Genomic DNA, 57,671 nt, shown 5'->3' on the forward strand with positions numbered 1-57,671 from the left:
GATGAAATCAACGCCAAAGGCGGCGTGCTGGGGAAAAAGCTGGAACCGGTGGTGGTCGATCCGGCATCCAACTGGCCGCTGTTTGCCGAAAAAGCCCGCCAGCTTCTGAGTCAGGATAAGGTCGCGGTGGTGTTTGGCTGCTGGACGTCGGTTTCGCGTAAATCGGTTCTGCCGGTCTTTGAAGAGCTGAACGGTTTGCTGTTCTATCCTGTGCAGTACGAAGGTGAAGAGATGTCGCCTAACGTCTTTTATACCGGCGCGGCACCCAACCAGCAGGCGATCCCTGCGGTGGAGTACCTGATGAGCGAAGACGGCGGCAGCGCAAAGCGCTTCTTCCTGCTGGGTACGGACTACGTTTACCCGCGCACGACTAACAAGATCCTGCGTGCCTTCCTGCACTCGAAGGGCGTGGAAGATAAAGATATTGAAGAGGTCTACACCCCGTTTGGTCACAGCGATTACCAGACCATCGTTGCCAATATCAAGAAATTCTCCGCGGGCGGCAAAACGGCGGTGGTCTCCACCATCAACGGTGATTCCAACGTGCCTTTCTACAAAGAGCTGGCGAACCAGGGGCTGAAAGCTACTGACGTGCCGGTGGTGGCGTTCTCGGTCGGCGAGGAAGAGCTGCGCGGTATTGATACCAAACCGCTGGTGGGTAACCTTGCGGCGTGGAACTACTTTGAATCCGTTGATAACCCGACCAACCAGACCTTCGTCGCGGCCTACAAAGCCTACGCGAAAGCGCACAAGCTGCCGAATGCCGACACCGTGGTCACCAACGATCCGATGGAAGCGACCTACGTTGGCCTCCATATGTGGGCGCAGGCGGTTGAGAAAGCCGGTACGACCGACGTGGATAAAGTGCGCGCGGCAATGGCGGGCCAGTCCTTCAGCGCGCCGTCCGGCTTTACGCTGACCATGGATGCCACCAACCACCACCTGCATAAGCCCGTCATGATCGGCGAAATCGAAGGTAACGGCCAGTTCAACGTCGTCTGGCAGACCGAACAGCCGGTACGCGCTCAGCCGTGGAGCCCGTTTATCGCCGGGAACGACAAAAAGCCTGACCAGCCGATGAAAACCGCCAGCAACTAAGCCAACACCCAGGGAGAGACGTCATGAACGCCATGCGCATCATTATTGCGATTGTGTGGCTTACCGGACTGCTGCCAGGGATGGCGCAGGCATCGGATGCCGATGATTTCGTTGCCGCCACCCGGAGCCAGCAGACCGCTATGCTGACCCGGTGGGCGGCCGCGCCGGAACCTGCACGTTTGCCGCTGCTTAAGGCGCTGCAAACCGAGAATCTTTATACCGACAGCCAGAAGCATGCTTTTACCCGCATCGACGGCGGCATGGTTGCACTGGGGGCATCAAAAACCGCCGAAGGGGCAACCAAAGCCGTGCGCCTCACCAACCGGCTGCGCGTATTGACCCTCACGGCGCTGGCGACCCATCAGCTTGTAAGTGACAGTGTCACGGAAAGGCGGCATGCCGCGCGGCAGCTTCAGCGTGATGCCCAGCCGGAGATGCTCGGCTTCCTGCAACAGCGAGCCGGTCGCGAAACGGACGATGTCACCCGGCAGTCTCTGATGCTGGCGCTGGCAAACCTTCAGCTGACGAGCCCACAGGCGGAAATACGGCTGAAGGCGGTTGAGCTGCTGGGACAGTCTGACGATCCGGACGTGCAGGCCACGCTGGCACCGCTTACCCAGGCGCAAACCGAACCGGATGCGCGGGTACGTGCCGCAGCTACCGAAAGCCTGGACCGTATCCAGCACCGTTTAATGTGGGGCGAACTGCTGGGGCAGGCCTTTATGGGCCTGTCGTTGGGATCGGTGCTGCTGCTGGCCGCCCTCGGGCTGGCTATCACCTATGGTCTGCTGGGCGTGATCAACATGGCGCACGGCGAGATGCTGATGCTCGGCGCATATGCCACCTGGATGGTGCAGCAGATGATGGCGCAGTGGATGCCTCAGTGGCTGGCGCTCTATCCGGTGATAGCGCTGCCGGTGGCGTTTTGCCTGACGGCAGGTATCGGCATGGTGCTGGAGCGCACGGTGATCCGCCATCTGTATGGCCGCCCGCTGGAAACGCTGCTCGCCACCTGGGGGATCAGCCTGATGCTCATCCAGCTGGTGCGCATGACCTTTGGCGCACAGAACCTTGAGGTCGCGAACCCGGCCTGGCTGTCCGGCGGCGTGCAGGTTTTCGCCAACCTGACGCTACCGTGGAACCGCATTGTGGTGCTCGGCTTTGTGCTGCTGGTGCTGTTTTTCACCTGGCTGATTCTGAACAAAACGCGTCTGGGTCTTAACGTGCGGGCGGTGACGCAAAACCGCAGCATGGCGGCCTGCTGCGGCGTGCCGACCGGACGGGTTGATATGCTGGCGTTTGGCCTCGGGTCCGGCATCGCCGGGCTGGGCGGCGTGGCATTGTCCCAGCTGGGGAACGTGGGGCCGGAGCTGGGTCAGGGGTACATCATTGATTCGTTCCTGGTGGTGGTGCTGGGCGGCGTCGGTCAGCTGGCCGGTAGCGTGGCGGCGGCCTTTGGACTTGGCATCTTCAATAAAATTCTTGAACCGCATATGGGCGCGGTGCTGGGCAAAATCCTGATTCTGGTGGCGATTATTCTCTTTATCCAGAAGCGTCCGCAGGGGTTATTCGCACTGAAAGGGAGGGTGACAGACTGATGAGCCAGCCAATGACCTTAACACTGGCGCGCAGCGCACCGCGTACCACGCAGATTGTCGGCAGCCTGCTGATTGCGGCGCTGCTGGTGCTGCCTTTTCTCGCGCTGTTGCCTTCCACGCATCCGCTGGCTGTCTCCACGTGGATGCTGACGCTCGTCGGCAAAATCCTCTGCTACGCGATTGTCGCCGTGGCCCTCGATCTGGTGTGGGGCTATGCAGGCATGCTCTCGCTGGGGCACGGCATATTCTTCGCCCTGGGCGGGTATGCGATGGGCATGTACCTGATGCGCCAGGCGGCTGGCGACGGCCTGCCCGCGTTTATGTCGTTTCTGTCGTGGAGCGAGCTGCCGTGGTTCTGGTGGGGAACGCAGCATTTCGCCTGGGCGCTGGTTTTAATCGTGACGGTCCCCGGCCTGCTGGCGCTGGTCTTCGGCTGGTTTGCTTTCCGCTCGAAGATCAAAGGGGTCTATTTCTCGATTATGACCCAGGCGCTGACGTATGCGGGGATGCTGCTTTTCTTTCGCAATGAAACCGGCTTTGGCGGCAATAACGGCTTCACCGGCTTCACCACGCTGCTCGGGTTTTCCGTCACGGCGACCACGACGCGGATCGCGCTGTTTATCGCGACCGTAATGCTGCTGCTTCTGGCTCTGGGCACAGGCTACGCGCTGGCGAAGAGTAAGTTTGGCCGCATTTTGACGGCGGTACGCGATGCGGAAAACCGCCTGACGTTTTGCGGCTACGATCCGCGCGGCTTCAAGCTGCTGGTCTGGACGCTCTCTGCCGTGCTGTGCGGCCTGGCGGGGGCGCTGTACGTTCCGCAGGTGGGCATTATCAACCCGGGCGAGATGTCGCCAACCAACTCCATTGAAGCGGCCATCTGGGTCGCGCTGGGGGGCCGCGGCACGCTGGTGGGCCCGGTGATCGGCGCGGCGCTGGTCAACGGTGCGAAGAGCTTTTTCACCGTGGCGATGCCGGAGTACTGGCAGCTGTTTCTGGGGCTGATTTTCATTGCCGTCACGCTGTTTTTACCGCGTGGCGTGTTCGGTCTGTTGCGTAAGGGAGAGAAATAATGCAGCCCTCTGAAGGACTCTTTACCCGCCAGCTGCCGGGCGATCGTTACCGCGAGCAGACCGATCCGGTATTGCAGCTTGAGGCCATTAACGTCAGCTTCGACGGCTTTAAAGCGTTGACCGATCTCTCGCTGAATATCGGCGTCGGGGAGCTGCGCTGCATCATTGGGCCTAACGGTGCGGGCAAAACCACGCTGATGGATGTGATCACCGGCAAAACCCGGCCAAAAAGTGGTAAAGCCATTTACGATCAGTCCATCGACCTGACAACCCTTGAACCGGCGGCTATTGCCCGGCAGGGGATTGGGCGTAAGTTCCAGAAGCCGACGGTGTTTGAAGCGCTGACCGTATGGGAAAACCTCGAAATCGCCATGAAGGCCGACAGGTCCGTCTGGGCGAGCCTGCGGGCCACGCTCAGCGGCGAACAGCGCGACCGCATTGACGAAATGCTGTTATTGCTGCGGCTTGGCAGCGAGCGCGATCGCCGCGCCGGGCTGCTTTCCCACGGGCAGAAGCAGTTTCTGGAGATTGGCATGCTACTCGTGCAGGACCCGCATCTGCTGCTGCTGGACGAACCCGCCGCCGGCATGACCGACGCCGAGACGGAATACACCGCCGAACTGTTCCGCACCCTGGCAGGTAAACATTCGTTGATGGTGGTTGAGCACGATATGGGCTTCGTTGAGACCATCGCCGACCACGTCACGGTGCTGCATCAGGGACGCGTGCTGGCAGAAGGCTCGCTTCGCGAGGTACAGGCCAATGAACAGGTGATTGACGTCTATCTGGGACGCTAAGGAGAACGCATGTTGCAGGTTAACGAGCTGAATCAGTACTACGGCGGAAGCCATATACTGCGCGGAGTGAACTTTGAAGCGGCCGTCGGGGAAGTCACCTGCCTTTTGGGGCGCAACGGGGTGGGCAAAACCACCCTGCTGAGGTGCCTGATGGGGCTGATCCCGGTGAAAACCGGGGAAGTGGTCTGGCAGGGGAAAACCATCACCCACAGTAAGCCGCACCAGCGGGTGCAGTCCGGCGTGGCATATGTTCCGCAGGGACGCGAGATTTTTCCGCGTCTTACCGTTGAGGAAAATCTGCTGATGGGGCTGTCGCGCTTTTCCGCCCGCAGTGCAAAAGGCGTACCGGAGGAGATATGGCAGCTTTTCCCGGTGCTGAAAGAGATGAAGCACCGTCGCGGAGGCGATCTTTCCGGTGGTCAGCAGCAGCAGCTGGCGATTGGGCGGGCGCTGGCGAGCCGTCCACGGTTGCTGATCCTGGATGAGCCTACGGAAGGTATTCAGCCGTCGGTCATTAAAGAGATCGGCCAGGTGATCCGTAGCCTGGCAAACCGGGGGGATATGGCGATCCTGCTGGTGGAGCAGTTTTACGATTTTGCAGCGGAGCTGGCCGACAGCTATCTGGTGATGTCGCGCGGCAGTATTGTCCAGCACGGGCGCGGGGAAAATATGGAGCGGGAGGGCGTTCGCGGACTGGTTGCGATCTGAGATGTTATATTATAACATCCTCATTCTTATAACACGGAATGAGGGTTTTGCTTTGGCTGCACATGCTGGAAAAATTGCGCTGACTCTGGGAACGCTGCTGGTAAGCGGCTCGCTTTTTGCCCATTCGCACGGTCATCAGATGACGGAGGCGGAACAGAAGGCGGCGAACGGCGTCTTTGAGGATAAAGACGTCAGGGACAGAAAATTGTCTGACTGGGACGGGACCTGGCAGTCTGTTTATCCGTTCCTGCTTGATGGTTCACTGGATCCGGTTTTCCAAAAGAAAGCAGAGAAGGGTGACAAATCCGCTGACGAGGTGAAAGCCTACTACCGCAAGGGTTACGCCACGGACGTGGACGCCATTGGTATTGAAAACAACGTGATGGCGTTCCACCGAGGTAAGACGGTGAGCAGCTGCCGCTACGACTACAGCGGCTACAAAATTTTGACCTATGCTTCGGGGAAAAAGGGCGTTCGCTACCTGTTTGAGTGTAAGGATAACGCGAGTCAGGCGCCGAAATTTGTGCAGTTCAGCGACCATACCATCGGGCCGAAAGCCTCTTCACACTTCCATATCTTCATGGGCAACACCTCCCACGAGGCGCTGCTGAAGGAGATGGATAACTGGCCGACCTATTACCCGAATGAGATGTACAAAGAGCAGGTGGTGGAAGAGATGTTGCACCACTAGGATGCTGATTTTGCCGGGTGGCGGCTTCGCCTTACCCGGCCTACGATTAGGGTTTTCCAGGTCGGGTAAGCGCAGCGCCACCCGACACGCTATTTTCACTTTTCACGCGCATCCCGCGCAAAATCATCAGCCACGCCGCGACGATGGCGGCCATCATAATAATAAATAACGACCAGTGCGGCAGATGCGTCAGGATCAGCCCGGTGATCATCGGGTTCGCCGCTGCTCCCAGCCAGCCCAGCGCCTGCGCGGAGAAGTAGCTCGCCTTCATGCCCGGCGGGGCGATATTGTCGATCAGCATGTATTCACCCGGCGCATAGATAATTTCACCCAGGGTGAAAATCGCCGCCGCGATCCCCCAGTAAATCAGGTTCTCGCCGGAGAGCATAAACCCACCCAGCCCGAGGATGAAAAAGAGCGTCGCGGCAGTCATTAGCGGGCGGATATTGCTGGCGGAGATCTTGCGGCCAAGCGCGTATTGCAGGGTGACTACCACCACCGCGTTGACGGGCAGCACAACGGCCACCACCTTTTCTGCGAAATCGCTGTCCGCATACGCGGCGAGGACATACTGTGAAATGCAGGTGGCGAACGATCCGCCCACGTAGGACGCCAGCAGACCGGAGAGCGTGTACCAGAACAGCGCCCGGTCCTTCAGCAGCACCGAGGGCTGCCACGGCGCTTTTTCTTCCACGCTGTCAGACGCTACGCTTTTCTGCACAAAGAAATGGATAAACCCGAGAGGCAGCGCGGCGCAGAAGGCCGCCAGCCAGAACGGCAGTTGCAGGCTGTACATCACCAGCAGGGTGCCCATCGGCGGCCCGATGGTCCAGCCGATATTCAGAAAACTGTAGTTGAGCGAGAACACGCGCGCCTTTTCGCTGGTGGTCAGCACGTCGGCAAACCACGCTTTCAGCACCGTTGAGAATACGGAATAGGCGCAGTTAATAAGGGCAAAGAACAGCACCACCAGCGTAACGTTATTCACCAGCGGAATGGCCACAAACCCGGCAATAAAGGCCACGATGGCGATCAGCATATAGCGTTTTTTGTCGAACTTATCCGCCAGGATGCCAAACCCCAGGCTAAACACCACGCCTATGGTCAACGCCACGGTAAGGGCGTAGCCAATATTCTCCACGCTCATGTTGTACACGCGCGTGAGATAAATGGTCATAAAGGGCAGCGTTGCCCCGCGGCCAATTGTTAATAACAATGACGACGCCAGCAGCGCTGCGGTTGAGCGCCTGAGAGATGGTTTCATTTTCCTGCCCGACAAATGCTTATGCTTTTTTTGTTGTGTTATTACAGGATTATCACGGGATCGGCAGCTTGTATAGCACCCAATTTATCCGCAAGTGCTTCGCCTCAGTACCAGAATTAATGATCTTCTCGCGGGACTATTTTTTCTGTTACCTTGAAGTGTTTACAAAAATTTAATAATTCAGGGGCGGAAGATGACGCGTAAAGACGGGCTGTTGGCGTTGCTGGTTGTGGTGGTGTGGGGACTCAATTTTGTGGTCATCAAAATGGGGTTGCACAACATGCCTCCGCTGATGCTGGCCGGTCTGCGCTTCCTGCTGGTGGCGTTCCCGGCGCTGCTGTTCGTTGCCCGTCCGAAAATTCCCCTTAAGCTTCTGCTGGGCTACGGCCTGACCATCAGTTTTGGTCAGTTTGCGTTTCTCTTTTGCGCCATTAAATTCGGTATGCCTGCGGGTCTGGCTTCGCTGGTGCTCCAGGTGCAGGCGTTCTTTACCATTATTCTCGGCGCGTTTGTCTTTGGCGAGCGCTTGCAGGGCAAACAGCTGGCGGGCATTAGCCTTGCGGTCTTTGGCGTGCTGGTGCTGATAGAAGGCAGCCTTAACGGTCAGCATGTCGCCCTGCTGGGCTTTATGCTGACCCTGGCGGCGGGGCTAAGCTGGGCGTGCGGCAACATCTTCAACAAGCTGATAATGCAGCACGAGGCGCGTCCGGCGGTGATGTCGCTGGTGGTCTGGAGCGCGTTGATCCCCATTGTGCCGTTTATGGCCGCGTCGTTTATTCTGGATGGTCCGCAGGTGATGCTGAAAAGCCTGGTGGAGATCGACCTGACGACCATTTTGTCGCTGGTCTATCTGGCGTTAGTCGCCTCAATCATTGGCTACGGCATCTGGGGATCGCTGCTCGGGCGCTATGAAACCTGGCGCGTGGCGCCGTTATCGCTGCTGGTGCCGGTGGTCGGGCTTGCCAGTTCCGCACTTTTACTGGACGAAACGCTCAGCGCGCTGCAACTGTCTGGCGCGGGGTTGATTATGGCCGGGCTGTATATCAACGTCTTTGGCTTACGGGTGCGTCGGGCGACGCGAGTGCGGGGTTAAGGTAGAAAAAAGCCCCGCCATAGCGGGGCAAAAACGAATTACAGGTCGTGGTTGTAATACGGCACGCCTAATTCGTCGGATTTGTCGCTGCCAGCGCCCATGTGATTGAAGTCATAGGGAGACTGGCTTTGCGTGGACGGCATAATCATGGTGTCACGATTATTTTGCTGCCCCGCACTGGGGGTTTGCTCCGCGAAACTCTGGCCGGAAACCAGCACCAGCAAGGTGAGGGCGGCGGAGACGATAAATTTCATGATTTCCTCGGTTACGTCTTAACAGGCGATGATTAACTGCAATGTTTTAGCGGATACAGATAACGGGATTCACCCGGCATACTGGTAATACGGTACTTATGAGGCGGCACGTCAAAGTAGTTCTTGAACGTACGCGTCAGGGTTTGCTGCGATTCAAAACCATAACGCTCTGCCAGATAAAGGATCGGCTCATTGCTTTCTTTCAGCTTCTGGGCAATCTCCGTCAGCTTGCGGCTGCGAATATATTGACCTAATGAATGACCGGTCTCTTTTTTGAACATCCGTTGCAGGTGCCATTTTGAATAACCTGAACGCTCAGACACTTTTTCAAGAGAGAGCGGAGATTCCAGGTTATCTTCGATCCAGTCCAAAATGCTATGAATGGTGATAGCGTCAGTATTGCGTCTGGACATCGTCATACCTCTTTTTCTGTTTACGGCAGGATTTTCTTGAGTAAAAGCTCAAGCGTTGCCACTTCATCTGCCGTTAAGTTTTTTGTTAGTTCCTGGTGCAGTGTTTGTCCTACTAATTGATGACATTGCTCACACATGGCCGCGCCATCGCTGGTCAGTTTCACCAGTACGCCACGTTTGTCATTCGGGTTAGGGCTTCGTTCGACCCATCCTTTACAGACGAGACGATCCAGCATGCGGGTTAACGCACCCAGATCGACAGAGAGCACCTTTTTCAGCTCAACCGGCGTGATACACACTTCGCAGCGAATGGAACACAGCACTTTGAACTGTGTTGCGGTGATATCCAGCGGTGACAGGTAGTCATTGAGCAGGCGATCTTTTTTCTGGTTAACCATATGAATAAGACGACCCAGTGGGATTATGTCGTTAAAGAGGTCACTGGTGCTTTTCACAATGGTTGCCCTGGCAAGTAGTTTAGTCACGGCAGATATTATTGCTCAGGCAAGTATAAGTCAACTGAATGAATCAGCCGATGCCACGAATTGCTAAAACGCTTCAGGAACTATTTCAGTACGCTTTTAAATCAGTTACATAATCTGAGGTTATTGGTTGCGCGGGACAATGAGAGTAACGTTACGCGGATGGCTCCGGACGAGGGTTCCCCCTATAATTGCGATGTTGAATAAGGATAAGGACTGCGGTGCACTATGTTGGATTTGATTAAGGCTGTGGGGCTTGGGCTGGTGGTGTTGCTGCCGCTGGCGAACCCGTTAACGACGGTAGCACTCTTTCTGGGGCTGGCGGGGAACATGAATAGCGCGGAGCGCAATCAGCAGTCGATGATGGCCTCCGTATACGTTTTTGCCATCATGGTGGTGGCTTATTATGCCGGGCAGCTGGTGATGAATACCTTCGGCATCTCCATTCCGGGCCTGCGTATTGCCGGCGGGCTGATCGTGGCCTTTATTGGTTTCCGGATGCTGTTCCCGGCGCAAAAAGCGCACGAATCACCGGAAGCGAAAAGCAAATCGGAGGAGCTTGAAAGCGAACCGAGCGCCAATATCGCCTTTGTGCCGTTAGCCATGCCGAGCACGGCGGGGCCGGGGACGATTGCGATGATCATCAGTTCTGCCTCAACGGTGCGTGATGGTTCGACTTTCCCGGACTGGGTTATCACCGTTGCGCCGCCGCTCATTTTTGGGCTTATCGCTCTTATCGTCTGGGGATCGTTACGCAGTTCCGGGGCGATTATGCGCTGGGTAGGCAAGGGGGGGATTGAAGCTATCTCCCGTCTGATGGGCTTCCTGCTGGTCTGTATGGGCGTGCAGTTTATTATTAATGGCGTGCTGGAGATTGTGAAGACGTACCATTGAGAACAGTGCCGGGTGGCGGCTTCGCCTTACCCGGCAAACTCAACGTCAACCGTGGTTGGTCTGTTCTTCCATCGCGACCGGCCATTTACGGAAGATCAGCACCGACCAGATCAGTGCGATCAGCGCCGGAACAGCCCCAAGATAGCCAATGGCCGACATCGACACATGCAGGCTGATCTGATTACCCACCAGCGCGCCGGCCCCAATTCCCAGATTAAAAATTCCGGAGAAGAGCGACATCGCCACGTCCGTGGCATCCGGTGCCAGTGCCAGCACTTTGACCTGCATTCCCAGACCGATAATCATGATCGCCACGCCCCAAAACAGGCTGAGGATCGCCAGATGGCTTTCGCTACCCGCCGCAGGCATCAGTAAAAGCAGGCACGCCAGCAGCAGGCCAATCGCACCGCTTACAAGCGCAGACGCGTGTCGATTGCCCAGCTTCCCAAACAGGACACTGCCGATAATCCCCGCGCCGCCCAGGATCAGCAGCAGAACGGTGGCGAAGTTGGCGCTGAAGCCCGCGACAACCTGTACGAACGGCTCAATATAGCTATAGGCCGTATAGTGGGCAGTCACCACAATCACGGTCAGCAGATAGATGCTCATCAGCGCCGGACGACGCACCAGCAGCGGCAGACTTTTCAGCGAGCCGGAGTGTTCGCTCGGCAGTTTTGGCAGCAGTTTAACCAGACACACCAGCGTGATCAGCGCCCCCATGCCGATGGCAAAGAAGGTGGTGCGCCAGCCAAAGTATTGACCCACGATACGCCCGATGGGCAAGCCTAACACCATCGCCAGCGCCGTTCCGGTGGCAATCAGGCTCAGCGCCTGGGCGCGTTTCCCCGCGGGCGCCAGGCGAATGGCGAGCGACGCGGTAATCGACCAGAAAACGGCATGGGCAAAGGCGATACCCGTGCGGCTGATGACCAGCACCGTAAAGTTCCACGCCATAAACGACAGCACATGGCTGGCAATGAACACCACAAACAGCCCAATCAGCAGCTTACGGCGTTCCATCTGGCTGGTCAGCAGCATAAACGGCAGCGACATCAGCGCCACGACCCATGCATAGATGGTCAGCATGATGCCTGCCTGTGCCGTCTCCATGTTGAAGCTGGCTGCGATGTCAGACAGCAGTCCAACCGGAACAAATTCCGTGGTGTTGAAAATAAACGCTGCGATGGCGAGCGTGACCACGCGTAGCCACGCGACCCTGCGGGAAACCGTGTGTGTTGTCATAGGGATATCTGGGATTCGTTGCCTGAAAGATGAGGTGACGATCTTAAAGCGTTAAACGGCGAAAACTCAACCGTTATGTGACGTGAATCACAAAATTTACCTTCATGCAGCGGTAGCGAGCGCGGGGGATTTCATTGAAGATAGAGAACAACACAACAAAAACGGGCGGTAACTCGATGCAGGAGATTGATTTTTATCTGGTAGATGCGTTCAGCGCGTCCTCCTTTGGCGGCAACCCGGCGGCGGTATGCCCGCTAAAAGCGTGGCTGCCGGATGAGACGTTACTGCGTATGGCGCAACAGCATAACCAGTCGGAAACCGCGTTTTTTGTCTGCACCGAAGGGGGGATTGAGCTGCGCTGGTTCACCACGCTTACCGAGGTTAATCTCTGCGGTCACGCGACCCTTGCCGCAGCGTATGTTCTGTTCAACGAGCTGGACTATCCGGACTCGCGCATTCATTTTGATACCGCTTCCGGCCGCCTGACCGTCAGCCGGGAGGGTGACTGGATGACGCTGGATTTCCCCGCCTGCCCGACGCAGGCGCAGATGCCGCCACCGGAGATGCTCTCCGCGCTCGGTATCAGCCGCTATGTCGACGCCCGCAAAGGCCGTGCCTGGGTGCTGGTGCTGGAAAACCGCGAGCAGGTGGAAGCCGTTACGCCGGACTTCTCCGCGATGTTGCCGGGCGTTCATAAGGTGGCTGTGACCGCCCGGGATGAAGGGGAGTATGTCTTTGTCAGCCGTTTCTTTTCGCCGGGCGTGGCCGTGCCGGAAGATCCGGTCACCGGCTCCGCACACACCATGTTGATCCCATACTGGAGTGAGAAACTCGGTAAAACAAAGATGTTTGCGCGTCAGGTTTCTGCCCGCGGTGGGGACGTCCGCTGCGAACTTAAGGGCGACCGCGTGCTGATGGGCGGGCAGGCGTCACTGTATCTCAAGGGCACAGTTTTTCTGCGCTGACTAAATGGATAAGAGGAATAAACGATGCAGGAAATTGATTTTTATCTGGTAGATGCCTTCAGCGACAGGGCGTTCGGCGGCAACGCAGCGGCAGTGTGTCCGCTGGAGTCCTGGCTTGCGGACGAGACGTTGCTCAGCATGGCGAAACAGCATAACCAGTCGGAGACGGCGTTCTTCGTGCGCACGGACGAAGGCTTTGAGCTGCGCTGGTTTACCACGCAGGATGAAATTAACCTGTGCGGCCACGCGACCCTGGCCGCCGCGCACGTTATTTTTGAATACCTGGACTATCCGCACACGGAGATTACCTTTAGCACGCGCTTCGTGGGGGATCTGACGGTAACTCGCAGCGGCGACTGGCTGACGCTGAATTTCCCGGCCTGGTCAACCGAGGCCGTCGACAACCCGCCGCCGGCGCTGTTCAGCGCGCTGGGTATTAGCGCGGCGAAAGAGGTGCGCGTCGGTCGTGACTATATGGTCGTGCTCGACAGCCAGCAGCAGGTGGAGGCCCTGACGCCGGACATTGCGGCGATGACCCCGCTGGGGAAAATGGTCTGCATCACGGCGCCAGGGGACGCGTATGATTTCGTCAGCCGCTTCTTCTGTCCGGGTGAAGGGGTGCCGGAAGATCCGGTCACGGGCTCAACCCACAGCATGCTGATCCCGTACTGGAGCGAAAAGCTCGGTAAAACGCAGATGGTTGCCCGCCAGGTGTCCCTGCGCGGCGGCGATTTGCGCTGCGCGCTGAAGGGCGACCGCGTATTGATTGGCGGTCAGGCCACGCTGTATATGAAGGGGAAAGTTTACCTTCGCCTCCAGGATTACGGACAACGTTAATTGCCCGTACGCTGATGCTGTTATGCAGAAGGCGCTGATGGCTGACGTTCGTTCAGCAACGCGATAAATGCCTCGAGCTGGCGCGTCAGCGCCCCGCGTCGCCACACCAGCCAGGTGGTGAGCCAGCGCCAATTCTCCGCCAGCGGCCACGCCGCTACCTGGTGGTGCCCCGGCATGCTCTCCAGCATGGAGCGGGGCATCAGCGCAATGCCTGCTCCCGCGATCACGCAGGCGAGCATCCCGTGATAGGACTCCATCTCATGGATCCGTCCCGGCGTGACGCGGTCAGCATGAAACCAGCTCTCCAGATGACGCCGGTACGAGCAGTTGGCGCGAAAGGCGTAAACGTCGCTGCCGCTTACCTGCGCGGCTTTTGATACTTCCGCGTGCCCCGCAGGGGTGACCAGCATCATCTCTTCCTGGTAAACAGGCATGCCTTCCAGCTCCGGGTGCGAGAGCGGCCCGTCGACAAAGGCCGCGCTGAGCGTGCCCTCAAGCACGCCGTCAATCATCGTGCCGGAAGGCCCGGTAGACAGCGCAAACTGAATGCGCGGATAGCGCTGGTTAAACAGCGCCAGGCTTTCCGGAATGCGCACGGCGGCGGTACTTTCCAGCGCGCCAAGTGAGAATAATCCCTGCGGTTCATCCCCGGCGACCACCATTCGGGCTTCGTCGACCAGCGCCAGGACCTGCTTGCTGTAACGTAAAAAATTGTGCCCGGCGGGGGAAAGCCGCAGGCGCTGATTCTCGCGAATAAACAGCTCCACGCCCAGATCTGCCTCAAGCTGACGGATGCGGGTGGTGAGGTTTGAAGGCACCCGGTGCACCTTCTGCGCCGCCTGGGTAATGCTGCCGGTCAGCGCGACGGCGTTAAACATCTCAAGCTGTGTTAAGTCCATATCATTCTCGATTCGTGAATAAGGTGGTGAGTATTATTCATTTTTAAGAAATACCAGAGTGGGCCACAATGAATCAACCGTTATTACGTGGAGAACATCATGACCTATTCATCTGCAACCCATGCTCTCTCTGTCAACCCGGCGACCGGCGAAACGCTGTCCGCCTGGCCGTGGGCAACGTCTCAGGACGTGGAGCGAGCCATTGCGCTGGCCGATGCCGGTTTTCGCCAGTGGCGACGCGAAGGCATAGCGCACCGGGCACAGAAACTTCGCGATCTGGGTACGGCGCTGCGCAGCCGTGCGGAAGAGATGGCGCAGACTATCTCCCGCGAGATGGGCAAGCCCATTGTCCAGGCGCGTGCGGAAGTGGCGAAATCAGCCAGCCTTTGCGACTGGTACGCCGAACACGGCCCGGCGATGTTGCGCGCGGAATCCACCCAGGTCGAAAATGCGGTCATTGAGTATCGTCCGCTGGGGCCGATCCTGGCGGTGATGCCATGGAACTTCCCGCTCTGGCAAGTGTTGCGCGGCGCGGTGCCGATCCTGCTGGCGGGGAACAGCTATCTGCTTAAGCATGCGCCAAACGTGCTCGGCTCGGCGGACCTGATTGGGCAAGTGTTCGCGGATGCCGGCTTCCCGGAGGGTGTCTTTGGCTGGGTAAACGCGACGAATGACGGCGTCAGCCAGGCGATTAACGATCGTCGTATTGCGGCGGTGACGGTGACCGGCAGCGTTCGGGCAGGCGCGGCGATTGGCGCGCAGGCAGGTGCGGCGCTGAAGAAATGCGTGCTGGAGCTGGGAGGTTCCGATCCGTTTATCGTCCTGAACGATGCCGATCTGGATCTGGCCGTCAGCGCGGCCGTGGCCGGGCGTTATCAGAATACCGGGCAGGTTTGTGCGGCGGCGAAACGCTTTATCGTGGAAGCGGGCGTGGCAGAAGCTTTTACCCAACGCTTTGTAGACGCGGTTGCGGCGCTGAAGATGGGCGCACCGGATGAAGAAGAGCACTACATTGGCCCAATGGCGAGATTTGACCTTCGCGATGAGCTGCATCAGCAGGTGCAGGCTACGCTGGCGGAAGGGGCGACCCTGCTACTGGGCGGAGAGAAGATGTCCGGGACCGGTAACTATTACGCACCAACCGTACTCGGCGGCGTCACCCCGGAGATGACGGCCTTCCGTCAGGAGCTGTTTGGCCCGGTAGCGGCAATTACCGTTGCGAACGATGCGGCGCATGCCTTGCAGCTGGCTAACGACAGCGACTTTGGCTTATCTGCGACGGTCTTTACCGCGAACGACGCGCAGGCTGAAACCTTCTCTCGCGAACTGGAGTGCGGCGGCGTGTTTATCAACGGCTACAGCGCCAGCGATGCGCGTGTCGCCTTTGGCGGCGTGAAGAAGAGTGGCTTCGGGCGAGAGCTTTCTCATTTCGGTCTGCACGAGTTCTGTAACGTTCAGACCGTGTGGAAGGAGCGCGTGTAATGTTGTTGCCGGGTAGGGCAAGGCCGCTACCCGGCAGTTCATGTTTCCTGTCATTATTCTGCAATGGTTCTGTCATTTTCGTTTCGTAGACTCGCTCGCGTCTAACGTATTGTTACAGAAGAAAATTATGAACCTAACGCAAATTTTTCGCCGTCTTGCGCAGCGCATTATTCCCCGTCAGTTTGGCCTGCTGACCGGCATCTTTTGTATTATTGGCCTTTTCTCCGCCCTGCAACTCTCTTCCTCCTTCCTGCTGACCGCCTCCCTCAATGAAGCCCAGCGTAACGAACAGCGCAATCAACTGGCCTGGCAGCAGCAGAGTAAGCTGGATCAGGCACGCGTTTCCCTGCTGGCCGCCAGCGATCTGCTCAATCGCTCCGGCGTTTACTTTATGCAGGATAAAGAGACCGGCTCAGAAGGGAGCTGGCATAGCCTGATGGACGAGGCGCAAAAATCCCTGGCGGCGTCTCAGCAGGCATGGCAAGCCTGGCTCGCGCTTAATCCGCCGAAAGACGAGGGGCTGGTTAATAGCTATCAGCTTTTCTTCGGCGCCATCAGAGAGCAGGCGGAAGGGCTGGTGAAAACCAACAGTATCGATCTCTTTTTTGCCGTACCTGCCCAGGCGTTTCAGACCGATTTTAATGACAACTTTGCGCGCTATCAGCAACGGAGCGAGAAGCAGGCGATACAGGGGCGTCAGTCGTTAATGGAACAACTCTCAGGCCTGCAACGGCTGTTCCTGTTTGCGCCGCTGGTGCTGCTCGCCATTGCCATTGCCGTCTGGTTCGGAATGGCGAAATGGGTGATATCTCCGCTACGCCGTCTGATTGCCCATATCAACCAGCTTGCGGCAGGGGACCTGTCGGGCACGCCGCCTGACGTTATGCGCTTTAACCGGGAAATCAGCCAGCTCAGCAACAGTATTACCGCCATGCAGCGCGGGCTACAGCAGCTGGTGACTCAGGTCAGCGAGGCCACCACCTCCATGGTTGAGAATATCGGGTCACTTGTGCAGGGAAATCAGAAGCTTTATCAGCAGTCTACGCGTCAGGCAAAAGAGCTGGAGGAGGTAACGGCGCATATTGCCGACCTCGAAACCCACGTTGAGGGCAATACGGGTTATGCAAAGCTCGCCCGCTCGCGTGCCGATGAGGCCCGACAGGCTGCCGCCGGCGGGGAGCAAATGATGTCTGCGGTGAATGGCTCAATGCAGACGATCGTTGACCGATCCTCAGAAATGCGCGGGATCGTCGCAATGATCGACAGCGTGGCGTTTCAGACCAACATTCTGGCCCTTAACGCCGCCATTGAAGCCGCCCATGCGGGGGAACAGGGGCGCGGGTTTGCGGTGGTCGCCCGGGAAGTGGGGCTGCTGGCTCGAAAAAGCAGTCACTCCACGCAAACCATCCAGGCGCTGATCAACCACTCGCTTCAGGGCATTGAGGAAGGTTCTCAGGTGGTCAACCGTCTGGAGGATAATCTGCAACAGGTCACCGGGCTGGTGGCGAATCTGAGCAGCCTGCTGAACGATATTTCGCTGGCTACCCTGAATCAGGGGGAAAGTATCCATCAGATGACCCGTCAGCTTCAGGCGCTGAATCAGGTATCGCGTCAGACGGACGTGCTGGTCAGCGAAGCGTCGAAGGCCTCTGAACGCCTGCATCAGGAGTCCGATCTTTTGATGCAGGCCGTCTCGCGTTTTCGTCTCCCTGCCTGACGTGACGTATCAGCCTCTGTTATACTCGCAGCCCGTTTTAGCCTGAGGGCAAGGAGCAAAGTGTGGCTGCGGTCATCCATAATGAGATGCTGGACGAGATTCTGGCGCAGGTTCGTCCGTTACTGGGGCAGGGTAACGTTGCCGATTACATTCCCGCGCTGGCTTCAGTCAGCGGGAATAAGCTCGGCATCGCCATTTGTACTATCGACGGTCAGCGCTTTCAGGCGGGAGACGCGCTGGAGCGCTTTTCCATTCAGTCGATCTCAAAAGTGCTTAGCCTGGTTGCCGCCATGCGCCAGTATGACGAGCAAGAGATCTGGCAGCGGGTGGGCAAAGATCCGTCCGGTCAGCCGTTCAACTCCCTTCTTCAGCTTGAAATAGAGCAGGGTAAGCCGCGTAACCCGTTTATTAATGCCGGAGCGCTGGTGGTGTGCGATATGCTGCAAAGCCGGCTGAGCGCGCCGCGGCAAAGAATGCTGGAAATTGTGCGTCAGCTTTCCGGCGTACAGGACATTGCCTACGATCCGGTGGTGGCGCGGTCCGAATTTGAACACTCCGCCCGTAACGCCGCCATTGCCTGGCTGATGAAGTCCTTCGGCAATTTTCATAATGACGTCGCTACGGTGCTGCAAAACTATTTCCATTACTGCGCGCTGAAGATGAATTGTGTCGAACTGGCGCAGACTTTCCTTTTTCTGGCGCATCAGGGCCATGCCCCGCATCTGGCCGAGGACGTCGTCTCTCCGATGCAGGCCCGGCAAATTAACGCCTTAATGGCAACCAGCGGCATGTATCAGAACGCCGGGGAGTTTGCCTGGCGCGTGGGGCTGCCGGCTAAATCCGGCGTTGGCGGTGGGGTTGTGGCAATTGTCCCCCACGAGATGGCGATTGCCGTCTGGAGCCCGGAACTGGACGAGACCGGCAATTCACTGGCGGGCGTGGCGGCGCTTGAACAGCTGACCAAACGTCTGGGACGGTCCGTCTACTGATGTCTACGCTCGATCCTTTATTTGCGCGCCTGGCTCGCTCGACGTTCCGTTCGCGTTTTCGTCTAGGTACCAAAGAGCGGCAATACTGCTGGGATAAGGGCGTGGAGACTATCGATCGGCATGCGGCCGATTTTGTATCCGCGCGGCTGGCACCTGCACACCCCGTGAATGACGGTAAGCAGACGCCGATGCGCGGCCATCCGGTCTTTATCGCCCAGCATGCCACGGCAACCTGCTGTCGGGGCTGTCTGGCTAAGTGGCACGCTATCCCGCAGGGCGTGCCGCTCAATGCGCAGCAACAACAGTATATCGTCAACGTGATCCATCATTGGCTGGTCATTGAGGTAAATCGTGCCTCCTGAACTGACAATGTCTCTGTTTAAGCTACGCTTTTACTAATGCTCAGCGTCAGGAGACGTTATGAAAGCACCTTTAGTTCCCGTTAATGAAGCGGAGCGCCTGATTGCTCTGCGCGAGTCCGGTCTGCTCGAGATCGACAATAATCCCGCGTTTGATCGTCTGACGCGGCTGGCATCACGCTTTTTCAGGGTGCCGCTGGCGATGATAACGCTGGTGGATGACAACGCCGTCATCGTGAAGTCTGCCGAGGGCAAAGTGCCCGTCAGCCAGCCTCGCGATCTCTCGTTCTGTGGCCATACGATTCTGGGTGATGCCCCGCTGGTGGTGAGTGACACGCTGCTGGACGAACGCTTTGCGGATAATCCGCAGGTGGTGGTAGAGGGCGGCATACGCTTTTATGCCGGTTTTCCGCTGCGTTTACGCGACGGGGCGTGCGTAGGATCGCTGTGCATTATTGATTACGCACCGCGCGAATTTACGGCGGCGGATTCCGCCGTGCTGGCCGATCTCAGCGCGCTGGCAGAAGATGAATTTGCCGCAGTCAGCGCGGCCACGACCGATGAGCTTACGGGGTTGTTCAACCGTCGCGGGTTTAATCAGTTTGCGCATTTTGCCCTGTCTGTTGCGCGGCGTCGGGCAGAGCCGTTAACGCTTGGCTGGCTGGATCTGGACCATTTCAAAACCATTAACGATCGCTTCGGCCATCAGGAGGGCGACAAAGCCCTGAAAGCGATGGCTAACCTGATGCGTTCCTCCTTCCGCGAGGCCGATCTGCTGGTACGTTTCGGCGGCGATGAGTTCGCGGTGCTGTTTGCGGACACCGATGAGCCAGGCGCCTGGATCGCCATGCAGTATCTCGTCGAACAAACGGAAAAGTACAACGCGCGCCAGCTCCATCCCTGGTCGTTACAGTTCTCCTGGGGGCTGAGCGAGTTCGATCATCACCGGAACGATATGCAGGCGTGGTTAAAACAGGCGGATACGCAGATGTACGCCATGAAGCAGCAACATCACCGCGAAAAATGACATAACGAAATCCTATGTCATCGCTTGTTGCGTTACAAAAATGTTAATAGCAAAGTGGAGAGATTCAATCTAAGGACGCGCTATGAACTCTCCCATGCTGATTAAACCTCTTTCCCGGCAGGACATCCTTACCCACCTCGATGACCTGATCGATATTCTTGTCAACTGCGTTAACGGCGGTGCCTCCGTCAGTTTTATGCTGCCTTTTACTGCTGAGAAGGCGCGTACGTTCTGGCTCGGCGTTGCGGACAGCGCCGGGCGCGGCGAACGAACCCTCCTGGGCTGTTTCGATGAAGAGCAGGGCCTAATAGGAACGGTACAGCTCATCACCGATCAGCCTGAAAACCAGCCGCACCGCGCAGACGTCGCAAAACTTCTGGTTCACGAGAAGGCGCGTCGTAAAGGGGTAGCCATGGCGCTGATGGAAGCGCTGGAGGCGGTTGCGCGTGAAAAAGCGCTGACGGTGCTGGTGCTTGATACTACGACAGGCAGCGGCGCGGAGACGTTTTACCAGCGTGCAGGGTGGCAAAAGGTGGGGGAGATCCCACGCTACGCGTTGATGCCGAACGGCGATATGGCGGCGACCTCGGTGTTCTATAAATTTTTGTGATTATTTCCCGCCATTGCGTCATGAGTTGATCCAGACAGGGGTTCTGGTTGTGAAGTTTTGATAAGTTATTACACCAATCTTATCAGGCTGTATGACTAATCATAAAGGACCTCCATTGTGAACACACTCAACCGTCGTGATTTCCCCGGTGCGCGCTACCCTGAACGTATCATCCAGTTCGGCGAAGGTAACTTCCTGCGCGCGTTCGTTGACTGGCAAATCGACCTTTTGAACGAGCACACCGATCTCAACTCAGGTGTGGTGATTGTTCGGCCGATCCAGAGCGATTTTCCTCCGTCGCTGAGTACTCAGGATGGTCTTTATACCACGATTATTCGGGGTCTGAACGAGCAGGGGGAAGCGGTAAGCGATGCGCGTCTTATTCGCTCTGTGAACCGTGAAATCAGCGTCTACAGCCAGTACGATGAATTTCTGGCGCTCGCCCATAACCCGGACATGCGGTTTGTCTTCTCCAACACCACGGAAGCGGGCATCAGCTATCACGCGGGCGATAAGTTTGACGATGCGCCTGCTGCCAGCTATCCGGCCAAGCTGACGCGTCTGCTGTTCGAACGCTTTACCCACTTCAACGGGGCTGCGGATAAAGGCTGGATCATCATTCCTTGCGAACTCATTGACTACAACGGCGAAGCCCTGCGTGAACTGGTGCTGCGTTATGCGCAGGAGTGGGCGCTGCCGGCGGCGTTCATTGCCTGGCTGAACGACGCGAACACCTTCTGCTCGACGCTGGTTGACCGCATTGTTACCGGCTACCCGCGTGATGAGATGGCGGAGCTGGAAGCCGGGCTGGGCTATCACGACGGTTTCCTGGACACCGCTGAACATTTCTATCTGTTTGTTATTCAGGGGCCAAAATCGCTTGCAGCCGAACTGCGTCTGGATAAATACCCGCTCAACGTCCTGATTGTTGACGATATCAAACCGTATAAAGAGCGCAAGGTGGCGATCCTCAACGGCGCGCACACGGCGCTGGTGCCGGTTGCTTATCAGGCCGGACTGGATACGGTAGGGGAAGCCATGAACGACGCGGAGATTTGCGCGTTCGTTGAAAAAGCTATCTATGAGGAGATTATTCCGGTACTGGATCTGCCGCGCGACGAGCTGCAATCCTTCGCCCGTGCCGTAACGGGGCGCTTCCGTAATCCGTACATTAAGCACCAGCTGCTGTCGATTGCCTTAAACGGGATGACGAAATACCGCACCCGCATTCTGCCGCAGCTGCTGGCAGGGCAGAAGACGACCGGCAAACTGCCCGCACGACTCACATTTGCCCTGGCGGCGCTGATTGCCTTCTACCGTGCCGAACGCAACGGTGAGCGTTATCCGGTGCAGGACGATGCGCACTGGCTGGAGCGTTATCAGCAACTGTGGACGCAGCATCACGACAAGCAGATTACTGCGCACGATCTGGTGTCGTCGGTGTTAAGCGTCAGCGAGCACTGGGAGCAGGACCTGACACAGGTGAATGGACTGGTAGAACAGGTTGCGCAGGATCTGGATGCGATTTTAAGCAAAGGGATGCGCGATGCGGTGAAACCGCTCTGCTAATCAGACTGCCCGGCGTTTGCCGGGTTTTTTAGCAACTGTCTTTAGTTACAACATACCATAGGTTCTTTTTTTTAAATCACATGCAGCACCGTGCGGTTTAGGCTAATCAGGTGAGAAAATGCAATGAGTTGTTAACATGCTTGCAACCGTGACGGGGATCACGTTTAATAGCCCCGCTCTTTACTTTTCTGAAGCTGATTATGATTGTTCGTCCTCAACAGCACTGGCTGCAACTGATTTTTGTCTGGCATGGTTCGGTACTACCCAAAATTTATACCCGACTGCTGCTTAACTTCCTGCTTTCCATCGCCGTGATTGTCATGCTGCCGTGGTATACCTCGCTGGGCATCCGGTTTACCGTCGCGCCATTCAGCATTCTGGGCGTGGCTATCGCTATCTTCCTTGGCTTTCGGAACAACGCCTGCTATTCGCGCTACGTTGAGGCTCGTCTGCTTTGGGGGCAGTTGATGATAGCGGCGCGCTCGCTGTTTCGCGAGGTAAAAAACACCTTACCGGATGATAAACATCTCGGAGAGTTTGTCCGGCTGCAAATCGCCTTTGCTAACTGTCTGCGCATGACTCTGCGCAAAGAAATCAATGCCGAGCGGCTTTCTCGCTATCTGTCTCAGGACGATTTACGTAAGGTAATGGACGCCAACTCCCCGGCGAACCGTATCCTGCTGATTATGGGGGAGTGGCTGGCCGTACGTCGGCGTAGCGGGCATCTCTCAGACATCCTGTTTCACAGCCTGAACAACCGCCTGAACGATATGTCCATCGTGCTGGCCGGCTGCGAGCGTATCGCCAATACGCCCGTCCCGTTTGCCTATACGTTGATCCTGCACCGGACGGTGTATCTGTTCTGCATCATGCTGCCGTTTGCGCTGGTTGTTGATCTGCATTACATGACGCCGTTCGTCTCCGCGCTGATTTCGTACACCTTTATCTCGCTGGATACCCTGGCGGAAGAGCTGGAAGATCCGTTTGGGACAGAAGACAACGACCTGCCGCTGGACGCCATCTGCAACATGATGGAGCGCGATCTGTTACAGATGAACGATGAACAGAACATCCCTGAAAGACTGATGCCGGATAAGCATTATCAGCTGACCTGACGGGCATTCCACTCGTCGCGGGTGATTTCCCACAGTTCCGAGTCCAGCACGCCGCTGACGTAGGCTTTTTTCTCTGTCCTGAGGAGCCGCATGCCGCTGCTGTCTGAAATACGTCGGGAGCGGCTATTGGCAGCCGCTTTCGGCGCTCGTAGCACGGGTTTGTTAAGCGTATTGAACCAATAATCCGTGGCCGCGATACTCGCCTCCCGCATATATCCCTGTCCCTGAAATTCCGGCGCGAGCCAGAAGCCCCGGTTGTTGTCTTCCACGTCGTACAGGCAAATTAACCCCATCAGTTCATCAGGCGCTTCGCGACGGCGAATCGTCCAGAACCACGCTTTACCTTTGGCCATATCGGGCAGCGCAACGTTGTTGACATAGCATTCAGCACCGTCGTCCGGATAGGGCCAGGGAACGGAGGCCACCATATAGCGAACAATTTCCCAGCGTGGATAACGCTGCTGGATCTGAACGGCATCGGCGGCAACGAGGGGTTTAAGCAATAGGCGTGCTGTCGTCAGCGTGGGTATCGTCATCCGGTGATCTCCATATTTGAGCGTTATACTTTTGTTTGGGTTCTGGTATTTTTATCTTAATGATATTCTGAACGGGTGTAGTGCAATTTTTTGATTCTAAGGTAGTAGTGCAATCGCACCATTGATGTTTAATGATGGCTCGAAGTGGTCATGTTTTCATAAAGTTAAACTAATAACGAGCATACGGGTTTAATATGAAGCAATTCTTTAATTTCCTCATTTACCTACTTTTTTTCATTATCGCCTTTACCCTTTTGAAATACGCTGATGTTCTTGAGTTTGCCGAAGCATCACGACCGGGGGTTGTATCAAGGTTTCTTATTGCGTTGATTGTATTAATAGCGGTAACCCGATGGGGCGTTAACTTGGTGTACCGATTGAAAAATAAATGAAATACATTGTTCGATATCCAAACTTACCCCTATGTGGAAGATCTGTTTGTTAATGCTGCCGAACGTGGCGCAGGGGCAGGTAAAGCGCTCGACGATTACGTCCGTTACCGAATCACCCTTTAACCGGATTTGTATCACACTGTATCTGCGCCTGAGAGACATACACGGGTATGCAATAATACCGCCTCCGCACACATCCCCTATACAAACTCATGGTGTTATATCTCCGTCAACTGAACTCACCCGGAGATAACATCATGCTTAACAAACTCGCCTATTCAGCAGTCGCATTGACCGTTTCGCTTGGCACCGTAATGTCCTGTCAGGCAGAAGCGATGGGTAAGGATTACTCGTCGGCTTTTAACCAGGTAAAACAAATTAACGCCGGCGATCTGAACGTCGGTTATGTCGATATCGGGCCGAAAGACGGGCAACCGGTGATCCTGCTGCATGGCTGGCCGTACGATATTCACAGCTACGCGGAAGTTGCCCCCGCGCTGGCCGCGAAGGGGTATCGTGTCATTGTGCCGTCCCTGCGGGGTTATGGCACCACGCGATTTATCTCTGATAAAACACCGCGTAACGGCCAGCCTTCGGCAATGGCGAAAGACATCGTCAACCTGATGGACGCCCTGAATATCAAACAGGCGGTGTTTGCCGGTTATGACTGGGGTGCACGTACGGCGGATATCGTTGCGGCGCTTTGGCCGGAGCGCGTGAAATCGCTGGTCTCGGTGAGCGGCTACCTGATTAGCAGCCAGGCGATTGGTCAACAACCTTTACCGCCGAAAGCGGAGGTACAGTGGTGGTATCAGTTCTACTTCGCCACGCCGCGCGGTGCTGAAGGCTATGCTAAATATACGCACGATTTTGCCCGCCTGATCTGGTCCCAGGCTTCGCCTGACTGGACATTCAGCGATGCCACCTTCAATACCAGCGCCAAATCCCTCGATAATCCGGACCACGTTGCCGTCACGCTCAGTAATTACCGCTGGCGTCTGGGGCTGGAGAAGGGGGAGAAGAAATATGACGCCTATGAACAAAAGCTCGCCGCGTTGCCGAATATTACGGTGCCGACCATCACCATCGAGGGCGGTAACAACGGAGCTCCACATCCGGCACCTGCGGCCTATGCCGGAAAATTTACCGGGAAATATGAGCACCGCACTTTTGGCGCGACGGTTGGCCACAACCCGCCGCAGGAAGATCCGCAGGACTTTGTTAAAGCGGTTGTCGACGCGGATAAGCTCTGACATGTGCTATTTTCAATCCGTTACCTCTTAATCAGGAGCCTGCGGTGGAGCATATTGATCGCATCCTTGTCGTCGATGACGACAGGGATATTCGTGAACTGATTGTCGATTACCTGGTGAAATCCGGTTATCACGCCTCTGGCGCGGCGAACGGGAAAGAGATGCGCGTGATGCTCGACAAACAGCATATCGACCTGGTGGTGCTGGACGTGATGATGCCCGGCGATGACGGTCTGACGCTGTGCCGACAGCTGCGCAGCAGCAGGCATAAGGATCTGCCGATCCTTATGCTTACCGCGCGCAACGAGGACACGGATCGGATCCTGGGGCTGGAGATGGGCGCAGACGATTACGTGGTAAAACCGTTTGTGGCCCGCGAACTGCTGGCGCGTATCAAAGCCATCCTGCGGCGGTTTCGCACCATGCCGCCAAATCTTCAGGTGACCGAGGCAGGGCGCCTGGTGGTGTTCGGCGAATGGCAGCTGGATACCGTAGCGCGTCATCTGATCGATAATGAGGGAATGATCGTGGCGCTCAGCGGGGCGGAATACCGGCTCCTGCGCGTGTTCCTCGATCATCCTCAGCGGGTGTTAAGCCGTGACCAACTGCTGAACCTGACGCAGGGACGCGATGCCGAACTGTTTGAGCGTTCGATTGACCTTCTGGTGAGCCGCGTGCGGCAGCGCCTGAATGAGGATGCCCGCACGCCGGCCTACATAAAAACCGTACGCAGTGAAGGCTACGTGTTTACCATGCCGGTGACCATCGTTGAGGCCAATGAATGACGCTGTGGCCCAAAACATTACTGGCCCGGCTGTTGATCATTGTGCTACTTGGGCTATTGCTGGCTAACGCACTCAGCCTGACGCTGGTCATGGTGGAGCGTATGCACAGCGCGCGCACGGTTATGCTGGGCAATCTTGAGAATGACGTTGCCACCAGCGTGGCCATTCTCGACCGGCTTCCCGCGAAAGAGCGCCCGCAGTGGCTGGAACGGCTCAGCCGGGGGAATTATCGTTACATCCTTGGCCCCGGTGAGGCAGGCGCCGCGCCAGTGGATAAACGCTCGCGGGATGCGGTTCGTACCCTGAAAGAGACGCTTTCTGCCCAATATCCGCTCCAGTTCACGGCGGTTCCGGGGCCGATCTCCCATATTCAGGCCCATCTGACGCTCCGCGACGGTGCACCGCTCACCATCGATCTGATCCCGCGTATGCCGCCCGTCGCCAGCTGGTTACCCGTGGTGCTGGTTCTTCAGCTGTTACTTGTCGCGCTTTGTTCCTGGATTGCCGTGCGCCAGGTTGTCCGGCCGTTCCTGCAATTCACGCGTGCGGTTGATTCGCTCGATCCTGCGGCCCATTCACCCATGACTGAAAAAGGACCGATTGAGGTGCGTCAGGCGGCGCATGCGTTTAATGCGATGCAGTCGAGGATACAGACGTATCTGCGTGAACGCGCGCAAATTCTGGCATCCATTTCTCACGATCTCCAGACGCCCATCACGCGCATGAAGCTGCGGGTCGAAATGGCGGATCGGCCCGAGTTGCGCGATAAGTTGATGAGTGACCTCGATAATATGTCGCGCCTGGTACGGGAGGGTATTGCCTATGCCCGTTCATCAGAATACCTTGAAGAGCCCACCCTGAAACTGGAACTGAATGCGTGGATTAACAGCATCGCCAGTGATTATCAGGACATCGGTAAAAACGTGCAGTTTCATGCACCCGCTACGCGTCTGCCGATCGTTACCCGCCCACAGGCGTTGCGTCGGGTGATGACCAATCTGCTGGATAATGCGCTGAAGTTTGGCGATAGCGCGGTAATAGACATTGATGCAGATGAAAATCAGGTAGAAATCCGCATTCTGGATAACGGTCCTGGCATTCCTGAGGCTGAACTGGAGGCCGTGTTACAGCCGTTTTATCGGGTTGAAACGTCGCGCAACCGCGACACGGGCGGCACCGGATTAGGCCTCGCGATTGCCGCGCAACTCACCGCCCAGCTTGACGGGAAACTGCATCTTGCAAACCGTAACGAGGGCGGGCTGGCCGTCAGCGTGACCCTTCCGCGCGGTTAATTGTACTCCCGTGTATCTGCACGCCGCGCCGATACACGGGCAGACGAAATGCTGCTTTTAGCACATAGCCTGAACACATTCTTACGGTGAAATGACCTCACTGCACCTTCGCAGCAACGGTATTGTGAGGTCCTTATGTTTCTGATAATTGCTTTTTTGGGCGGCATGATTAGTCTGCTCAGCCCGTGTACGCTTCCCGTCATTCCTCTGCTGTTCGCCGGTTTCCAGGGGCAGCGCAAACACATTCTGGCGCTACTCGGGGGGATGATTGTGATGTTTACGTCGGTGGCGATGGTGGTCACGGTTGCCAGCGAGTGGATCGCCGACGCTACCGTTATCGCCCGCTGGATTGCGCTTCTGGTGCTGGGCATCGCCGCACTGGCCCTCATTTTCCCCCAGTTCGCACAACGGATTGCCAGCCCGGCGGTCAGCGTCGGGAACGTGCTGAACACCCGCAGCGCACAGACGCGCGGCATGTTGTCGGCATTTCTGGCAGGGCTGTCCGTAGGACTCCTGTGGTCTCCCTGTGCCGGACCGATTCTCGGGGCAATATTCAGCATCAATATTGCGGGTCACTCGGCCATTGCAACCGGCGCGTTGTTAGCCGCTTACGGCGGAGGATGCGCGCTGATGCTGGGGCTGCTTGTCATCGGAGGGCGTAAGCTGATCACCCCTCTGAGGGCAAAATCCGCGTTGATGGCGCGTCTGCGTCAGGGCGCAGGGGTAATTATGTTAACCGCCGTGGCCTTTAACGCCTCCGGAATGAATTCGTCGCTGAAAGGAGCCAACGGCATTGCCGACCGTCTGGAAAACGCCCTGTTAAGGCTTGCGCAACCAGCCGCCACGCAGGTGAAACTGCAACCTGTGGCTGACGCGGTGCCGAGCAGCCAGCTGCCGTCGCTGGACGGCGGCACGGGCTGGATAAACGGTGACCCTGTCACGTCAACATCCCTGCGGGGGAAAGTGGTGCTTATCGATTTCTGGACGTGGGACTGCATTAACTGCCAGCACACGCTCCCGCACGTACGTGACTGGGCGAAGAAATACCAGTCTGAAGGCCTCGTGGTGATTGGCGTCCACACCCCGGAATATCCATGGGAAAAGCCGTTATCATCGGTGAAAAACGCGGTCAACAAATGGCAGCTGCCGTACCGCGTCGTGACGGATAATAACTATAAAATCTGGAGCGCGTTCGGAAACCAGTACTGGCCGGCGCATTACTATTTCGATGCGAAAGGGCAACTGCGTTACACCTCGTTCGGCGAAGGTCACTACGACAAGCAGGAGGCCATTATACAACAGCTGCTCAAGGAAGCGCGTTCCTGATCCGGCTCAGGGTGCCCGCTGAGCAACCATAAACAGGCGTGGAAAGGCCAGCAGTATCTGCCCGTTCTCCTGGAGCGGATACTGCTCTACCAGCCGTTCATGATAGCGTTTCAGAAAGTTTTTCTGCTCGCTCTCGTTGAGATCCTGCAACCACGGCCTTAACCCCGTTGCGCTGACCCAGTCAATGATCGCCTGATGAGAGCTCATCTGATGGAAGTAGGTGGTGCGCCAGATATCCACGTCGCATCCCGCTTCCGTCAAAATATCGTAGTAGGCATGGATGCCCGGCAACGGCTCGCGGCCACGATCGGGGTAGCCCTGTTCCCCGGCGACTTCACGCATCAGGGCGTGCGTCGGCTCAAGCCAGTTGTCGGGCATTTGCATCGCCAGCACGCCGTTTAGCTGAAGCAGTGAAACCAGATGTGGCAGAAGGTGGTAATGGTCCGGGATCCATTGCAGGGAGGCGTTGGCGTAGATCAGGCTAAGAGGCTGTTCAGGTTTGTAGTGACGAATATCCGCTTCAATAAACTGACAGTCTGGCAGAGCCTGTCGGGCTTCGTCCAGCATGGCCGGGGAGTTATCCACGCCGGCGATCTGTGCTGTAGGCCAACGCTGTTTCAGCAGCGCCGTGCTGTTACCCGGCCCGCAGCCCAGATCCACGGCAAACGTTACGTCTGAAAGCGGCACCCGGGCGAGTAACTCAGCGGCGGGACGCGTGCGCTCTGCGCTGTACTGAAGATAAAGAGAGGGATCCCAGTCGGCCATTTTTGCATCTCCATGTTGAGGTGTTCAGCAAGAATAGCACAGGCAGAAACCTGCGCCGTGGCAGGTATCTGGATAACCGTGAGATTATAAAATGCCTTTCAGGGCTACGTGATAGAAAAGGGCATTGCGGTGATCGCAAGCCAGTAAATATCCGCTTTTTTGCCAGCCTGACTGCGGGGCTGTCAAACAGACAAAGGTTATGCGTCACGCTGATTCTTAGACTAACGCTTTCATTCTTTTAAGGACAACCTATGAAAGCGCTCTCAATTCTGGCCTTCGGCGCGGACCCAACCGCGCAACGCCTGTCAACTTCCGCCATTCAGCAAGCCATCAATACCGCGCAACGCAACGACGTCATCGTTATCCCGCAAGGCCATTTTCTGACCGGAGCACTGTTCCTGAAAAGTGGAGTATCGCTTCGTCTGGACGCCGGCGCTCGGCTTATGGGAAGCCAGGATTTAGCAGATTACCCGCTGATTGATACCCGGGTAGCCGGCATTGAAATGCGCTGGCCGGCAGGCATCATTAATATTATCAACTGTGAAAATGTCAGCATTACCGGTACGGGCACGATAGACGGGCAGGGTGCAGTCTGGTGGCAACGCTTCTGGGGCGAGGACGAGCACAGCGGAATGGTTGGTGACTACAGCGCCAGAGGGTTGCGCTGGGTGGTTGATTACGACTGTCAGCGCCCGCGCAATGTTCTGGTTTATGAAAGCCAGACCATTTTGCTGCGTAACTTCACCAGTCGGGAATCCGGATTCTGGAACATGCACCTCTGTTATTCGCGCCATATCGCGGTTGAGGGCGTGCAGATTAGCAATTCTGCGGGGCCGAGCACCGACGGAATTGACATCGACTCCTGTGAACAGGTGCGGGTTGAACGCTGCATCGTTTCCTGCAATGACGACAATATCTGCATCAAATCAGGACGGGGTCGCGAAGCGGCGCAAAAAGCACGTCCCGCGCGGGATATAGTCATTCGCGGCTGTACGCTGAATAAGGGGTCCGGGATCACCCTTGGGAGCGAAACCTCAGGCGGCATTGAACGCGTCATGATCGAAGATAATGCGTTTAACGGTACGGGCGTTGGATTTCGCATTAAGTCTGCCCGCAACCGAGGCGGGTTCATTCGGGATATTACCGTACAGAATTTGCGACTTACGGACGTACGCTTTCCTGTTCTGATCCAGCTGAACTGGTTTCCGCAGTACAGCTATGGCGATCAGGACAATTTATCGGAAAAACCAGAACACTGGCGCAAGCTGGCTGAGGGCGTCGAGGGAGAAGCCGGGCTTACTGCGGTCAGCCGCCTGACGCTTAAAAACATTGTGGCCCGGCGATCCGCCAATACCATTTTTTCACGCGCGTTTTTCATTGAAGGGTATCCGGAGCGTCCGGTATCCGGGCTCGTGCTGGAAGATATTGCGATTGATGCCACCGAGTTCGGGAAGATTTCGGGCGTTGACGGGCTGCACTTTAATGATGTCCATGTCACGGCAAGGGAGGCCACGCGGGACAGCAATGATGTTTATGAGCGTTGAGAGCACAACACTCATCGCATTTTTTAAAGCAATCTTTTCAATGCTACACTGTCCGCAACCATAAATTTCCTGAATCAAATGACTGATGGCTATGACTAATTTTGAACGTCCGAAACTACAGCTTCCAAACGGCGCAGATAAACTGTTGTTGCACTCGTGTTGCGCCCCTTGTTCCGGTGAGGTCATGGAGGCCATTCAGGCGTCGGGCATTGATTACACCATCTTCTTTTACAATCCGAACATTCATCCGCAGAAAGAGTATCTCATCCGCAAGGAGGAGAATATTCGTTTCGCTGAGAAACATGGCGTGCCATTTGTCGATGCAGATTACGATACCGATAACTGGTTTGAGCGCGCCAAAGGTATGGAATGGGAGCCTGAGCGCGGCGTTCGGTGCACCATGTGCTTTGATATGCGCTTTGAGCGCACAGCGCTGTATGCCGCTGAAAATGGCTTCAGCGTGATCAGCAGCTCGCTCGGAATTTCCCGCTGGAAAAATATGCAGCAGATTAACGACTGCGGACAGCGCGCCGCCGCGCATTATCCGGGAATGGTGTACTGGGATTACAACTGGCGTAAGCAGGGAGGATCATCGCGCATGATTGAGATCAGCAAGCGCGAACAATTTTATCAGCAGGAGTACTGTGGCTGCGTTTATTCACTGCGTGATACTAACATGCACCGTAAATCACAAGGCAGGCCGCTGATTAAACTCGGTAAACTTTACTATGGTAAGGAAGATGAAGGTCAATAGTACGAGAGACGCCTGGAACCGCACCAGATTTTGCGCCGTGGTGTAACTTTCGCGGATTGGGGAGGATTGGCCTGAGACGGACGCTAGAATTTAGCTCCTTTAATCTTAGTGCGTATAATGTATATTATGTTAAATGCGAAATCCTAATGCTTATCCCCAATCCTATGAGCTCCTCACATTCACCCCTTCCCCTTTATCTCTACTGAGGAAGTCTCAGAAACAATGTCCGTTCCTGAGTCTGCGATGCCCTGAAACCATGGTGAATATAAAAAGCCTTGGCTTCCTCAGTCAGTGCGTGAACCATGATCGCCCGCACGCCGATATTTTCTGCCACCCGATAACAGCGTAAAACCGCATCATGGAGCAAATCGGCTCCCAACCCCTTTCCACGCAATGAGACATCGACTGCCAGACGGGCAAGTACAATCACGGGAATGGGATCCGGCATGTTACGCCGTAGATTACCGGTCGCTTCCGTATGGTTAACGCTGCCGGTAGCCAGTGAGTAAAAACCCGCTACCTGCTTCGTGCCCGTTTTACAAACAACGAACGTTCGGGCTGCGCCGAGCGCCTGGTTTTTCAGACCTCTTTGTTTTAGCCATTCATCAAGCACGGCTTCCCCACTGAAGAACTCCGCCAGTTGATGGACGCTGGTTAAAGGCTCTGGTGCGGTTACACGTCCCACTGGGGTTTCCTTGCCAGCAGTTTTTCTAAGGCAGGATCGTCCGCCACCGGCGCATCGAGCATATCAATGAACTCGGCATACTGTTCATCGTTAAAATTGAATACACGCCGATCGAGGATCACATTCTCGGCCGCCTGGCAGGCCATCTCCAGAATGAAGTCCGTACGTGATTTATGGAGGATCTCTGCGGCGGCATCGATAAGCGCCCGCTGAGATTCTTTGGCTCTAAGATTGAGCTGAACATCTGATTTCATGGGAACACCTCTTGTATAGCATTTGCTTTACAAGCATAGCACAAGCATTGTGTATAGCAATCTCTATACAAAATCATACGGAAACCGTTAACGATAAGACCTGCTCTCACCACATATCCCCAGAATTGTCTCTCTCAGCCAGCGATGGCCAGGGTCGCGCTCCATTCGCGGGTGCCACATCTGCGACACCGTTATACGCCGGCTTTTGAACGGCAGTTCGAAAACGTGTACCTGGTCTGTTACCTGCTGATTAAGTAAATAGAGCGCGGGTATCATGGCGATAAGATCCGATTCCAGCGCCACGGACAGAGCCGTCGGAAATCCCGGTACGACGCTTGCGATTTTACGCTTCATCCCTATCCCGGCCAGCGCATCGTCCACGGATCCTTGCAATGCACCCTCGGGTGACGCCACCACATGGCCCCACGAGACATAGTCGTCCACGCGTATGTCTGCCAGGGCAGCCAGCGGGTGTCCTTTACGCACAACGCCCACAAACCGATCCTCAAACAGCCGTTGCAAACGGATTTCAGGCCCCATATTGCTCTGAACGCCAATCTCCAGATCGACCAGCCCTTCCCGTAGATAGCGCGACGTTTTTTCCGGCTTGGGCGCAAAGCGTATACAGACGCCCGGCGCGGCGTTGGCCACAGCCGCTATAAGCGCAGGCCCAAACGCCACCACAAAACCGTCGTTTGCCCGGATGGTGAAAAGGCGCTCCAGAGTTTCCACGTTGAACGTTTCGGTTGAGGGCTGCAATACCGCCTTCGCCTCGTGCACCGCGTGCCGGGCGCGATCCCGCGTTGCTTCGGCCCACGGGGTCAGGACCATGTTTCGTCCGGCGCGAACCAGAATCGGATCGCCTGTGACGTCGCGTAACCTGCTCAGCGTGCGGCTCATGGCCGAGGTGCTGAGGTTCAAACGACGTGCCGCGCCTGCCACGCTCGCTTCGCTCAGCAAGATGTCGAGCGCTATCAGCAAATTAAAATCCGGATCGGACATTTCCCCCTCCTCCCTGCAAATTCGGATAAGGCGTTTCATGCAACGATAAAGTGCAAATGGTGCGCCTTCCGCCCGGTAAAAGCCATCTTTATAGTTTTGTCATCCATAATCTTTCAGAGGACAACATGATGACGCTCTTTTCCAGTCAACCTGGCGACGAAGGACTGCCTGGCCCGGTGCGCGCACGGGTGATGGCCGCAGTCATGACCACCACGTTAATGGGCGTGTTTGATGGCACCATGATCAATATTGCCCTGCCGTCTATGGCTCAGGAGATGCAGGTATCTGCCAGTTTTGCCGTCTGGTTCGCCAACGGATATTTACTGACGGCTGCGATGTCGCTGGCGATATTTGCGGCGCTTGCGGCCCGCCTGGGTTACCGCCCCGTATTTCTCGCAGGCCTGACGACCTTCACCCTGACGTCACTGGGCTGCGCGCTGGTGAATACCCCGGAAGCGCTCGTCGGCATGCGTGTGCTTCAGGGGATCGGTGGCGCAGCGACGCTGAGTATTGCCCCCGCGATATTGCGGTCCGTGTTTCCCGGACGATTGCTGGGCCGCGTTCTTGGGCTGCACGCCCTGCTCATCGCCTTCAGCTTCGCTATCGGGCCGGTATTGGGCGGTACAATTCTTCATATGCTGAGCTGGCAATGGCTGTTTGCGATAAACGTTATTCCGGGCGCTCTCGCCTTGTATCTGGCAGTCAGAGCGCTGCCGCGTGACGCGGTTCGAAATCAGGCGCCCTTCGATACACCGGGGGCAATATTGTCGGCGCTGCTGTTGGGCTCAACGATCGTGGCGGCGAACAGTTTCCAGAATGCAGAACATCACATCACCAGCCTCTGCTGGTCGGCGCTCGCCGCGCTAAGCGGCATCGCCTTTGTCTGGCAGATCCGCCGCTCGGCTAACCCATTATTGCCGCCTGCCATCTTCAAAAATGAACGTTTCACCCTCGCGGCCCTTACGTCGATGATGGCGTTCGTCAGCCAGGGGATCGCCTTCATTGCCCTGCCGTTCCTGCTTCAAAGCGTCTATGGCTTTAGCCCGCTCGTCTCTGCCCTGCTGTTTACGCCGTGGCCGTTGGGGATCGTGCTGATTGCACCGCATGCAGGTCGGTGGGCGGACACGATTTCGGCTCCGCCGATCTCCACTCTCGGGCTGATGATTTTCGCTGTGGGGTTGGGGCTACTGGCGACGCTGCCTGCCAGCCCAGCCATGTGGGACATCTGCCTGCGGTGCCTGGTGTGCGGTATGGGGTTTGGCTGCTTCCAGAGCCCCAATAACCGGGAGATGCTCTCAAACGTTACGCGTGACCATGCGAGCTTTGCTTCAGGCGTTTTGTCCATCATGCGGACGTTCGGACAGTGTCTCGGTACAGCGGTTGTAGGAGTTATGCTGACAGCAGATGGAAGACCCGTTCATGCTGCGCTGTGGATCGCCACGGCAGCCTCAGCGGTATCCGTATTGGTTAGCGTAAGCCGGCTACGGTCGCTGAGGCTGATAAAATGAGGCCAGGCTGGGCTACTCCAGCGCCAGCAGCGCAAAGCTCGCCAGCCAGTGTCCGCCGCTGTAGTGACTGCCGACGACATGCTCCACGCTTGCCGAAAGATGGCGTGCAACGGCATCACGTAATGCCTGCCGGGCGCGATGATTCTCCGGCAAGGCACGGGCAATGTGCTTCATGCACCACGCGCGGCTGAGGTTGAGCCCGTCCAGGTGCGCAATTTTCGGATCGGTGCGGTCGCTCACCTCTGCCGGATACATCAGCGCTGAAACGGACGCGATTTCGGGCAGAAACGCATCGAACCAGGCCGGGAAATCCTCCGCCACCTTGCTCATCAGCAGGGCCTCGGTCAGTGCCCCAGAGATATACTCGTCGCCGCCCGGCTCATAATGTGCCGGATAATGCGTATCCGCGAGATAAAACCGCGTCGATGCGTCCAGGATGGCGTGCTCAAGCGTGTCGTCGTTTACCGCGCGGGCATAGTCCAGCCCCAGCGCGAGGGCAAACGCCGTGTTGTAGTGCGTCCCGACGCGGATCGGATAGGTAAGCTTGCTGAGGTAATCCACCAGCCGCTGGCGAATGTCCAGGGTTAACGGTTGCAGCGTCTGGTACCAGCGCTCCGCCTGCGGCAACGTCGATTGTTGCAGCTCCTGCGCCAGCGCCAGCAGCCAGCCGTAGCCATAGGGCCGTTCAAACGACGCGCGGAACGGCGCGGTAAAATAGGCCAGCTCCTTCGCCACCTTCTCTTCGGTCAGGTGTTCGTCGAACAGGGCGATAATCTCCTCCCGACACGGCAGTTCGGGATAGAGACGCAGGCAGCGCAGCAGTAACCAGTAGCCATGTACAGCCGAATGCCAGTCGAAGCAGCCGTAAAATATCGGATGCAGCTCGCGAGGCGGCAATACGTCACCGTCGTCGTAGAGCAGGTGCATAATGTGGTTCGGGTATTCCTGACGTAAATAGGTCAACGGCATTCTGGCGAAGGCGTCAGCCTGATGTTGCGTTAATTCCATAGCGGCTCCTTAGCGAAACACGAGGAAATACATTAAGAACACGTTCACCACCAGCAGGGTTAACGCGGTCGGGATCTGGATCTTGATGACCTGATATTTGTCTTTTAGCTCCAGCAGCGCGGCAGGCACAATGTTGAAGTTAGCGGCCATAGGCGTCATCAGCGTGCCGCAGTAGCCCGCGTACATGCCGATAGCCAGCAGCGGTGCCGGGTTGCCGTGATGAACGTTAATCAGGAACGGCAAGGCAATACCGGCGCTCAGCACCGGGAACGCCGCAAAAGCGTTACCCATGATCATGGTAAACAGCGCCATCCCCACGCAGTAAATCACCACCAGCATGAAGCGGCTGTCCGGGTTCACAAACAGGCTGACCACCTTCTGCACCGATTCACCGGTATTGGCCACCACAAACACCCCACCCAGCATGGCGAGCATCTGCGGCAGGATCACCGCCCAGCCGATGGTGTCGACCAGCCGACGAGACTGACGAATCGCGTGCAGCGGCGTGCCTTTCGTCAGCCACCAGCCGGTGAGGATCGCCGCCACGCAGGCCACGCACAGCGCCGCCAGGGTGAGCTGTTTCTGGTCGAGCAGGTAAACGCCGCCGATCGAGACGCCCTTCAGGAACAGCGTCCCGATCACCGTCACCACCGGGATCATCAGCGCGGGTAAAAACAGCCAGTTTTTGAGCCGGTTCGACGAGGCAACGCGCTCCTCCTCGGTAGCCATTTTATAGTGCCCCTTCCCGACCAGCCCGAAACCGGCCAGCAGCGCAATCACGATCACGGCGCCGCCAATAATGCGATACGCCAGCGACCTGCCCAGCTCCTGCACCATCAGATCGCCAAACAGGAAGATCCCGCCGAAGAGGAACCAGAACAGCGCGGTCGTAAAGCGTTTCGGGTTGGCGCGATCGCGTAGGGTCATCACAACCAGCAGCATCACGACGAAGCCAATCAGGTAGTACACGCGGTTTATGGTGATGAGCGTCATCATGATGCGATCTCCTGCGTGCCCTGCTCTGCTTTCCAGGCCATCACGTCGCGACGAATGCTGGCGTCGAGGCGCAGCAGGCGCGTCATATGGATAATCAGGGCCGCAATGGCGGTCGGAATGGCCCACAGGCCGATATGCAGCGGCTCGATCCCCTCGATCCCGTTCTCCTTGAGGAAGGCGTCAATCAGCAGCACCGCGCCGAAGGCAATAAAGATATCTTCCCCAAAGAAAACCGCGATATTGTCGCAGGCGGCGGCATGGGCTTTGATTTTATCGCGAATGTGCTGCGGCAGGTCGCCGTATTCATTCAGCGCGGCCCCTTCCGCCATCGGTGCCAGCAGCGGACGCACCGTCTGCGCGTGGCCGCCCAGCGACATCAGCCCGAGCGCAGCCGTCCCTTCGCGGGCGACAAAGTAGAGCATCAGGATACGCGCCGAGGTGGCGCTGGCGATCTTCGCCACCCAGGCCTGGGCGCGCTCTTTCAGCCCGTAATACTCCAGCAGGCCAATCACCGGCAGGATCAGGATGAAGGTGGCAAGCGATCGGCTATTCACAAACTTTTCGCCGAAAGTTTCCAGCAGCATGCCGAAATCCATGCCAACCAGCAGGCCCGTCGCCAGCCCCGCCACCACGACAACCAGCAGCGGGTTGAAACGCAGTGCAAAACCAATAACCACCACCGGAATCCCGATAAGCGGCAACAGTGTAGAACTGTCCATAAACGTTACCCTATCCAAAGTGAGCGTTGCGCGCCGACGGCTATTTTTTATACTTCGCAGCAGAGCGAAGCCGGTGCATTACGGCGCGCGATGTTGTGTTTTGCGTCAGGCTCCGCAGAACCTGCACTAAAAAGCTATATCTGAACGTCAAAAACATGTAAACAATTTATCAATAAAATGTTCTTATTTTATCGACGGGTTTACATTCTGGAGAAAGGATCGGTATGACGACTAAGAAAACGAAGGCAGCGTTAAACCACGACGATATTGCGGACGGGCGTATCGTCTCCTCCCGTCATCTGGTCTCAGAGCGGTGTGCCGAATTATCGGAGCTGGAATACGCCCTGATCATGACCAGCAACGCGTTCAACAAGTGGATGGTGCGCTGCATGACCGCAGCAGGTGAACCGGATATGGGAGCCTTTGACGTTTCGCTTCTGCACCACGTGAATCACCGCAACCGCAAGAAGAAGCTGGCCGACATCTGCTTTGTGCTGAACGTGGAAGATACCCACGTGGTGACGTATGCGCTGAAAAAGCTGGTGAAGTCGGGCTACGTCACCAGCGAGAAAGCGGGGAAAGAGCTTTTTTTCTCTACGACCGAGGATGGGAAAGCGTTGTGCATGAAGTACCGTGAGGTGCGGGAAGCCTGCCTGATCAACATTCATGCGGAAAGCGGCATTCCGGGAACGTCAATTGGCGAGACCGCGCAACTGCTGCGCGCGATCTCGTCCCTGTACGATACCGCCGCACGCGCGGCGGCCTCGCTTTAAGGGCGGCGGAACAGGGTGATACTCCGCCCGGCCAGCTCATAATCGACTGATTCAGTGATGATTTCCCCCGTGGGGGCATCCTCCGCCGTCGAGAGTTCGAGCACCCATCCCCCTTCCCCAAACTGCGGGATCTGGAAAGGCACGGTGCCTTCAAACGGATTGAACAGCATCAGCACGTCGTGCCAGACGCCCTCTTCCTGCTGAAGGTCCGGACGGCTGATGGAGAGACCAAGGGTGGAGCCCTCGTCCCACTGTTCCGACTGCTGCGGGCCGCCGCCGGCGTTAAACCAGCGGATCTCCAGCCCGTCGCGCCAGTTCTCCCGGCGCAGCAGCGGTTGCTCCGCGCGCAGGGCGATCAGCCGACGGGTAAACTCGCGCAGCGCCTCGTCGTTTTCTGACAGCCCTTCCCAGTTTATCCAGGAGATCTCGCTGTCCTGACAGTATCCGTTGTTGTTGCCCTTTTGCGTCCGGCCAAACTCATCTCCCGCCAGCAGCATCGGCGTGCCGTGGGAGAAGAAAAGCGTGGTGAGGAAATTACGCTTCTGCCGCTCGCGGGTGGCGATGATATCCGGGTTTTCCGTCGGCCCTTCCTCGCCGTAGTTATACGAACGGTTATCGTTATGTCCGTCGTTATTATCTTCCCCGTTATCGGCGTTATGTTTCTCGTTGTACGACACCAGGTCGTTGAGCGTAAAGCCGTCATGCGCGGTGATAAAATTGACGCTGGCCCACGGACGACGACCGCGCAGGTCATACAGATCGCCGGACCCCAGGAGGCGGGCGGCAAAATCGTTAGAGACGTTATCCCCCTTCCAGTATTCACGTACCGTATCGCGGTATTTATCGTTCCACTCGCCCCAGCCTGGCGGGAAGCCCCCAACCTGATATCCACCCGGGCCGATATCCCACGGCTCACCAATGAGCTTCAGCTTCGACAGCACCGGATCCTGGGTCACGGCATCGAAGAAGCCGCCGCGCGGATCGAATCCCTCCGGCTCGCGTCCGAGTATGGTTCCGAGATCAAAGCGGAAGCCGTCAATCTGCATCGATTCCGCCCAGTAACGCAGGGAGTCCATGACCATCTGCAACACGCGCGGGTGCGACGTGTTAACGGTGTTCCCGGTGCCGGTGTCGTTGATGTAATACCGGTGCTGATCCGGCATGGTGCGGTAATAGCAGAAGTTATCAATCCCTTTGAACGACAGGGTTGGCCCCAGCTCGTTGCCCTCCGCCGTGTGGTTATAGACCACGTCGAGGATCACCTCGATGCCCGCATCATGATAGGCGCGCACCATGTCGCGGAAACCCTGGATACCCGCCGGACCGTAATAGCGGGACGCTGGCGCAAAGAAAGCCAGCGAGTTATAGCCCCAGAAGTTTTTAAGACCGCGATCGAGCAGGTGCTGATCGTCCGGGAACCAGTGAACCGGCAGCAGCTCCACCGAGGTGATGCCCAGGCTTTTGATGTAATCCACGGAGGCTTTGTGCCCCATCCCTTCAAACGTACCGCGCAGTTCGGGCGGAATGGCCGGATTAAGCTGGGTAAAGCCTTTCACATGGCTTTCATAGACCACGGTGTGCGGCCACGGCACGTCAGGCCGACGCGAGTCCTGCCAGTCGACGGCGTTCGGGTCGATGACCTTACATTTCGGCGTAAACGGCGCGCTGTCCCGCGTATCAAAGCTGAGATCGAGCTCGTCATGCCCCAGCTCATAGCCGAAGTGGGCATCGTTCCACGCAATGTCGCCCACCAGTTCGCGGGCATACGGATCGATGAGCAGCTTGTTGGGGTTAAAACGATGGCCGTTCTCCGGATCGTAGGGTCCGTGAACCCGATAGCCGTAGAGCGCGCCCGGCTCCAGGTCGGGCACATAGCCGTGCCACACCTCATGGGTATATTCCGGCAGCTCCAGTCGGGCGATTTCGGTTTTCCCGGAAGGGTCAAACAGACAGAGCTCTACCCGCTCCGCGTGGGCGGAAAACAGGGCGAAGTTTACCCCCTTTCCGTCATAATTTGCGCCAAGCTGCTGGCCATGGCCGGCCCGAATTTCAAACGTTGTATCCTTTGGCATTTTTGTTCTCCTCGATTATTCGCAGGTAAGCAGAACCAACAAACATCCCTTTTCAGACGTTAAATCCAGCGTCTCTGGCAGAAGGCGACGCTCTCCGGTAAACAGATCCCGATAGTGCTTTCCGGCCAGCTCCTGGGGTATGGCCACGGTGGTATTGGCCCACAGGGCCGCATTGTCGGTGACGTCAAACACCAGGCGCGGCACGGCAACGATAAGCGCCTCTTCCTCGTGAAGGCGCGCATACACGATCAGGTTCTCCTCGCGCTCGCCGGTCACCTTCAGCGGCAGCCAGTCGCCGTAGCGGAAAAGCGCTGGGTAATGCGGCCGGATCCGTAACAGCGTGGCGGTGACATACTGCTTCACGCTGCCGTCGCGCCAGCGTTGCGCATCGTTAAAGATGTTGCCATCCGCCGTGCTCAGGTTCTCCGCCAGCGCGGTGAAATCCGGTTCGCGTCGGTTATCCGGGTCGACCAGGCTAAAGTTAAGCCCTTCGCTACCCTGATAGATGTCCGGTACGCCGGGGGCAGTCAGCTTGATTACCGTCTGGCTCAGGCTGTTCATTAATCCCGCCCGAATGAACGGCTGTAGTGCGGCACTAAAATCACGCAGGAACAGGGTGTTATCCGGGGAGAGCAGATGCCGCACGTAGTCCAGCACCACGCTCTCGTAATCTTCGTTGCTGTCGATCCAGTCGGTCCGCTGCTTGGCCTCGCGCAGGGCTTTTTCGATAAAACCGAGGAAACGCTCTTCCAGTGACTTAAGCCCGTCGCGATCGTCAGGCGAGAGCGTGGCAGGCCAGACGCCCGCCAGCGCCTGGTAGATCATCCAGGTATCGGCGGCGTTCGGCGCGGTGCCATCGTTCAGGAACCGCACCTGCGTCTGGTTCATCTGCCGCCAGCGCGCCAGGTTTTCTCCCCACAGATCCGGCGCTTCCGTCAGCGTGTAAAGACGCGCTCGCGCATCCTCGCCGCGTTTGGTGTCGTGGGTAGAGGTCCCCAGCAGCGCGTCGGGCTGGCGGGCAAGACGAATGCGCATCTCCTGGTGAAAACGGGAAAGTGAAAACGCGCGCAGCGTCGGGTCGGCGCCTACTTCGTTCAGCGCCAGCTCCAGGTTGTGGCGGAAGAACAGCGTATCCTCTACCGATTTCGCCATCAGCGGCCCGGTCAGCTGCTGAAAACGGGTGCGGAAAAGGGATGCCTGCGCGTGGTCATGCTCCGGCAGATCGCCGGTAAGAATACGGACGATCAGGTTCAGGGCGGATTCGGACGTGTTCACGCTGGCGACCACCCGTCTAAGCAGCGCCACGTCCGAGGGCGTCAGCCCCTCTGCGGTGCCGTAGGTGCGATAAACCGGAAAGGCGATAAGCAGCTCGCGCAGGGCGTGGCGAATATCTTCGTGCTGCACCGCCACGTCGTTGTGCCGGGCCAGCTCGCTGGCGATGGTCAGCAGCGTGGTAAATTCGCCCTCAAAGTTACGATCGGTCATCAGGCCTTTTGCCTTGCGCAGCTCCGTATGCCTGTCCACGCTCGTGCCCAGCGTCTCGTCGTGGAGCGTCTCCAGCCGCGAGAGGTTGTTATCGTCCACCAGCACTTCCGCCAGCGAGGCGATAAACTCATAGCCTGTGGTACCCGAGACGGGCCACTCAGCAGGAAGCTGTTCCCCTTTCGCGAGGATCTTCTCCACCGTGATGTAGCAATCCGGCCCGGTCGCCGCCCGCAGGCGCTGCAAATAGCCCAGCGGATCGGCAAGCCCGTCCACATGGTCAATGCGCAGGCCGTCGACGACGCCAGCGTGAACAAGCTCAAGGATCAGGCGGTGCGTGTCTGCAAATACCGCCTCATCCTCCACCCGCACGCCCACCAGCCCGGTAATTTCAAAAAAGCGTCGCCATGAAAGCTGTTTCGGCGCTTCCCGCCAGGACATCAGCCGCCAGCTTTGCGCCTCGTGGATCTCAGCGATGCTTTTGTCCTCGGCAAACGTGCCGGGATTGAGCGGATAAGCGGTGTCGTAGTAAACCAGTTCCGCCTTATTAGTGACACTGTCACGTTTTACGGTGATAGCCCCGCGCTCCAGCTCGGCTTCGAAGGTGTCGCCAAGAAACGGCAGCGTTAGCGGTCGGGACCAGTCGATATCAAAATAGGTCGCGTAGCGGCTCTGCCTGCCGTGCTCAATCACATCACGCCACCAGCGGTTCTCCAGGGAGGTGGACATGTGGTTCGGCACAATATCCAGAATTAGTCCCATCTCCGCCTGTTTAAGCGCCGCCGCCATGCGGTCAAACCCTTCCCGCCCGCCAATCGCCGGGTCGATTTCGTTAGGGTCTGTCACGTCATAGCCGTGAGTGGAATCCGTGGTTGCCGTGAAAACAGGCGACGCGTAGAGATGGCTGATACCGAGATCTTTCATATACGGTATCAGGGCCACCACGCGGTCAAAGGTCATGCCGTTGCGAAACTGAATGCGATAGGTTGAGGACGGGATCATAGCGTTGCTTCTCCTTCAGCAAAGCGAACAACAATGCTGTTCGGCGGCAGGTTATCGATTGCCTCCGGCCAGCTAAAGATCGGTTTTCCGGGCAGGTCCGGCAAGGTGAGCGGCTTTTTGCCGATATTCAGCGCCAGCGACAGCGTACCGGACGGAAAACGCCAGCTCACGGCAATCATGCCGAGCGTTGTTTGCAGGACGTTACCTTCAACCGCGCCCTGCTCCTTCAGTAACGGGACGACATGGCGCTGACGCAGCGCAATCAGTTCGCGCGTCAGGTGCAGCCACGCTCTGCCTTCCTCCGTCTCCACCCTGTTCCAGTCCAGCTTCGAGCACGTAAAGGTATTCAGGTCGTTGGGATCCGGTACGGTTTCATCGTGCCCGGCATGGCCGGAAAACTCTTTCGCGCGCCCTTCCCGCACCGCTTTCGCCAGGTCGCCGTGGAAGTCGGTGAAAAAGAGGAACGGTTGCGTTTCGCCATACTCCTCGCCCATAAACAGCAGCGGTATATGAGGCGACAGAAGCAGCGCCGCGAACAGCACCCGCGTTTTATCCGCGCCAGCCAGAGAGATGAGCCTCTCACCCTGGGCACGGTTGCCGACCTGATCGTGGTTCTGAATAAAATCGACAAAAAACTGCGGAGGCTGCTCGCGACACTCTACTCCGCGCGATTTTCCGGTCTGAAGCGAGATTTCGCCCTGGTAGACAAAGCCTTCGGCCAGCGCTCGCGCCAGCTTTTTCTCCGGCTCGTAGGCGAAATCCTGGTAATAGGCGTGAGATTCCCCGGTCGCGAAGACATGCGCGGCGTTGTGAAAATCATCATTCCATTCGGCGGTGAAAAGCGGCGTCTGACCATGCTCATCGCGCGGATGCAGGAAAATGACGTTGCGACTGTCTTCGGTGGTGAGATGAATATGACGATCCGGAAATGCGTCGCGGATCCGTTGCGCAATGTGGGGAAGAATATGGGTCTCTGCGTCGTCATGGATCTGGTCGATGGCGTCGAAGCGCAGACCGTCAAGATGATACTCCGACAGCCAGAATAACGGCGCCTCGGCAATGTATTGCCGGACCGCGTCAACCTCATAGGCAATCCCGTTGCCCCACGGGGTCATCCGATCCTGATGGAAAAACGCCGGCGAGAGTAACGGCAGGTAGTTCCCTTCCGGGCCAAAGTGATTGAGTACGATATCGAGCACCACGGAAAGCCCAAGCGCGTGGGCGGCGTCGATAAAGGCATGAAAATCTTCCGGCGTGCCGTAAGCCGAGTGCGGGGCATACAGCAATACGCCGTCATACCCCCAGCCGCGTTGCCCCCCAAACTGGGAAACGGGCATCACTTCCAGCTGCGTAATGCCCAGTTCGGCCAGATAAGGCAGTTTTGCGATGGCCGCCCTGAAGGTTCCTTCCTCGGTGAAGGTCCCGATATGCAGTTCGTAAATTACCGTCTCTTCCCACGGCCGTCCTTTCCATTCTGGTTGCGCGGGCGGATTGCGACGCGGGTCGATCACCACCGACGGGCCGTTGACGTCATTCTGCTGGGCCCGCGAGGCCGGATCCGGCACTGCCAACCCATCCTGTAAAACAAACTGATACGTCGTACCGTGCCTGACGCCGGGAACGTCAATCTGAAACCAGCCGTCGCCCACCGCCGCCATCGGAATGTCGGTGTCGGTTAAACGCAACGTGAGATCTTTCTGCCCTTCAGCCCAGACGCGAAAACGTACAACGTCATCGGAAATAAACTCGGCACCCCAGTGCCTGCGACATGTTCTGAATTCCATTCACTGTCCTCGAATGACCACATTCTACGCGGAACGAAATACAAGCTTAGACCAGGATCAACAGAGTGTTATGCCAGCAGGGTATGCCGCTTCGTCTATTATCTATTTATAACTCCCACTTAAGGAATACCATGCATATTCGAAAAGGATTAAGTACCGATCTCGCCCGTCTTGAATGCTGTGATTTTTCTTTCACGGTTGATGAGGTTGCCAGAGAGCCCTTTATCAATGGCGATTTGCATATTGAAGCGTTAACAGAGCCTTATCTTAAAACGTATGAACTGGATCTCCAGACGCTGGAAAACCATTGTGTTAATCCGGATTCAATATTTCTGATTGCCGAAACGGATGACGGAGAAATCGCCGGTTTTATTACTGCATCCTGTAACTGGAATAAATTTATCTCGGTGGATTACATTGCCGTGGAGCGTTCAAAGCGCCGGACGGGTGCGGCGCATAAGCTGATGTCTGCCACCCATGTCTGGGCGCGGAGCCTAAATGCGCCCGGCTTACGGCTGGAGACGCAGAACGTCAACGTTTCGGCCTGTCTGTTCTATCGTCACTATGGATTTATTCTGGGCGGTTACGATCGCTATCTTTACAACGCCCTGCCGGAAAAAGATGAGGTCGCCCTTTTTTGGTATTACATGCTGGCTTAAGAAAATATTTTACATCCGGCGATGGAATATAGATTTGTCTGAATTTGTCAATTTTGCCCGCTTGCGTCTAATTAACGACTAATCTTGGAATTCACTATTTAAGGAGGCCGGTATGTCTACAGGAAATAATCACACGCTGCATTACCCTCGTCCACCGTTTGCTGAACAACCGCAAATGGCCCCCGGGCTGGCATCGGAAATGAAGCCAATACCGGATCATGGTGAAACAAGTTATATCGGGTCGGGAAAACTGGCAGGAAAAAAAGCGCTGATCACCGGCGGTGATTCCGGCATTGGTCGCGCGGTCGCCATCGCCTACGCCCGTGAAGGGGCGGATGTTGCTATCGGCTATCTGCCTGAAGAGGAATCCGATGCCGCATCGGTCATTGCGCTGATTAAGGCCGAAGGCCGTAAAGCGGTCGCTATTCCCGGCGACATTCGCGTAGAGTCGTTCTGCGATACGCTGGTGGAAAAAGCCGTCGCCGAACTGGGCGGCCTGGATATTCTGGTGAATAACGCCGGGCGCCAGCAGTTCTGCGAATCGATCGACGATCTCACTACCGCTGATTTTGACGCGACGTTCAAAACCAACGTCTATGCGCCCTTCTGGATCACGAAAGCCGCGCTGCGCCATTTGCAGGAAGGCGCCGTGATCATCAACACCACTTCCGTTCAGGCATTTAAGCCGAGCGCGATCCTGGTGGACTATGCGCAGACCAAAGCCTGTAACGTGGCCTTTACCAAATCTCTGGCGCAGCAGCTGGGGCCGCGCGGCATTCGTGTGAACGCTGTCGCGCCGGGTCCGTACTGGACGCCTCTTCAGTCCAGCGGCGGCCAGCCTCAATCCAAGGTCCAGAAGTTCGGGGAAGATACTCCGCTGGGCAGACCGGGCCAGCCGGTTGAAATCGCACCGCTGTACGTGCTGTTTGCCTCCGATACCTGCTCATACGCCTCCGGACAGGTCTGGTGTTCTGACGGCGGTACCGGCGTTCTGTAAAAACTTCTCTCAGACCTATCCATTTCATGGATAGGTCACATTCACCCCCCTTCCGTTCTCAAAAATCTCAGTTGAACTATGATGAACTTACTATTGAGGAGCCCATCATGTTTACTGTGAAAAAACTTGCTTTATCAACCCTGTTTACCGGTTCTGTTCTTTTCTTTCCCGCGATCCACGCGGTGGCCAGCGTTCCCCAGCACGTGGTGAAACAGCAGGCTGGCGGCTATAGCGTTCAGGTTGGCGATACGATTGTCACCGCCTTTACGGACGGCAGCGTACCGCAGGATCTGCACGCCCTGTTGCGCCGGACAACGGCGGAAAATACCGATGCGTTACTGGCAAAAAATTTCCAGGCCAACCCGGTTGAAGCGTCAATTAATGCGTTCTATATCGCGCTGCCCGGCCACAAAATCCTGGTGGACACCGGTTCAGGCCAACTCTTTGGGCCCGGCAAAGGCGGCCGACTGATTGAAAGCCTGGCGACGCAGGGCATCAAACCCGAAGATATTACCGATATTCTCATCACCCATGCTCACTCCGATCACGCCGGTGGCCTGGTGAAAGACGGCCAGCGCGTGTTTACTCATGCGCAGGTCTATGTCGGGAAACCGGATATCGAATTTTTCTTTAACGACGAGAACCAGAAAAAATCTGGTTATGACCAGAACTACTTCGACGTTGCGCGCAAAACCTTAAAACCTTATCTGGACGCCGGAAAAGTGAAGACCTTCTCCGGGACGGAACAGCTTCTGCCGGGCATCCGCGGAACGGTACATCCGGGCCACACCCCAGGTTCGGCGTTCTATACGCTGGAGAGCAAAGGTGAAAAAATCACCTTTGTCGGCGACATTATTCACGTCGCTGCGGTTCAGTTCCCCCAGCCCAATGTGACGATTGCTTACGATGAGGATCAGGACGGCGCCGCCAGGGTGCGTAACGCGGCGTTCGCGGAGTTTGTGAAAAACAAAGATCTCATTGCGGCTCCGCACCTGCCTTTCCCCGGTATCGGTTATGTCACGCAGGGCGAGCGGCAAGGCTACGCGTGGGTCCCGGTGACCTATACCAACCGTGACGCAAAATAAGATGCCACCTTCCGATATGGATATAGATCTGCTCCTGACGCTGGATGCCCTGCTCAGGGAGCAGAATATCACCCATGCGGCCGCGCGGCTGGGCATCAGCCAGCCGGCGATGTCTGCCCGCCTTGCGCGCCTGCGTCTCCTGTTCGGTGAGCCGCTGTTTGTCCCTTCCCCACACGGACGTGGGGTGTTACCTACGCCGCGCGCCGAGGCGTTAAGGCCGCAGGTAACGACGGTTTTACAGGGCATTTCGTCGATGCTTGAACCCACCACGTTCAACGCGGAAAACAGCAACCGCACCTTTGTGATTGCCCTGCATGAGAATCCGGCGCTGATGCTCGGGGCGGAGTTGCAGAATCAGATTAGCGTTGCGGCACCAGGCATCCGCCTGCGTTTTGCGCTCCCCGAAACCCAGCTGCTGGCGGCGCAGATGGAAAATGGCGAGGTGGATATTTATGTCGGCATTAACGCGGGCGCGCACGATGCATGGGTCAGACGAAAACTGTTTGACGATGAATATGCCACCGCCCAGCGTAAAGGCCATCCGCGCGGTACGGGGCCGATGGATCTGAAAAGCTATTGCGCCCTTTCCCACCTGGTGGTTTCGTCCGAGGGGGACCCTTTCTCAGGCTTTGTCGATCGGCATCTGGCGGGGCTTGGCCACCAGCGTAACGTGGTGATGTCGACGCAAAGCTACGCGATGGCGCCTGCGATTGTTGGCGGTACCGATTTGCTCTGCACCCTACCCAGACGCATGCTGCAACGCTTCGCGCAAACGCTGGATATTTTTCCGCCGCCGCTGGATCTCCCGCCGATCGTTATTGGTATGTACTGGCACCCGAAAAACGGTCAGGACCCGGCTAACCGCTGGCTGCGGGAACAGCTTCTTCAGGCCGCCGGGCGTCAGATATGATCGAGAATGTTCATCAATTTTTTCAGGACCTCAGAGCGAACCACCCGATGGCAAACCAGCGTCAGCTCACTCTCCCGGAGTCGGTCAAGAATATCCACAAAGACCACGTTTTGTACGCGTATTGCCTTCGCTGAGGCTGGCAGCATGGCGATGCCAAACCCCGCGGCGACAAGGCTTATCACCGTGGGGACATCGGTGGCATTTTGCACGACGTTAGGCTGTATACCCGCGCTATGGCAGGCATCATAAAAGTATTGCTCCAGTCCCATACCCTGCGGATCGCGCAGGGTAATCCACTTTTCCTCCTTCACAGACGAAAGCGTCAGCGCGGAAGATCCCGCCAGGCTATGGTGATGCGGTAACGCCAGCACGACTTTTTCCGTGGTGAAAGGTCGGCTTTGCAGATCGTCAGGCAGCAGCGGTAGCGGCGCACGGATGATGGCCACATCCAGTTGGTTGCTTTGCACGCCGGAGTAAAGGGTTTGCACGTTCCCCGTCATCATAGAAAGGGTGATGGCCGGCCATTTCTCATGAAGAAGCCGCAGCGCGGCGGGCAGTTTGCTGTCGAATATCGCGCTTGAAACACATCCAAGATTCAGCACGCCCTGCTCGCCCCTGGCCGTTTGCCTGGCGTCCAGAATCGCCTGATCGGTCATAAAAATCGCGATTCTGGCTTTATGGAGAAACGCCTCTCCGGCTGGCGTCAGCGTTAAGCGACGATTCGCCCGGCTGAACAGCGTGACCCCCAGGCGATCTTCGAGGGTTTTGATCTGCTGGCTCAGCGCGGGCTGCGCCATATTCAGGCGCTCTGCTGCCCGGTGCATGTGGAGCTCTTCGGCCACCACGATAAAATTGCGCATCAGTCGAAACTGCAAATCGTGCCTCCGTCATTGATATTAATTTTGTTATCAAAATAGCATAAATGATGCAATTGATAGCAGTGTTCCTCCGGTTAAGAATGGAAGCATTCAACCAAGGAGGTAATATGGAAAACCACATTAACGATCTCAGAAGTGCCATCGAACTGCTCCAGCGCCACGAAGGCCAGTACATTGAAACTGACCATCCGGTCGATCCGAATGCTGAGCTGGCGGGCGTTTACCGGCACATCGGCGCTGGCGGCACGGTCAAACGTCCGACGCGCATCGGCCCGGCTATGATGTTCAATAACGTGAAGGGTTACCCGGATTCACGTATCCTGGTGGGCATGCACGCCAGCCGCGAACGGGCGGCGCTGCTGTTGGGGTGCGAGCCCTCTGAACTGGCAAAACACGTCGGCCAGGCGGTGAAAAATCCGGTTGCGCCCGTTGTCGTTCCGGCGGCGCAGGCGCCGTGCCAGGAGCAGGTGTTTTACGCCGACGATCCGAACTTCGATCTGCGTAAGCTGCTTCCGGCCCCGACCAATACGCCGATAGATGCCGGCCCGTTCTTCTGCCTGGGGCTGGTGCTGGCGAGCGATCCGGAAGACGCGTCGCTGACCGACGTCACCATTCACCGTCTCTGCGTTCAGGAGCGCGACGAGCTCTCCATGTTCCTTGCCGCAGGCCGTCACATCGAAGTGTTCCGTAAGAAAGCCGAAGAGGCGGGAAAACCGCTGCCTGTCACCATCAACATGGGTCTTGATCCGGCTATCTACATTGGCGCTTGCTTCGAAGCGCCGACCACGCCCTTCGGCTATAACGAGCTGGGCGTCGCCGGTGCCCTGCGTCAACGCCCGGTTGAACTGGTGCAGGGCGTGGCCGTAAATGAAAAAGCGATTGCGCGTGCGGAAATTATCATTGAAGGCGAACTGCTGCCGGGCGTGCGCGTCGAAGAAGATCAGCATACCCATACCGGGCATGCGATGCCGGAATTCCCCGGCTACTGCGGGGAGGCGAACCCTTCGCTGCCGGTGATCAAGGTGAAGGCCGTCACGATGCGCCATCAGGCGATCCTGCAAACGCTGGTCGGTCCGGGCGAAGAGCACACCACGCTTGCCGGTTTACCCACCGAGGCCAGCATCCGCAATGCGGTGGAAGAAGCCATCCCCGGTTTCCTGCAAAACGTTTACGCGCATACCGCTGGCGGCGGCAAATTCCTCGGCATCTTGCAGGTGAAAAAACGCCAGCCCTCTGACGAAGGGCGTCAGGGTCAGGCGGCTCTTATCGCGCTAGCCACCTATTCCGAGCTGAAAAACATTATTCTCGTCGATGAAGACGTGGATATCTTCGACAGCGACGACATTTTGTGGGCGATGACCACCCGCATGCAGGGCGACGTCAGCATCACCCATCTGCCGGGGCTCCGCGGGCACCAGCTCGATCCTTCCCAGTCGCCGGACTACAGCCCCTCCATTCGTGGAAACGGGATAACCTGCAAAACGATTTTTGACTGTACGGTACCCTGGGCGCTGAAGTCTCGCTTTGAGCGCGCGCCGTTTATGGAAGTAGACCCAACGCCTTGGGCGCCTGAACTGTTTAAAAAATAGTAATCCCCTCTTCTTCACCCTCTCAAGGGTGAAGAACCTCACGCTGAAATTGCCGCGTCCCCTGCTTTCTTGTAACCTTTGAGCGTTTATCACATCCCCATAAAAATTGAGACTACCGGACGCCTATGACTGCACACACTTCCAACGATCCTTTGCATGGCGTAACGCTCGAAATGCAGGTTAACGCGCTGGTTGCGCGATATGGCTGGAATGAACTGGGCAACCGAATCAAAATCAACTGTTTTCGCAAGGACCCGAGCGTTAAATCGAGTCTGAAATTTCTGCGCCGTACCCCATGGGCGCGGGCGGAAGTCGAAGCCCTTTACCTCGAATCCCTTCACGATGACGGTCCCGGGGAACAGGACGAACCGGCCTTTAATCCCTGGACGGAAAGCCGGACACCCAGGAGCTAAAACGCAAATGATGCGACACGTAAAACGGACCGGCGCGCTGCTAGGCTGCGCGCTTTTACTGGTAAGTTGCACCTCCAAACCACCCAAATCACTCGTTACCCCGCTGCCGCAGGCGAAACCAGTACAGCAGACCAACGAACCCATGCGCGGGATCTGGCTGGCGACCGTCTCCCGTCTCGACTGGCCACCCGTTTCCTCGGTGAATGGCCGCAGCGCGGACCAGCGTATCGCCCAGCAGCAGCGGGCGCTGACGGACAAGCTCGATAAGCTGAAAACCCTGGGGATCAATACCGTCTTCTTTCAGGTAAAACCGGACAGCACGGCGCTGTGGTCCTCTAAAATCCTGCCGTGGTCGGATACCCTGACGGGGACTATCGGGGAAGATCCCGGTTACGATCCGCTCCAGTTTATGCTGGATGAAGCGCACAGGCGCGGCATGAAGGTTCACGCCTGGTTTAACCCGTACCGCGTTTCCACCAATACGAAGCCATCGACCATTGCCGCGCTAAACCGGACCTCGTCGCTTCATCCCTCCAGCGTGTACGTCCAGCATCCGGAGTGGATCCGCACCTCGGGGGATCGTTTTGTCCTCGACCCGGGCATTCCCGAGGTGCGGGACTGGATAACCCAGGTGGTGATGGAAGTGGTGAATCGCTACCCTGTCGACGGCGTTCAGTTCGATGACTATTTTTATACCGAAACGCCGGGTTCAGCCCTGAATGATGCCTGGACCTTCAGGCGCTACGGCGAGGGATTTGCGTCAAAAGCCGACTGGCGGCGGCACAATACCCAGGAGCTGATTGTGCAGGTCTCCCGGGCGATCAAGCAGGCCAAGCCTGAGGTTGAATTTGGCGTAAGCCCGGCGGGCGTCTGGCGCAACCGCTCCTTCGACCCGGCAGGTTCGGACACGCGCGGTGCCGCAGCCTACGATGAATCCTACGCTGACACGCGCAAGTGGGTACAGCAGGGGTTACTGGATTATATAGCGCCGCAGATTTACTGGCCCTTCGCCCGCGACGCAGCACGTTACGATGTGCTGACAAAATGGTGGGCTGACGTGGTGAAACCGACCCATACCCGCCTGTATATCGGGATCGCGTTCTACAAGGTGGGCGCGCCTTCCAGAAATGAACCGGACTGGACGGTGAACGGCGGCGTGCCGGAGCTGAAAAAACAGCTCGATCTCAACGATTCCCTGCCTGACGTAAAAGGCACTATCCTGTTCCGCGAAGATTATCTTAACCAGCCGCAGACGCAGGACGCGGTAAATTACCTGCGGGGACGCTGGGGTAGCTGATGAAGAAAAGGCAGAAACGCCCTGTTTCTGCCTTTCTTTTACGGCTTCGGCCCGAACATCGCCTCAAGCTGTTTCGCGTCGGGCATGCCCACCACCTGTTGCAGTTCGTTTTGTTCATTCAGGTAATAAATTGCCGGCGTGGCATTCGCGCCGAGGCCGTCCATTAACGTCTGATGATTTTGCAGGATCTCAACGGTTTCCCGGGAGGCCGCGCCTTCCGGTTTCGGCAGCTTTTTGCCGCCGGAGAGTTCGTACTCTTTCCAGGCCGATACCGGATCTTTCGCATTCAGGATCGCTGAGGCATTGCGCCCGCTGTTCGGGTTGAGAAACGCGACCAGCAGCGTGTTGAGCTGGACTTTCCCGGCCTTCACCCACGGCTGCGCTTCTGCCCAGAACTGTTTGCAGTACGGGCAGAACGGGTCGGCAAAGACAAAAACTTTCTTCGGCGCAGTCTCCGCGCCCTCTTTTAGCGGATGCGCCGCATTGAGCTTCTTCCACATCTCGCGGCCCATCGGGGCGTATATTTCCTTCTGGAAATAGGCTTCGCTGAGGTTTGTTCCCTTATCATCATACAGATAGCCAGACACCACGTGCTTTCCGTCAGGGGTCAGAAAGAGCGTCACGCCCATGTCCTGATACTGCCCCAGCCACGCAGGCGCGCCGCCGGGGGCGTCAATTTTCTTTATGATTTTGATGTCCTGCTGTTCGCTGAAGTGCTTCACCACATCCGGAAGCGTCTCCTCTGCCCTGACCAGCCCTGACGCCAGCAGAGCAGAAAGTAACAGCACCTTTTTCTTTGCAAACCGTTGAAGCATAACGACCTCTCTAAGATAGAGTTTTAGAGTGGTCGAAGATGCGTGCCCTGTCAACGCTTGCCCGTTACGCCGTCCTGGGCAGACTGAAACTTGAAATACTCTGCGACAGCTGCTGCGCCTGCTCCTCCAGCGAGGCTGCCGCAGCGGCGGACTGCTGCACCAGCGCCGCGTTCTGCTGGGTTACGCCGTCCATCTCGGTTACGGCCTGCCCAACCTGACCAATTCCGCGGCTCTGCTCTTCAGAGGCAACCGAAATCTGCTCCATCAGCGCATTCACTTTGTTCACAGAGCTGATAATAGAATGAATCACCTCTCCCGAGCGGTTCACCAGCTCCGCCCCGTTTTTCACGCTGGAAACAGACTGGGCGATAAGGCTTTCGATATCCTTCGCCGCCACCGCGCTTTTCTGCGCCAGCGTGCGGACTTCACTCGCCACGACGGCAAATCCTCGCCCCTGCGTACCGGCACGCGCCGCTTCAACAGCCGCGTTCAGCGCCAGAATGTTGGTCTGGAAAGCAATGCTGTTGATGACGCTGGTGATGTCTTCAATGCGCTTCGAATTGGACGCGATGGTATTCATCGTCTCGATGACTTCACGGGTTACCGCTTCGCCGGTACGGGCATTTTTCACGGCATCCTGCACCAGCTTACCGGCCTGGAAGACGTTATCGGTGTTATTCGCCACCGTCGCGCTCAGCTCTTCCATGCTGGCCGCCGTCTGGGTCAGGGCGGAGGCCTGCTGCTCGGTACGCGAGGCCAGGTCGATATTACCGGAGGCAATTTCCTGCGCCGCGTGGGTTACGGTATGGCTGGCATCGCGCACCTGAGAAAGCGTGGAGAGTAGCGCCTGACGCATCTGCTCCATCGAGCCCATCAGCCGATCGATTTCATTCCCGGAATCACCCTTGACGGGTACCGGTACATCCAGCTTCCCTGCCGCAATCTGGCTACAGTGCTCACGCGCCAGGTCAACCGGCGCAAAGACAAGGCGTTTCATCAGCAGGCTGACGGCAAGGATCACCACCACGAACAGCGCGGCAATGCAGGCGATAATGACCAGTCCCGACACGAAATTACGGCTGGCATCCTCGTTCAGCGTTTTCGCGTACTTCTGGTGAACGGAAAGCACCTGATCGAGCACAATTTCATATTGGCGATCGAGCTGGGACACCACGGGGATGAGGGTATTGAAGCGTGACACATCGTGAGCGGCAGCCGCAGCGATCAGCGGCGCCAGCCCCTGGTTACGGTAGTTTTGCCACGCCACCTGGTAGTCATTGACGAGTGGGGCTTCATCCTGCAAACGCGGCGAGGCCATAAACGCCGAAAAGGCACGGTCGGCTTTGGTCAGCGCCTCTTTTACCGAGGCCAGTTTTGCGGACGAAACGGCTGCGTCCCCCGCTTCCACCATTTTCACATACTCCATGACCCTGACGCGCAGGGTTCGGCTGTGGTTAATGGGGTCAATAATCGACAGAACCACCTGAATTTCTTTGTTCACGTTATCCAGCGAATTATTACTTTTGATGATGAGCCCAACGCTGGTGATGGTGCTCGCCACAAAGAAGAAAAGCAGGGAAAACAGGATAATCAGTGATGATTTTTTCAACGACATAACAGCAAACCTCAGGAATATAGTTTCCCTTTGGTTATCGGCGAAAACAGATCTTTAATTAATTAAAGTTATAGGCGTATTCGCGAGTTGCTCATCTTTTATTCGGCTGACCGGTAACGACGTTGCAGGGTTGCATCCAGCTTGCGCTGAATCGGCTCCGGCGTCTCCCCTTCAATCAGTTTGCCAATCAGATCAAAGCAGTGCCAGGCGAGCTGTCGGTTATCCTGACGAACGGTATCGACGGGAATAGACAGAGAGTCATAGAGATAGTGATCGTCGAAGCTGGCCAGACGGATATCGCTTTGCAGCAGGTTATGTTGCCCCATGTAGCGCAACACCCCTTCCAGCAGGCCACAGGCGGCGGTAAAAAGGGCTTTTGGCGGGCGGCCCAGGCGCGCGCAAAGCTCGGCAAACATTTCGTAGCCGGAGCTCGGATGGTAATTACCATGAATGATCCACTCCGGACGTAACTCGACGCTGGCGTCGCGCAGCCCCTGCTTAAAACCTTCAAGACGGTCACGGGTTGGGGAAAGCCGCGGCTGCCCGCCGAGGAAGTAGAACTCGTCCGGATGCTGGCGCGCAATGTCGGCCACCAGTCTGGCGGTTGGGGTAATCGAATCGGTGATGACCAGCGGCAGAGAGCTGTCGTTCATATGACGGTCAAAGAGCACAACGGGCAGCTGTTCGCTCAGCTTTTGATAGTCCGCGTCGTTGAGCATGCTGGAGGCGACGATCAGCCCGTCCACCTGCCGGGCCACCATGTTGTTGACCACCACCGTCTCCTGGCCCGGATTTTCATCGCTACAGGAGATCAGCAGCTGAACGCCCGCCTCGCGGCAGAGGGTCTCAAGCTCGTGCGAAAAAACGGCAAACCCGTAGTTGGTGATTTCCGGCACCACCAGTCCAATGGTGTGGCTGCGGTTATCCCGCAGCGAACGGGCGTGAATACTGGGCTGATAATGCTGTTCTTTGGCAATCGCCAGCACGCGCTCCCGCGTCTCTTCCGCCACGCGAAGCTCTTTGCTGCGGCCGTTCAGAACCAGGCTGGCAGTGGCTTTTGATACCCCCGCCAGCTCCGCAATATCTTTGATGGTGACGCGTTTTGTTTTTCTCACAACGACTTAGATCCGGCTGCCAAAACGCCTATTCTATCATGCAGGTGCGCAGCGACCAGTAGCGTAATGTGATGTCGGACGCACCTTCGACGCGCACCCGTGCCGGATGGTCAGGAAAATAGCGGCTGCTCATGACGCCTTCACCGTGATTGATGAAAATTTCGACGCTGGAACGGTCACACAGCACGCGCAAATGATTAACGTCACCCTTCCAGTAGCGGGTCAACGTTTCTCCGGTTTCCAGACTGGCGCGCGCCAGACGTAAACCCTCATCATCCATAACCAGCCGCAACGCACCGGCAAAGTTCACCTTCACGTGCGAAGCGCTTAGCTCGAACTCAAGGTGCGTCCCGTCCAGGTCCGGCGCATCGTCGGCGCGCCCCTGCCAGTGATGTTCATCCTCGCGCAGCGCTTCCAGCTCGCGCACCGGCGTTTGCCAGAGCTTACCGTCGCGGTAGCGCAGCTCGCGTGGACAGGTCATCTGGTGGATCCAGCCGTGCGCGCGGGTGGGCTGAAGCATCTCCTCGCCGTCCGGCACGCCCATCCAGCCAATGAGAATGCGGCGGCCATCCTCTGCCACCGCGGTTTGTGGCGCATAAAACTCAAAGCCAGCGTCAAGCTCGTGCAGTTCGCCATGCGCAAAGGCAGACGTTTGATAATCAAATGCCCCGCTCATCCAGACGGCCGGATAGGTATTGAGATAGCGATGCGGCTCGCGCGCCAGCCCCTGCGGGCAGCAGATCAGCACGTGCGTGCCGTCGAGCGCAAAGAGATCCGGGCACTCCCACATATAGCCTGCGTCCGTCAGCCCGTTGACGCCGTGACCGGCGATTTCGCCGCAGGAGACCCAGGCGTGCAAATCGGCTGACGTAAACAGCAGCACCTTGCCGCGCTGATGCCGATCCTGCGCCCCGAGCACCATGTACCACTGTCCGTCATGGCGCCACACTTTCGGATCCCGAACGTGTCCGGTATACCCTTCCGGCAGGGGCAACACCGGCCCCAGCTTGGCAAAAGTGCCATCGTCGTTTTGCACCGCCAGACACTGCCAGGCGGTGCGGCCACCATCGTCAAACTTAACGTTGCCGGTATAGCACAGGGTCAGCACGCCGTTGTTATCCACGGCGCTGCCGGAGTAACAGCCGTTGCGGTCGTACTCTTCGTCGGGCATCAGCGCCATGGGCTCGTGC

Annotated in this window: 54 protein-coding genes and 1 pseudogene (2 of these 55 cut by a window edge); 33 read left to right on the plus strand and 22 right to left on the minus strand. The window is 57.1% G+C overall.

The window, feature by feature from the left end; all coding sequences use genetic code 11:
* The 6 genes in view from urtA to zinT are tightly spaced (at most 52 nt apart) and all read left to right on the plus strand, a layout consistent with a single transcriptional unit that may run on beyond the window.
* Positions 1–1,098, plus strand: partial view of an urea ABC transporter substrate-binding protein gene (gene urtA / locus IM300_RS12845; RefSeq protein WP_063451344.1) — the 3' portion only. It extends 174 nt beyond the left edge of the window; only the last 1,098 of its 1,272 coding nucleotides appear in the window; the start codon falls outside the window, past its left edge; the stop codon is at positions 1,096–1,098.
* Positions 1,099–1,121: 23 nt separating this feature from the next.
* Positions 1,122–2,696 carry an urea ABC transporter permease subunit UrtB gene (gene urtB, locus IM300_RS12850; RefSeq protein ID WP_193036795.1) on the plus strand — a complete coding sequence of 525 codons (1,575 nt, stop codon included), beginning with the start codon at positions 1,122–1,124 and terminating at the stop codon, positions 2,694–2,696.
* Positions 2,696–3,769, plus strand: coding sequence for an urea ABC transporter permease subunit UrtC (gene urtC, locus IM300_RS12855; RefSeq protein ID WP_193036797.1), 1,074 nt, complete (start codon positions 2,696–2,698; stop codon positions 3,767–3,769). Before urtB ends, urtC begins: the two co-directional genes overlap by 1 nt.
* On the plus strand, positions 3,769–4,566 hold the full coding sequence (gene urtD / locus IM300_RS12860) for an urea ABC transporter ATP-binding protein UrtD (RefSeq protein WP_064910555.1): 798 nt from the start codon (positions 3,769–3,771) through the stop codon (positions 4,564–4,566). Before urtC ends, urtD begins: the two co-directional genes overlap by 1 nt.
* Positions 4,567–4,575: 9 nt before the next feature.
* Entirely contained in the window at positions 4,576–5,274 is a 699-nt protein-coding gene (urtE, locus tag IM300_RS12865; RefSeq protein WP_193036799.1) for an urea ABC transporter ATP-binding subunit UrtE, read from the plus strand.
* A gap of 52 nt (positions 5,275–5,326) precedes the next feature.
* Complete coding sequence (zinT, locus tag IM300_RS12870; protein WP_063867073.1) at positions 5,327–5,965, plus strand: metal-binding protein ZinT; 639 nt, start codon at positions 5,327–5,329, stop codon at positions 5,963–5,965.
* Between the two features lie 46 nt (positions 5,966–6,011).
* Here the strand turns inward: zinT and ydeE are convergent, their stop codons facing one another.
* Positions 6,012–7,229, minus strand: coding sequence for an efflux MFS transporter YdeE (gene ydeE, locus IM300_RS12875; protein WP_236329766.1), 1,218 nt, complete (start codon positions 7,227–7,229; stop codon positions 6,012–6,014).
* A gap of 193 nt (positions 7,230–7,422) precedes the next feature.
* Between ydeE and eamA the strand changes: the two genes are divergently transcribed.
* Positions 7,423–8,322, plus strand: coding sequence for an O-acetylserine/cysteine exporter (gene eamA / locus IM300_RS12880; RefSeq protein ID WP_112792313.1), 900 nt, complete (start codon positions 7,423–7,425; stop codon positions 8,320–8,322).
* Positions 8,323–8,360: 38 nt separating this feature from the next.
* Here eamA and marB read toward each other — a convergent pair whose 3' ends face one another.
* From marB to marR, 3 genes are read right to left on the minus strand one after another with little or no spacing between them, the layout of a single operon-like run.
* The gene (gene marB / locus IM300_RS12885; RefSeq protein WP_063866723.1) at positions 8,361–8,576 is read right to left on the minus strand and encodes a multiple antibiotic resistance protein MarB; all 216 of its coding nucleotides are present in this window, start codon (positions 8,574–8,576) and stop codon (positions 8,361–8,363) included.
* 32 nt (positions 8,577–8,608) lie between these two features.
* A complete protein-coding gene (gene marA, locus IM300_RS12890) occupies positions 8,609–8,989 on the minus strand; it encodes an MDR efflux pump AcrAB transcriptional activator MarA (protein WP_001303241.1) in 381 nt (126 codons plus the stop codon).
* Between the two features lie 20 nt (positions 8,990–9,009).
* Positions 9,010–9,444 (minus strand): multiple antibiotic resistance transcriptional regulator MarR, encoded by a 435-nt coding sequence (gene marR / locus IM300_RS12895; protein ID WP_003857182.1) that lies wholly within the window; start codon positions 9,442–9,444, stop codon positions 9,010–9,012.
* A 255-nt stretch (positions 9,445–9,699) separates the two neighbouring features.
* Between marR and IM300_RS12900 the strand changes: the two genes are divergently transcribed.
* Positions 9,700–10,365 carry a MarC family NAAT transporter gene (locus IM300_RS12900; RefSeq protein WP_112792314.1) on the plus strand — a complete coding sequence of 222 codons (666 nt, stop codon included), beginning with the start codon at positions 9,700–9,702 and terminating at the stop codon, positions 10,363–10,365.
* 45 nt (positions 10,366–10,410) lie between these two features.
* Here IM300_RS12900 and IM300_RS12905 read toward each other — a convergent pair whose 3' ends face one another.
* Positions 10,411–11,607: a sugar transporter gene (locus IM300_RS12905; protein WP_193036801.1), complete on the minus strand. Its 1,197-nt coding sequence runs from the start codon at positions 11,605–11,607 to the stop codon at positions 10,411–10,413.
* A 176-nt stretch (positions 11,608–11,783) separates the two neighbouring features.
* On the opposite strand from IM300_RS12905, the gene IM300_RS12910 reads away from it, so the two are divergent.
* Both IM300_RS12910 and IM300_RS12915 read left to right on the plus strand, forming a co-directional pair.
* Entirely contained in the window at positions 11,784–12,572 is a 789-nt protein-coding gene (locus IM300_RS12910) for a PhzF family phenazine biosynthesis protein (RefSeq protein ID WP_193036889.1), read from the plus strand.
* A gap of 24 nt (positions 12,573–12,596) precedes the next feature.
* The gene (locus tag IM300_RS12915; RefSeq protein WP_193036803.1) at positions 12,597–13,409 is read left to right on the plus strand and encodes a PhzF family phenazine biosynthesis protein; all 813 of its coding nucleotides are present in this window, start codon (positions 12,597–12,599) and stop codon (positions 13,407–13,409) included.
* 20 nt (positions 13,410–13,429) lie between these two features.
* Here IM300_RS12915 and IM300_RS12920 read toward each other — a convergent pair whose 3' ends face one another.
* Entirely contained in the window at positions 13,430–14,308 is an 879-nt protein-coding gene (locus IM300_RS12920; protein ID WP_193036805.1) for a LysR family transcriptional regulator, read from the minus strand.
* 99 nt (positions 14,309–14,407) lie between these two features.
* Here IM300_RS12920 and sad point away from each other — a divergent pair, with 99 nt between their 5' ends.
* From sad to IM300_RS12960, 8 genes are all read left to right on the plus strand, one after another.
* A complete protein-coding gene (gene sad / locus IM300_RS12925) occupies positions 14,408–15,790 on the plus strand; it encodes a succinate-semialdehyde dehydrogenase (protein WP_193036807.1) in 1,383 nt (460 codons plus the stop codon).
* Positions 15,791–15,917: 127 nt separating this feature from the next.
* Complete coding sequence (locus tag IM300_RS12930) at positions 15,918–17,507, plus strand: methyl-accepting chemotaxis protein (RefSeq protein WP_193036809.1); 1,590 nt, start codon at positions 15,918–15,920, stop codon at positions 17,505–17,507.
* A 62-nt stretch (positions 17,508–17,569) separates the two neighbouring features.
* Positions 17,570–18,496 (plus strand): glutaminase B, encoded by a 927-nt coding sequence (gene glsB, locus IM300_RS12935; protein ID WP_063866715.1) that lies wholly within the window; start codon positions 17,570–17,572, stop codon positions 18,494–18,496.
* Positions 18,496–18,858, plus strand: a complete 363-nt coding sequence (locus tag IM300_RS12940) for a DUF4186 domain-containing protein (RefSeq protein WP_063451328.1) — start codon at positions 18,496–18,498, stop codon at positions 18,856–18,858. Before glsB ends, IM300_RS12940 begins: the two co-directional genes overlap by 1 nt.
* A gap of 58 nt (positions 18,859–18,916) precedes the next feature.
* Complete coding sequence (locus IM300_RS12945) at positions 18,917–19,882, plus strand: diguanylate cyclase (protein ID WP_193036811.1); 966 nt, start codon at positions 18,917–18,919, stop codon at positions 19,880–19,882.
* A gap of 82 nt (positions 19,883–19,964) precedes the next feature.
* The gene (locus IM300_RS12950; protein ID WP_193036813.1) at positions 19,965–20,492 is read left to right on the plus strand and encodes a GNAT family N-acetyltransferase; all 528 of its coding nucleotides are present in this window, start codon (positions 19,965–19,967) and stop codon (positions 20,490–20,492) included.
* Between the two features lie 117 nt (positions 20,493–20,609).
* On the plus strand, positions 20,610–22,061 hold the full coding sequence (locus IM300_RS12955) for a tagaturonate reductase (RefSeq protein WP_193036815.1): 1,452 nt from the start codon (positions 20,610–20,612) through the stop codon (positions 22,059–22,061).
* Positions 22,062–22,261: 200 nt separating this feature from the next.
* Positions 22,262–23,176, plus strand: a complete 915-nt coding sequence (locus IM300_RS12960) for a bestrophin family protein (protein WP_193036817.1) — start codon at positions 22,262–22,264, stop codon at positions 23,174–23,176.
* Here IM300_RS12960 and IM300_RS12965 read toward each other — a convergent pair.
* Positions 23,164–23,712, minus strand: a complete 549-nt coding sequence (locus tag IM300_RS12965; protein ID WP_193036819.1) for a GNAT family N-acetyltransferase — start codon at positions 23,710–23,712, stop codon at positions 23,164–23,166. The two genes, IM300_RS12960 and IM300_RS12965, sit on opposite strands and share 13 nt — an antisense overlap.
* 649 nt (positions 23,713–24,361) lie before the next feature.
* Here IM300_RS12965 and IM300_RS12970 point away from each other — a divergent pair.
* The 4 genes from IM300_RS12970 (at position 24,362) to IM300_RS12985 (ending at position 28,760) form a co-directional block, all read left to right on the plus strand.
* Positions 24,362–25,357: an alpha/beta fold hydrolase gene (locus IM300_RS12970; RefSeq protein ID WP_193036820.1), complete on the plus strand. Its 996-nt coding sequence runs from the start codon at positions 24,362–24,364 to the stop codon at positions 25,355–25,357.
* A gap of 44 nt (positions 25,358–25,401) precedes the next feature.
* Positions 25,402–26,142: a response regulator gene (locus IM300_RS12975; protein WP_193036821.1), complete on the plus strand. Its 741-nt coding sequence runs from the start codon at positions 25,402–25,404 to the stop codon at positions 26,140–26,142.
* Positions 26,139–27,434: an ATP-binding protein gene (locus tag IM300_RS12980; RefSeq protein WP_193036822.1), complete on the plus strand. Its 1,296-nt coding sequence runs from the start codon at positions 26,139–26,141 to the stop codon at positions 27,432–27,434. The genes IM300_RS12975 and IM300_RS12980 overlap by 4 nt, the downstream gene beginning before the upstream one ends.
* Before the next feature lie 135 nt (positions 27,435–27,569).
* Positions 27,570–28,760 (plus strand): cytochrome c biogenesis protein/redoxin, encoded by a 1,191-nt coding sequence (locus IM300_RS12985; protein WP_193036823.1) that lies wholly within the window; start codon positions 27,570–27,572, stop codon positions 28,758–28,760.
* Between the two features lie 6 nt (positions 28,761–28,766).
* On the opposite strand, the gene tam is transcribed toward IM300_RS12985, so the two are convergent.
* On the minus strand, positions 28,767–29,525 hold the full coding sequence (gene tam / locus IM300_RS12990; RefSeq protein ID WP_193036824.1) for a trans-aconitate 2-methyltransferase: 759 nt from the start codon (positions 29,523–29,525) through the stop codon (positions 28,767–28,769).
* Between the two features lie 251 nt (positions 29,526–29,776).
* On the opposite strand from tam, the gene IM300_RS12995 reads away from it, so the two are divergent.
* Together IM300_RS12995 and IM300_RS13000 are read left to right on the plus strand one after the other, a co-directional pair.
* Positions 29,777–31,069: a glycoside hydrolase family 28 protein gene (locus IM300_RS12995; RefSeq protein WP_193036825.1), complete on the plus strand. Its 1,293-nt coding sequence runs from the start codon at positions 29,777–29,779 to the stop codon at positions 31,067–31,069.
* Between the two features lie 91 nt (positions 31,070–31,160).
* Positions 31,161–31,823, plus strand: coding sequence for an epoxyqueuosine reductase QueH (locus IM300_RS13000; RefSeq protein WP_369750619.1), 663 nt, complete (start codon positions 31,161–31,163; stop codon positions 31,821–31,823).
* Positions 31,824–32,022: 199 nt separating this feature from the next.
* Here IM300_RS13000 and IM300_RS13005 read toward each other — a convergent pair whose 3' ends face one another.
* The 3 genes and pseudogenes from IM300_RS13005 to IM300_RS13015 form a co-directional block, all read right to left on the minus strand.
* On the minus strand, positions 32,023–32,508 hold the full coding sequence (locus IM300_RS13005) for a GNAT family N-acetyltransferase (RefSeq protein WP_193036826.1): 486 nt from the start codon (positions 32,506–32,508) through the stop codon (positions 32,023–32,025).
* A pseudogene (locus tag IM300_RS13010) lies at positions 32,496–32,784 on the minus strand (DUF1778 domain-containing protein). The gene IM300_RS13005 and the pseudogene IM300_RS13010 overlap by 13 nt, the downstream one beginning before the upstream one ends.
* Before the next feature lie 65 nt (positions 32,785–32,849).
* Positions 32,850–33,764 (minus strand): LysR family transcriptional regulator, encoded by a 915-nt coding sequence (locus IM300_RS13015; RefSeq protein ID WP_193036827.1) that lies wholly within the window; start codon positions 33,762–33,764, stop codon positions 32,850–32,852.
* 128 nt (positions 33,765–33,892) lie between these two features.
* Here IM300_RS13015 and IM300_RS13020 point away from each other — a divergent pair, with 128 nt between their 5' ends.
* Positions 33,893–35,272, plus strand: a complete 1,380-nt coding sequence (locus tag IM300_RS13020) for a DHA2 family efflux MFS transporter permease subunit (RefSeq protein ID WP_193036891.1) — start codon at positions 33,893–33,895, stop codon at positions 35,270–35,272.
* Positions 35,273–35,284: 12 nt separating this feature from the next.
* On the opposite strand, the gene IM300_RS13025 is transcribed toward IM300_RS13020, so the two are convergent.
* From IM300_RS13025 to IM300_RS13035, 3 genes are read right to left on the minus strand one after another with little or no spacing between them, the layout of a single operon-like run.
* Positions 35,285–36,280, minus strand: a complete 996-nt coding sequence (locus IM300_RS13025; protein ID WP_193036828.1) for a DUF2891 domain-containing protein — start codon at positions 36,278–36,280, stop codon at positions 35,285–35,287.
* A gap of 9 nt (positions 36,281–36,289) precedes the next feature.
* A complete protein-coding gene (locus tag IM300_RS13030; RefSeq protein ID WP_063866697.1) occupies positions 36,290–37,276 on the minus strand; it encodes a DUF979 domain-containing protein in 987 nt (328 codons plus the stop codon).
* The gene (locus IM300_RS13035) at positions 37,273–37,995 is read right to left on the minus strand and encodes a DUF969 domain-containing protein (protein WP_063451294.1); all 723 of its coding nucleotides are present in this window, start codon (positions 37,993–37,995) and stop codon (positions 37,273–37,275) included. Before IM300_RS13035 ends, IM300_RS13030 begins: the two co-directional genes overlap by 4 nt.
* A 224-nt stretch (positions 37,996–38,219) precedes the next feature.
* Here IM300_RS13035 and IM300_RS13040 point away from each other — a divergent pair, with 224 nt between their 5' ends.
* Positions 38,220–38,768 carry a winged helix DNA-binding protein gene (locus IM300_RS13040; RefSeq protein ID WP_193036829.1) on the plus strand — a complete coding sequence of 183 codons (549 nt, stop codon included), beginning with the start codon at positions 38,220–38,222 and terminating at the stop codon, positions 38,766–38,768.
* On the opposite strand, the gene glgX is transcribed toward IM300_RS13040, so the two are convergent.
* The 3 genes from glgX to treZ are packed head-to-tail and all read right to left on the minus strand — an operon-like array spanning position 38,765 to position 45,108.
* Complete coding sequence (gene glgX / locus IM300_RS13045) at positions 38,765–40,840, minus strand: glycogen debranching protein GlgX (RefSeq protein WP_193036831.1); 2,076 nt, start codon at positions 40,838–40,840, stop codon at positions 38,765–38,767. The two genes, IM300_RS13040 and glgX, sit on opposite strands and share 4 nt — an antisense overlap.
* Positions 40,841–40,855: 15 nt before the next feature.
* Complete coding sequence (gene treY / locus IM300_RS13050) at positions 40,856–43,324, minus strand: malto-oligosyltrehalose synthase (RefSeq protein WP_193036833.1); 2,469 nt, start codon at positions 43,322–43,324, stop codon at positions 40,856–40,858.
* Positions 43,321–45,108 carry a malto-oligosyltrehalose trehalohydrolase gene (treZ, locus tag IM300_RS13055; RefSeq protein WP_193036835.1) on the minus strand — a complete coding sequence of 596 codons (1,788 nt, stop codon included), beginning with the start codon at positions 45,106–45,108 and terminating at the stop codon, positions 43,321–43,323. The genes treY and treZ overlap by 4 nt, the downstream gene beginning before the upstream one ends.
* A gap of 131 nt (positions 45,109–45,239) precedes the next feature.
* On the opposite strand from treZ, the gene IM300_RS13060 reads away from it, so the two are divergent.
* The 4 genes from IM300_RS13060 (at position 45,240) to IM300_RS13075 (ending at position 48,759) form a co-directional block, all read left to right on the plus strand.
* Positions 45,240–45,767, plus strand: a complete 528-nt coding sequence (locus IM300_RS13060) for an N-acetyltransferase (protein WP_193036837.1) — start codon at positions 45,240–45,242, stop codon at positions 45,765–45,767.
* A 112-nt stretch (positions 45,768–45,879) separates the two neighbouring features.
* Positions 45,880–46,764, plus strand: coding sequence for an SDR family oxidoreductase (locus IM300_RS13065; RefSeq protein WP_063866691.1), 885 nt, complete (start codon positions 45,880–45,882; stop codon positions 46,762–46,764).
* Positions 46,765–46,871: 107 nt separating this feature from the next.
* Positions 46,872–47,849: an MBL fold metallo-hydrolase gene (locus tag IM300_RS13070; protein WP_193036839.1), complete on the plus strand. Its 978-nt coding sequence runs from the start codon at positions 46,872–46,874 to the stop codon at positions 47,847–47,849.
* Positions 47,850–47,865: 16 nt separating this feature from the next.
* Positions 47,866–48,759, plus strand: coding sequence for a LysR family transcriptional regulator (locus tag IM300_RS13075; RefSeq protein ID WP_193036841.1), 894 nt, complete (start codon positions 47,866–47,868; stop codon positions 48,757–48,759).
* Here the strand turns inward: IM300_RS13075 and IM300_RS13080 are convergent.
* Positions 48,750–49,634, minus strand: coding sequence for a LysR substrate-binding domain-containing protein (locus IM300_RS13080; protein WP_193036843.1), 885 nt, complete (start codon positions 49,632–49,634; stop codon positions 48,750–48,752). The two genes, IM300_RS13075 and IM300_RS13080, sit on opposite strands and share 10 nt — an antisense overlap.
* Before the next feature lie 110 nt (positions 49,635–49,744).
* Between IM300_RS13080 and IM300_RS13085 the strand changes: the two genes are divergently transcribed.
* The 3 genes from IM300_RS13085 (at position 49,745) to IM300_RS13095 (ending at position 52,936) form a co-directional block, all read left to right on the plus strand.
* On the plus strand, positions 49,745–51,226 hold the full coding sequence (locus tag IM300_RS13085) for a UbiD family decarboxylase (RefSeq protein WP_131637129.1): 1,482 nt from the start codon (positions 49,745–49,747) through the stop codon (positions 51,224–51,226).
* 125 nt (positions 51,227–51,351) lie between these two features.
* Complete coding sequence (locus tag IM300_RS13090; protein ID WP_063451283.1) at positions 51,352–51,639, plus strand: VF530 family DNA-binding protein; 288 nt, start codon at positions 51,352–51,354, stop codon at positions 51,637–51,639.
* Positions 51,640–51,646: 7 nt separating this feature from the next.
* The gene (locus tag IM300_RS13095) at positions 51,647–52,936 is read left to right on the plus strand and encodes a glycoside hydrolase family 10 protein (protein ID WP_063866685.1); all 1,290 of its coding nucleotides are present in this window, start codon (positions 51,647–51,649) and stop codon (positions 52,934–52,936) included.
* A gap of 38 nt (positions 52,937–52,974) precedes the next feature.
* Here IM300_RS13095 and dsbG read toward each other — a convergent pair whose 3' ends face one another.
* From dsbG to IM300_RS13115, 4 genes are all read right to left on the minus strand, one after another.
* A complete protein-coding gene (dsbG, locus tag IM300_RS13100; RefSeq protein WP_107535383.1) occupies positions 52,975–53,751 on the minus strand; it encodes a thiol:disulfide interchange protein DsbG in 777 nt (258 codons plus the stop codon).
* 64 nt (positions 53,752–53,815) lie between these two features.
* A complete protein-coding gene (locus IM300_RS13105; protein WP_131637131.1) occupies positions 53,816–55,366 on the minus strand; it encodes a methyl-accepting chemotaxis protein in 1,551 nt (516 codons plus the stop codon).
* Between the two features lie 98 nt (positions 55,367–55,464).
* Positions 55,465–56,481: a LacI family DNA-binding transcriptional regulator gene (locus IM300_RS13110; RefSeq protein WP_063451279.1), complete on the minus strand. Its 1,017-nt coding sequence runs from the start codon at positions 56,479–56,481 to the stop codon at positions 55,465–55,467.
* A gap of 28 nt (positions 56,482–56,509) precedes the next feature.
* On the minus strand, positions 56,510–57,671 hold the 3' portion of the coding sequence (locus IM300_RS13115) for a sucrose-6-phosphate hydrolase (protein WP_193036845.1). 245 nt of this gene lie beyond the right edge of the window; only the last 1,162 of its 1,407 coding nucleotides appear in the window; its start codon lies beyond the right edge, outside the window; its stop codon occupies positions 56,510–56,512.

It is taken from the genome of Enterobacter cloacae complex sp. I2 (assembly GCF_014896205.1).
In the GTDB taxonomy this organism is placed as follows: Bacteria; Pseudomonadota; Gammaproteobacteria; order Enterobacterales; family Enterobacteriaceae; genus Enterobacter; species Enterobacter quasihormaechei.

Coding starts and splice junctions, on each gene's coding strand:
- urtB (WP_193036795.1), top strand. CDS start 1,122: ATGAACGCCATGCGCATCATTATTGCGATTGTGTGGCTTACCGGACTG.
- urtC (WP_193036797.1), top strand. CDS start 2,696: ATGAGCCAGCCAATGACCTTAACACTGGCGCGCAGCGCACCGCGTACC.
- urtD (WP_064910555.1), top strand. CDS start 3,769: ATGCAGCCCTCTGAAGGACTCTTTACCCGCCAGCTGCCGGGCGATCGT.
- urtE (WP_193036799.1), top strand. CDS start 4,576: ATGTTGCAGGTTAACGAGCTGAATCAGTACTACGGCGGAAGCCATATA.
- ydeE (WP_236329766.1), bottom strand. CDS start 7,229: ATGAAACCATCTCTCAGGCGCTCAACCGCAGCGCTGCTGGCGTCGTCA.
- eamA (WP_112792313.1), top strand. CDS start 7,423: ATGACGCGTAAAGACGGGCTGTTGGCGTTGCTGGTTGTGGTGGTGTGG.
- marB (WP_063866723.1), bottom strand. CDS start 8,576: ATGAAATTTATCGTCTCCGCCGCCCTCACCTTGCTGGTGCTGGTTTCC.
- marA (WP_001303241.1), bottom strand. CDS start 8,989: ATGTCCAGACGCAATACTGACGCTATCACCATTCATAGCATTTTGGAC.
- IM300_RS12900 (WP_112792314.1), top strand. CDS start 9,700: ATGTTGGATTTGATTAAGGCTGTGGGGCTTGGGCTGGTGGTGTTGCTG.
- IM300_RS12905 (WP_193036801.1), bottom strand. CDS start 11,607: ATGACAACACACACGGTTTCCCGCAGGGTCGCGTGGCTACGCGTGGTC.
- IM300_RS12910 (WP_193036889.1), top strand. CDS start 11,784: ATGCAGGAGATTGATTTTTATCTGGTAGATGCGTTCAGCGCGTCCTCC.
- IM300_RS12915 (WP_193036803.1), top strand. CDS start 12,597: ATGCAGGAAATTGATTTTTATCTGGTAGATGCCTTCAGCGACAGGGCG.
- IM300_RS12920 (WP_193036805.1), bottom strand. CDS start 14,308: ATGGACTTAACACAGCTTGAGATGTTTAACGCCGTCGCGCTGACCGGC.
- sad (WP_193036807.1), top strand. CDS start 14,408: ATGACCTATTCATCTGCAACCCATGCTCTCTCTGTCAACCCGGCGACC.
- IM300_RS12930 (WP_193036809.1), top strand. CDS start 15,918: ATGAACCTAACGCAAATTTTTCGCCGTCTTGCGCAGCGCATTATTCCC.
- IM300_RS12940 (WP_063451328.1), top strand. CDS start 18,496: ATGTCTACGCTCGATCCTTTATTTGCGCGCCTGGCTCGCTCGACGTTC.
- IM300_RS12945 (WP_193036811.1), top strand. CDS start 18,917: ATGAAAGCACCTTTAGTTCCCGTTAATGAAGCGGAGCGCCTGATTGCT.
- IM300_RS12950 (WP_193036813.1), top strand. CDS start 19,965: ATGAACTCTCCCATGCTGATTAAACCTCTTTCCCGGCAGGACATCCTT.
- IM300_RS12960 (WP_193036817.1), top strand. CDS start 22,262: ATGATTGTTCGTCCTCAACAGCACTGGCTGCAACTGATTTTTGTCTGG.
- IM300_RS12965 (WP_193036819.1), bottom strand. CDS start 23,712: ATGACGATACCCACGCTGACGACAGCACGCCTATTGCTTAAACCCCTC.
- IM300_RS12970 (WP_193036820.1), top strand. CDS start 24,362: ATGCTTAACAAACTCGCCTATTCAGCAGTCGCATTGACCGTTTCGCTT.
- IM300_RS12980 (WP_193036822.1), top strand. CDS start 26,139: ATGACGCTGTGGCCCAAAACATTACTGGCCCGGCTGTTGATCATTGTG.
- IM300_RS12985 (WP_193036823.1), top strand. CDS start 27,570: ATGTTTCTGATAATTGCTTTTTTGGGCGGCATGATTAGTCTGCTCAGC.
- tam (WP_193036824.1), bottom strand. CDS start 29,525: ATGGCCGACTGGGATCCCTCTCTTTATCTTCAGTACAGCGCAGAGCGC.
- IM300_RS12995 (WP_193036825.1), top strand. CDS start 29,777: ATGAAAGCGCTCTCAATTCTGGCCTTCGGCGCGGACCCAACCGCGCAA.
- IM300_RS13000 (WP_369750619.1), top strand. CDS start 31,161: ATGACTAATTTTGAACGTCCGAAACTACAGCTTCCAAACGGCGCAGAT.
- IM300_RS13015 (WP_193036827.1), bottom strand. CDS start 33,764: ATGTCCGATCCGGATTTTAATTTGCTGATAGCGCTCGACATCTTGCTG.
- IM300_RS13020 (WP_193036891.1), top strand. CDS start 33,893: ATGACGCTCTTTTCCAGTCAACCTGGCGACGAAGGACTGCCTGGCCCG.
- IM300_RS13025 (WP_193036828.1), bottom strand. CDS start 36,280: ATGGAATTAACGCAACATCAGGCTGACGCCTTCGCCAGAATGCCGTTG.
- IM300_RS13030 (WP_063866697.1), bottom strand. CDS start 37,276: ATGATGACGCTCATCACCATAAACCGCGTGTACTACCTGATTGGCTTC.
- IM300_RS13035 (WP_063451294.1), bottom strand. CDS start 37,995: ATGGACAGTTCTACACTGTTGCCGCTTATCGGGATTCCGGTGGTGGTT.
- IM300_RS13040 (WP_193036829.1), top strand. CDS start 38,220: ATGACGACTAAGAAAACGAAGGCAGCGTTAAACCACGACGATATTGCG.
- glgX (WP_193036831.1), bottom strand. CDS start 40,840: ATGCCAAAGGATACAACGTTTGAAATTCGGGCCGGCCATGGCCAGCAG.
- treY (WP_193036833.1), bottom strand. CDS start 43,324: ATGATCCCGTCCTCAACCTATCGCATTCAGTTTCGCAACGGCATGACC.
- treZ (WP_193036835.1), bottom strand. CDS start 45,108: ATGGAATTCAGAACATGTCGCAGGCACTGGGGTGCCGAGTTTATTTCC.
- IM300_RS13060 (WP_193036837.1), top strand. CDS start 45,240: ATGCATATTCGAAAAGGATTAAGTACCGATCTCGCCCGTCTTGAATGC.
- IM300_RS13065 (WP_063866691.1), top strand. CDS start 45,880: ATGTCTACAGGAAATAATCACACGCTGCATTACCCTCGTCCACCGTTT.
- IM300_RS13070 (WP_193036839.1), top strand. CDS start 46,872: ATGTTTACTGTGAAAAAACTTGCTTTATCAACCCTGTTTACCGGTTCT.
- IM300_RS13075 (WP_193036841.1), top strand. CDS start 47,866: ATGGATATAGATCTGCTCCTGACGCTGGATGCCCTGCTCAGGGAGCAG.
- IM300_RS13085 (WP_131637129.1), top strand. CDS start 49,745: ATGGAAAACCACATTAACGATCTCAGAAGTGCCATCGAACTGCTCCAG.
- IM300_RS13090 (WP_063451283.1), top strand. CDS start 51,352: ATGACTGCACACACTTCCAACGATCCTTTGCATGGCGTAACGCTCGAA.
- IM300_RS13095 (WP_063866685.1), top strand. CDS start 51,647: ATGATGCGACACGTAAAACGGACCGGCGCGCTGCTAGGCTGCGCGCTT.
- dsbG (WP_107535383.1), bottom strand. CDS start 53,751: ATGCTTCAACGGTTTGCAAAGAAAAAGGTGCTGTTACTTTCTGCTCTG.
- IM300_RS13105 (WP_131637131.1), bottom strand. CDS start 55,366: ATGTCGTTGAAAAAATCATCACTGATTATCCTGTTTTCCCTGCTTTTC.